General features: G+C 59.8%; 48 protein-coding genes and 2 tRNA genes (2 of these 50 running past the window's edge). 26 read left to right on the top strand and 24 right to left on the bottom strand.

Features of this window, described 5'->3' with window-relative positions:
* Positions 1-389: the end of a phytoene/squalene synthase family protein gene (locus B2M20_RS10030; protein ID WP_079446893.1), read on the top strand. It extends 472 nt beyond the left edge of the window; 389 of the gene's 861 nt are visible here — the last part of the coding sequence; the start codon falls outside the window, past its left edge; it ends in the stop codon at positions 387-389.
* Between the two features lie 6 nt (positions 390-395).
* On the opposite strand, the gene B2M20_RS10025 is transcribed toward B2M20_RS10030, so the two are convergent.
* The 3 genes from B2M20_RS10025 to B2M20_RS10015 form a co-directional block, all read right to left on the bottom strand.
* Entirely contained in the window at positions 396-1496 is a 1101-nt protein-coding gene (locus B2M20_RS10025) for a serine/threonine protein kinase (RefSeq protein WP_079447034.1), read from the bottom strand.
* Positions 1497-1524: 28 nt separating this feature from the next.
* The gene (gene trmFO, locus B2M20_RS10020) at positions 1525-2958 is read right to left on the bottom strand and encodes a methylenetetrahydrofolate--tRNA-(uracil(54)-C(5))-methyltransferase (FADH(2)-oxidizing) TrmFO (protein WP_079446892.1); all 1434 of its coding nucleotides are present in this window, start codon (positions 2956-2958) and stop codon (positions 1525-1527) included.
* 270 nt (positions 2959-3228) lie between these two features.
* A complete protein-coding gene (locus tag B2M20_RS10015; protein WP_079446891.1) occupies positions 3229-4155 on the bottom strand; it encodes a DUF2189 domain-containing protein in 927 nt (308 codons plus the stop codon).
* A gap of 415 nt (positions 4156-4570) precedes the next feature.
* Between B2M20_RS10015 and B2M20_RS10010 the strand changes: the two genes are divergently transcribed.
* On the top strand, positions 4571-4945 hold the full coding sequence (locus B2M20_RS10010) for a DUF3597 domain-containing protein (RefSeq protein ID WP_079446890.1): 375 nt from the start codon (positions 4571-4573) through the stop codon (positions 4943-4945).
* 106 nt (positions 4946-5051) lie between these two features.
* On the opposite strand, the gene B2M20_RS10005 is transcribed toward B2M20_RS10010, so the two are convergent.
* Positions 5052-5324, bottom strand: coding sequence for a GNAT family N-acetyltransferase (locus B2M20_RS10005; protein ID WP_079446889.1), 273 nt, complete (start codon positions 5322-5324; stop codon positions 5052-5054).
* 25 nt (positions 5325-5349) lie between these two features.
* Positions 5350-5631 (bottom strand): GNAT family N-acetyltransferase, encoded by a 282-nt coding sequence (locus B2M20_RS10000; RefSeq protein WP_079446888.1) that lies wholly within the window; start codon positions 5629-5631, stop codon positions 5350-5352.
* Positions 5632-5968: 337 nt separating this feature from the next.
* Here B2M20_RS10000 and B2M20_RS09995 point away from each other — a divergent pair, with 337 nt between their 5' ends.
* The gene (locus B2M20_RS09995; protein WP_079446887.1) at positions 5969-6379 is read left to right on the top strand and encodes an NADH:ubiquinone oxidoreductase subunit NDUFA12; all 411 of its coding nucleotides are present in this window, start codon (positions 5969-5971) and stop codon (positions 6377-6379) included.
* A gap of 60 nt (positions 6380-6439) precedes the next feature.
* Here B2M20_RS09995 and B2M20_RS09990 read toward each other — a convergent pair whose 3' ends face one another.
* The gene (locus B2M20_RS09990) at positions 6440-8203 is read right to left on the bottom strand and encodes a FecR family protein (RefSeq protein ID WP_244553483.1); all 1764 of its coding nucleotides are present in this window, start codon (positions 8201-8203) and stop codon (positions 6440-6442) included.
* 427 nt (positions 8204-8630) lie between these two features.
* Here B2M20_RS09990 and B2M20_RS09985 point away from each other — a divergent pair, with 427 nt between their 5' ends.
* Complete coding sequence (locus B2M20_RS09985) at positions 8631-9569, top strand: DUF2155 domain-containing protein (RefSeq protein ID WP_079447032.1); 939 nt, start codon at positions 8631-8633, stop codon at positions 9567-9569.
* 193 nt (positions 9570-9762) lie between these two features.
* Positions 9763-11520, top strand: coding sequence for a methyl-accepting chemotaxis protein (locus tag B2M20_RS09980; RefSeq protein ID WP_079446886.1), 1758 nt, complete (start codon positions 9763-9765; stop codon positions 11518-11520).
* 66 nt (positions 11521-11586) lie between these two features.
* Here B2M20_RS09980 and aat read toward each other — a convergent pair whose 3' ends face one another.
* The 10 genes from aat to B2M20_RS09930 all read right to left on the bottom strand — a co-directional run bounded on the left by aat (position 11587) and on the right by B2M20_RS09930 (position 21437).
* Positions 11587-12261 carry a leucyl/phenylalanyl-tRNA--protein transferase gene (gene aat, locus B2M20_RS09975; RefSeq protein WP_079446885.1) on the bottom strand — a complete coding sequence of 225 codons (675 nt, stop codon included), beginning with the start codon at positions 12259-12261 and terminating at the stop codon, positions 11587-11589.
* Between the two features lie 235 nt (positions 12262-12496).
* Positions 12497-13585 carry a sensor histidine kinase gene (locus tag B2M20_RS09970; RefSeq protein WP_079446884.1) on the bottom strand — a complete coding sequence of 363 codons (1089 nt, stop codon included), beginning with the start codon at positions 13583-13585 and terminating at the stop codon, positions 12497-12499.
* Positions 13582-14022: a response regulator gene (locus B2M20_RS09965; protein WP_079446883.1), complete on the bottom strand. Its 441-nt coding sequence runs from the start codon at positions 14020-14022 to the stop codon at positions 13582-13584. Before B2M20_RS09965 ends, B2M20_RS09970 begins: the two co-directional genes overlap by 4 nt.
* A complete protein-coding gene (locus B2M20_RS09960) occupies positions 14019-15551 on the bottom strand; it encodes a sensor histidine kinase (protein ID WP_087881151.1) in 1533 nt (510 codons plus the stop codon). The genes B2M20_RS09965 and B2M20_RS09960 overlap by 4 nt, the downstream gene beginning before the upstream one ends.
* Positions 15552-15684: 133 nt before the next feature.
* Positions 15685-17040 (bottom strand): acetyl-CoA carboxylase biotin carboxylase subunit, encoded by a 1356-nt coding sequence (accC, locus tag B2M20_RS09955; RefSeq protein ID WP_079446881.1) that lies wholly within the window; start codon positions 17038-17040, stop codon positions 15685-15687.
* Positions 17041-17065: 25 nt separating this feature from the next.
* Positions 17066-17551: an acetyl-CoA carboxylase biotin carboxyl carrier protein gene (accB, locus tag B2M20_RS09950; RefSeq protein WP_079446880.1), complete on the bottom strand. Its 486-nt coding sequence runs from the start codon at positions 17549-17551 to the stop codon at positions 17066-17068.
* A 45-nt stretch (positions 17552-17596) separates the two neighbouring features.
* The gene (gene aroQ / locus B2M20_RS09945; RefSeq protein WP_079446879.1) at positions 17597-18058 is read right to left on the bottom strand and encodes a type II 3-dehydroquinate dehydratase; all 462 of its coding nucleotides are present in this window, start codon (positions 18056-18058) and stop codon (positions 17597-17599) included.
* A gap of 259 nt (positions 18059-18317) precedes the next feature.
* A complete protein-coding gene (locus B2M20_RS09940) occupies positions 18318-19055 on the bottom strand; it encodes a DUF1236 domain-containing protein (protein ID WP_079446878.1) in 738 nt (245 codons plus the stop codon).
* Between the two features lie 175 nt (positions 19056-19230).
* The gene (locus tag B2M20_RS09935; protein WP_079446877.1) at positions 19231-19995 is read right to left on the bottom strand and encodes a DsbA family protein; all 765 of its coding nucleotides are present in this window, start codon (positions 19993-19995) and stop codon (positions 19231-19233) included.
* Positions 19996-20033: 38 nt separating this feature from the next.
* Positions 20034-21437 carry a M48 family metalloprotease gene (locus B2M20_RS09930; protein ID WP_087881157.1) on the bottom strand — a complete coding sequence of 468 codons (1404 nt, stop codon included), beginning with the start codon at positions 21435-21437 and terminating at the stop codon, positions 20034-20036.
* A 133-nt stretch (positions 21438-21570) separates the two neighbouring features.
* On the opposite strand from B2M20_RS09930, the gene B2M20_RS09925 reads away from it, so the two are divergent.
* Both B2M20_RS09925 and B2M20_RS09915 read left to right on the top strand, forming a co-directional pair.
* Positions 21571-22758 carry a pyridoxal phosphate-dependent aminotransferase gene (locus tag B2M20_RS09925; RefSeq protein WP_079446875.1) on the top strand — a complete coding sequence of 396 codons (1188 nt, stop codon included), beginning with the start codon at positions 21571-21573 and terminating at the stop codon, positions 22756-22758.
* A 339-nt stretch (positions 22759-23097) separates the two neighbouring features.
* Positions 23098-25218: a sodium-translocating pyrophosphatase gene (locus B2M20_RS09915; RefSeq protein WP_079446873.1), complete on the top strand. Its 2121-nt coding sequence runs from the start codon at positions 23098-23100 to the stop codon at positions 25216-25218.
* A 272-nt stretch (positions 25219-25490) separates the two neighbouring features.
* Here the strand turns inward: B2M20_RS09915 and B2M20_RS09910 are convergent, their stop codons facing one another.
* Positions 25491-25766, bottom strand: a complete 276-nt coding sequence (locus B2M20_RS09910; RefSeq protein WP_079446872.1) for a GCG_CRPN prefix-to-repeats domain-containing protein — start codon at positions 25764-25766, stop codon at positions 25491-25493.
* Positions 25767-25997: 231 nt separating this feature from the next.
* Between B2M20_RS09910 and B2M20_RS09905 the strand changes: the two genes are divergently transcribed.
* From B2M20_RS09905 to B2M20_RS09895, 3 genes are all read left to right on the top strand, one after another.
* On the top strand, positions 25998-26813 hold the full coding sequence (locus B2M20_RS09905; RefSeq protein ID WP_420799282.1) for an isocitrate lyase/PEP mutase family protein: 816 nt from the start codon (positions 25998-26000) through the stop codon (positions 26811-26813).
* Between the two features lie 320 nt (positions 26814-27133).
* Positions 27134-30628, top strand: coding sequence for an indolepyruvate ferredoxin oxidoreductase family protein (locus B2M20_RS09900; protein ID WP_079446870.1), 3495 nt, complete (start codon positions 27134-27136; stop codon positions 30626-30628).
* A gap of 132 nt (positions 30629-30760) precedes the next feature.
* Positions 30761-33442, top strand: a complete 2682-nt coding sequence (locus tag B2M20_RS09895) for a PAS domain S-box protein (RefSeq protein WP_079446869.1) — start codon at positions 30761-30763, stop codon at positions 33440-33442.
* Between the two features lie 73 nt (positions 33443-33515).
* On the opposite strand, the gene B2M20_RS09890 is transcribed toward B2M20_RS09895, so the two are convergent.
* Together B2M20_RS09890 and B2M20_RS09885 are read right to left on the bottom strand one after the other, a co-directional pair.
* On the bottom strand, positions 33516-33866 hold the full coding sequence (locus B2M20_RS09890; RefSeq protein ID WP_079446868.1) for a GrlR family regulatory protein: 351 nt from the start codon (positions 33864-33866) through the stop codon (positions 33516-33518).
* A 162-nt stretch (positions 33867-34028) separates the two neighbouring features.
* Positions 34029-34105: transfer RNA gene (locus tag B2M20_RS09885), tRNA-Arg, on the bottom strand.
* Between the two features lie 326 nt (positions 34106-34431).
* Here B2M20_RS09885 and B2M20_RS09880 point away from each other — a divergent pair.
* The gene (locus B2M20_RS09880; protein WP_173815973.1) at positions 34432-35772 is read left to right on the top strand and encodes a tetratricopeptide repeat protein; all 1341 of its coding nucleotides are present in this window, start codon (positions 34432-34434) and stop codon (positions 35770-35772) included.
* 382 nt (positions 35773-36154) lie between these two features.
* Entirely contained in the window at positions 36155-38416 is a 2262-nt protein-coding gene (locus B2M20_RS09875; protein WP_079446867.1) for a CHASE2 domain-containing protein, read from the top strand.
* Positions 38417-38479: 63 nt separating this feature from the next.
* Here the strand turns inward: B2M20_RS09875 and B2M20_RS09870 are convergent, their stop codons facing one another.
* Entirely contained in the window at positions 38480-39607 is a 1128-nt protein-coding gene (locus B2M20_RS09870; RefSeq protein WP_079446866.1) for an S-(hydroxymethyl)glutathione dehydrogenase/class III alcohol dehydrogenase, read from the bottom strand.
* Between the two features lie 194 nt (positions 39608-39801).
* On the bottom strand, positions 39802-40461 hold the full coding sequence (locus tag B2M20_RS09865) for a peroxiredoxin (protein ID WP_079446865.1): 660 nt from the start codon (positions 40459-40461) through the stop codon (positions 39802-39804).
* A 364-nt stretch (positions 40462-40825) separates the two neighbouring features.
* On the opposite strand from B2M20_RS09865, the gene B2M20_RS09860 reads away from it, so the two are divergent.
* The 3 genes from B2M20_RS09860 (at position 40826) to B2M20_RS09850 (ending at position 44064) form a co-directional block, all read left to right on the top strand.
* Entirely contained in the window at positions 40826-41398 is a 573-nt protein-coding gene (locus tag B2M20_RS09860; RefSeq protein ID WP_079446864.1) for a hypothetical protein, read from the top strand.
* Positions 41399-41673: 275 nt separating this feature from the next.
* Positions 41674-43689 (top strand): acetyl-CoA carboxylase biotin carboxylase subunit, encoded by a 2016-nt coding sequence (locus B2M20_RS09855; RefSeq protein WP_079446863.1) that lies wholly within the window; start codon positions 41674-41676, stop codon positions 43687-43689.
* Between the two features lie 75 nt (positions 43690-43764).
* Positions 43765-44064 carry an acylphosphatase gene (locus B2M20_RS09850; protein WP_079447030.1) on the top strand — a complete coding sequence of 100 codons (300 nt, stop codon included), beginning with the start codon at positions 43765-43767 and terminating at the stop codon, positions 44062-44064.
* Between the two features lie 74 nt (positions 44065-44138).
* Here B2M20_RS09850 and lipB read toward each other — a convergent pair whose 3' ends face one another.
* Positions 44139-44864: a lipoyl(octanoyl) transferase LipB gene (lipB, locus tag B2M20_RS09845; RefSeq protein ID WP_079446862.1), complete on the bottom strand. Its 726-nt coding sequence runs from the start codon at positions 44862-44864 to the stop codon at positions 44139-44141.
* A gap of 65 nt (positions 44865-44929) precedes the next feature.
* Here lipB and B2M20_RS09840 point away from each other — a divergent pair, with 65 nt between their 5' ends.
* Complete coding sequence (locus B2M20_RS09840; RefSeq protein ID WP_079446861.1) at positions 44930-45172, top strand: FliM/FliN family flagellar motor switch protein; 243 nt, start codon at positions 44930-44932, stop codon at positions 45170-45172.
* Positions 45173-45420: 248 nt separating this feature from the next.
* Positions 45421-45505: transfer RNA gene (locus B2M20_RS09835), tRNA-Leu, on the top strand.
* Between the two features lie 137 nt (positions 45506-45642).
* Here the strand turns inward: B2M20_RS09835 and B2M20_RS09830 are convergent.
* Positions 45643-46638 carry a DUF4062 domain-containing protein gene (locus B2M20_RS09830; RefSeq protein WP_079446860.1) on the bottom strand — a complete coding sequence of 332 codons (996 nt, stop codon included), beginning with the start codon at positions 46636-46638 and terminating at the stop codon, positions 45643-45645.
* Positions 46639-46896: 258 nt separating this feature from the next.
* On the opposite strand from B2M20_RS09830, the gene B2M20_RS09825 reads away from it, so the two are divergent.
* The 8 genes from B2M20_RS09825 (at position 46897) to thiL (ending at position 53213) form a co-directional block, all read left to right on the top strand.
* Positions 46897-47088, top strand: a complete 192-nt coding sequence (locus B2M20_RS09825; protein WP_079446859.1) for a DUF3606 domain-containing protein — start codon at positions 46897-46899, stop codon at positions 47086-47088.
* Between the two features lie 176 nt (positions 47089-47264).
* Positions 47265-48572 (top strand): serine hydroxymethyltransferase, encoded by a 1308-nt coding sequence (gene glyA, locus B2M20_RS09820; RefSeq protein WP_079446858.1) that lies wholly within the window; start codon positions 47265-47267, stop codon positions 48570-48572.
* A gap of 156 nt (positions 48573-48728) precedes the next feature.
* Positions 48729-49211 (top strand): transcriptional regulator NrdR, encoded by a 483-nt coding sequence (gene nrdR, locus B2M20_RS09815; protein WP_079446857.1) that lies wholly within the window; start codon positions 48729-48731, stop codon positions 49209-49211.
* Positions 49208-50359 (top strand): bifunctional diaminohydroxyphosphoribosylaminopyrimidine deaminase/5-amino-6-(5-phosphoribosylamino)uracil reductase RibD, encoded by a 1152-nt coding sequence (gene ribD, locus B2M20_RS09810; RefSeq protein ID WP_079446856.1) that lies wholly within the window; start codon positions 49208-49210, stop codon positions 50357-50359. Before nrdR ends, ribD begins: the two co-directional genes overlap by 4 nt.
* A 159-nt stretch (positions 50360-50518) precedes the next feature.
* Positions 50519-51148, top strand: a complete 630-nt coding sequence (locus tag B2M20_RS09805) for a riboflavin synthase (RefSeq protein ID WP_079446855.1) — start codon at positions 50519-50521, stop codon at positions 51146-51148.
* 69 nt (positions 51149-51217) lie between these two features.
* A complete protein-coding gene (gene ribH / locus B2M20_RS09800; RefSeq protein ID WP_079446854.1) occupies positions 51218-51709 on the top strand; it encodes a 6,7-dimethyl-8-ribityllumazine synthase in 492 nt (163 codons plus the stop codon).
* Positions 51710-51716: 7 nt separating this feature from the next.
* Positions 51717-52199, top strand: a complete 483-nt coding sequence (gene nusB, locus B2M20_RS09795) for a transcription antitermination factor NusB (protein ID WP_079446853.1) — start codon at positions 51717-51719, stop codon at positions 52197-52199.
* A gap of 45 nt (positions 52200-52244) precedes the next feature.
* Entirely contained in the window at positions 52245-53213 is a 969-nt protein-coding gene (thiL, locus tag B2M20_RS09790; protein WP_079446852.1) for a thiamine-phosphate kinase, read from the top strand.
* An 80-nt stretch (positions 53214-53293) separates the two neighbouring features.
* Here thiL and B2M20_RS09785 read toward each other — a convergent pair whose 3' ends face one another.
* The gene (locus B2M20_RS09785; protein WP_244553482.1) at positions 53294-56389 is read right to left on the bottom strand and encodes an Rne/Rng family ribonuclease; all 3096 of its coding nucleotides are present in this window, start codon (positions 56387-56389) and stop codon (positions 53294-53296) included.
* Positions 56390-57094: 705 nt separating this feature from the next.
* On the opposite strand from B2M20_RS09785, the gene B2M20_RS09780 reads away from it, so the two are divergent.
* Positions 57095-57671: the 5' portion of an N-acetylmuramoyl-L-alanine amidase gene (locus B2M20_RS09780; RefSeq protein ID WP_079447029.1), read on the top strand. Its footprint extends 692 nt past the window's final position; the window shows 577 of its 1269 coding nt (coding positions 1-577); the start codon lies at positions 57095-57097; its stop codon lies beyond the right edge, outside the window.

Raw genomic sequence — 57671 nt, 5'->3', positions numbered from 1 at the left:
ACGCTGGTCTCGCGGACGGTATAGCGCGGGTTATCGCCAAGTTCGGTTTTGACGTTTCGCGGCGGCAGTCGTATGTGCCGCTGCCGTTGCTGGAGCAGCACGGCGTCGATCTGGAACAGATGTTCGCGGGCCGGGACACGTCTTCACTTCGCGTGGCCATTGGCAAACTGGCCGATGAAGCACGATCGCATCTGGAGGTGGCGCTGGGTCTACTGCCCAATCTGCCGCCGCAGTCTCGGGGTGTCTATCTTCCACTCGCGCTTGCGCGTCGCGCGCTGAACGATGTCACCGGCCCTGACATCAATCCCTTTGTGCCGCGGCCCGTATCGCGGCTGCGTATCTTGTGGACCATGTGGCGGGCATCGCGCACTCGGCCGTTTCGCGGTTGAACGAGGTCAGGACGGCAACGCCCGGTCGGTCGATTCGAAGTTGAAGCGGTCTCGAAGGTTTTTCCGGCTACCCAGGATGTCGCGGAAGAATTCACGATCTTCCGGACTAGTGATCAACGGCTCAATCAGATCGATCTGATTCATTGCGATGAGTTGCAGGATTTCGGTACGCACTTTGCCGCCGGCACCGCGTGGAAGGCGCGAAACGACCTGGATGTGCTCGGGGGGTTTCGGCTCGTTTGCAGCGGCGAGCGTGGAACGCAACCGCGCTTCGAGCCCGGGCAGGTCTGCCTCGACAAAGGCGTAAAGTCCGACACCGCTGCGGCGGTCCGCGAAGGCAACAATGGCGGCATCACGGACCGCAGGATTTTCCCTGATGCGCGCGACCAGCACAGGAGCATCGTTGACAAGACGTCGGCCCCCGCCTTCGCGGTCGGTGAAACTGAACAGGCCGCGCGTGACGGCTTGGTAGACCTTTTTGCCGGTCATCAGCCAAATGCGCGCAATGACCGACTTTCGCTCAAGTAACTTACGCTCGCGTGGCGTCAGGGCGTCGGGCGCATAAGTGCGTTTGTGTTTGAGAAGGTGCCGCAGGTCTTCGTAAGCAGCGATGCGAAACAGGCGTGATCGTCGTTTGAAGCACGCGGCGAGCTGGAAGTCCGTCAGATAGGCGTTGCCTTCGTTGCCGCGCAGCCAGTTCTGTTCCTTGGCAAGATCATTGTGACATATGCCGGCGCGATGCAACTTGCGCAGCGCTGCCTTGGCCGATCGGAAGTAGGATAGGTCACCGTGGGGTCTGGCGAGATGCAGCGCCACGCCATCGATGAAGTCTCGTACCAATGCGCTGCGGCCGCTCCACAAAAGTTTTGGACCGACGCCGAGATCGCGAGCGAGTGTCAGCGCCTTACGTTCCCGCTCGAACAAATGCCTCGCCACAAGGTGCGACCACCAGGGCACCTGATCAAGGCGCCGCAGCACCGCGTTGATCTCGCCGGAGGCTGTCCGAAGCCGCCCGCGCTCCACGGTCGAAAACACGTCGCGCTTCAGCAGGACTCCTTCAGTCCAGCTCGTGGACAGGAATGCTGCGTCCTGCTTTGGAAGTGACATGAATGATCCTGGAGATGGCGTGTTGAACCTATGCCGCTGCTGCCGGACGAAGTGCATTCGCGATCCAGCGATCGAGGTCCGACAGCGCGCGCGCGCAGATCGCCTGTTTTTTTGCGATTGCCTTTTCGTTGCCGCGCAAACGAGTGCCGTCCGGCTTTTTGTTTGGTGGACTAGCGAGCGGGGGAAACAATCCGAAATTGATGTTCATTGGCTGGAACGAGCGTGGTCCCGCGTCAATGGTCTCGATATGGCCGCCCGTGATGTGGCCGAGCAGAGCACCCAACGCTGTGGTCTGCGGCGGGGCTTCAAACGTATGTGTCCGCGCATCCGCGGCGGCATAGAGTCCGGCTATGAGTCCGATAGCGGCGGATTCCACGTAACCTTCGCACCCGGTCATTTGTCCCGCAAAGCGCAGCCGCGGCTCGGCACGCAGCCGTAGCTGGGTGTCAAGGAGCTTCGGCGAGTTCAGAAATGTGTTGCGATGCAAGCCGCCGAGGCGGGCAAACTCCGCGCCTTCAAGACCAGAAATGGTACGGAAGATGCGAGTCTGCGCGCCATGTTTCAGTTTGGTCTGAAAGCCAACGATATTGTAAAGCGTGCCCAGTCTGTTGTCCTGGCGCAGCTGGACGACGGCGTAGGGCTTGGTGGTGGGATCGTGCGGATTGGTAAGGCCTACCGGCTTCATCGGACCGTAGCGCAGAGTTTCGCGGCCGCGTTCGGCCATGATCTCGATCGGCAGGCAGCCGTCGAAGTAGGGGGTATCGGTTTCCCAGTCTTTGAAGTCGACCTTCTCGCCCTCAAGCAGCGCGTCCACAAAGGCGTGATACTGCGCTTCGGTCAGCGGACAATTGATGTAATCGGCGCCGCTGCCGCCCGGACCAGCCTTGTCATAACGAGACTGGAACCAGGCTTTCGACATATCGATGGAGTCGCGATGAACGATTGGCGCGATTGCGTCGAAAAAGGCGAGCGCGGATTCGTCGGTCAATGCGCGGATCGCGGCGGCGAGAGGGGCCGAGGTGAGGGGACCCGTGGCGACGATGACGTTGCTCCAGTCCGCGGGCGGCAAGCTATCGATTTCGGCACGGTCGATCTCGATCAGCGGATGGGCGTCAAGGGCTTCGGTGACCGCAGCGGAAAAGCCATCGCGATCCACTGCGAGCGCGCCGCCTGCCGGAACCTGATTAGCATCGGCGCAGCGCATGATCAGCGACCCTAGCTGGCGCATCTCGGCATGTAAGAGTCCGACCGCGTTGTTGGAAGCATCATCGGACCGGAACGAATTTGAACAGACCAGCTCCGCCAGCCCGTCGGTCCGGTGCGCCGCGGTCATTCGGTGCGGTCGCATCTCGTGCAGCATCACTTGAACGCCCTGACTCGCGACCTGCCAAGCGGCTTCCGAACCGGCCAGGCCGGCGCCGACGATATGGACCGTAGCGCGGGAGGATTCAAACTGTGTCATGGGACGAGGGGTAGCGCGTTTTCAAGCCAAAAGGAACGCGTTAGCGCGAGTAGCGGCGACGACACTCTCGTTTCCTTGTATGATCCGCCTTGGATCTGGAACAGAAATGGATGCTGATCCGGCACTTGCAACGCGTGGACGGTATTCACGTCCGGACTTGGTCTGCCAGGAATGCTGACTGTGGAACGCAGCGGCTGCCTCGGTTGGCCAGCGAGCCAGTTCAAAAGCTCCCGACACCGAGACAGCCTTGCGAGAACGAGCGTCTTTCCGTCAATCCGAACTATCGAAGAACCGGTGCTTGCGCCCGTATGGGGGCAACAAGACGGACGGGAAATCGGCCGCGTAGCGTTTTTCTTTCTCCGTTTCCGGAGGCTCGTGTGCTGACGAGGTTAAAGGGCTCTCGATCGCTTTACGATAGAGATGCCACGTCGCATGACCCAGCAACGGCATGACGATCGTGAGGCCGAGGAAGAAGGGAATCGACCCGAGCGTCAGCAGGACAACAACGATCAGACCCCATTCCGCAGCTGCGATCGGATTCTTCGCAACCACGCGCATTGACGTCAGCATGGCGTCGCTCATGTCGGCGTGTTGATGAAGCATTAGCGGGAACGACACAATGCTGATGCACAGCGCGACGGCCGCGAACAGGAACCCGACGCCGACGCCGATCATGATCATGCGCCAGCCCTCGGACGTGGCGAAGACCTGCGTGAAGAAATCGGGCATTGCCGCTGCCGGAGTGTTACCGAAGGTGGACACGTAGATCGCGTGAGCCACTGCCACCCACACGAAGAAAATGACCAGGAGCAAGCCGCCCAGTCCAAGCATCGATCCAAACGACGGCGCCCGTAGCACTCCGAACGCGTGCCAGGCGGAGGCTTCTTGGCCGAGCTCGCGGCGATAGCTCAGTTCATAAAGTCCTAGCGCCGCAAATGGCCCAATCAGGGCAAAACCGGCGGCGACCGGAAACAGGAGCGGCAGGACCGAGTAGCCAAGCGCTATTCGCGCTAAAACAATGCCAATTATGGGATAGATAACGCAAAGGACGATGGCGTGGCTGGGAACCGCCTTGAAGTCTTCCCAGCCCAACCTCAACGCATCGAGGAGGTCGGGTAAGCCGATGTGACGGACCACAGGTCTGTCTGCGCCGGCCATTCCCGAGTGTGACGTAATGTCAACAGGATAAGTGGCCATGTTCGTTGTCTCCCTTTCGCGGGTCGATCTCTGGCCGCCGGAAGGCGCGAGTTCGCCCCTTCGGAAACGATCACGATCAAGACCAGACGCAAGGGCAAGCAACCTGGTCTTGCCGCGACCTGTAAGACCATTCTAATTCCGATCTGCGATTTTAGTTGCTCACGGTTGAGTGAATTTTGATGTCACTCTGCGCCGGGTGACCGGCATGCCGGCACACGTTGGTTCGACTGCCTGCCGTTTTTGTTGTTGCAGCGGAGCGTGCAGGTTTGAATACAACTGGTGCCGAATGCGCTGCCAGCATGTCCGCATTGGCAAGCCACAGTGAGCCGGTTACTCTTTTGGCGATCCGGCGGAAATAGACGCGAGGTTCCGCCGCGAATTTGGTTCAAAGACTGAAGCAATTGGGAGCGGCACAATGAGCATATTTGGAAAGATCATGAGCGCCGTCTTCGGCACGCACGCCGAAGCGGCAACACCGACAGGTGAGGCGGGTAGCGGTGCTGCGCCCTCGTCGGAGGGCTCGGCATCGAAGGGCGTCGATGTCGCGGCCATTCTCGACAAAGCCGTCACCGCCAAGAAGGAAAAGCTGGCATGGCGGACCTCGATCGTTGATCTGATGAAGGCGCTTGATGTCGACTCCAGCCTGAGTGCTCGCAAGGAACTGGCGAAGGACCTGAAATACCCGGGCGACACCAACGATTCCGCGGCGATGAACGTCTGGCTGCATAAGCAGATGATGGCTCAACTGGCAGCTAACGGTGGCAAGTTGCCGCCCGACATGAAGCACTGATGGGATAGAAGAGCGCATCTGGACGGTCCGCTGATGGACACGTCGTCTCGATAAGAGAAAGGCGTGCGTTTTGATGAGGCTGCGAACGCATGCGTTAGACGCGGCCTCATTCCACTCGGTCGGCTTCTTCCGGATGCTTGTCGAGATAAGCGGCCACGAACTCGCAGCGGGCTGCGACCTTGAGGCCCTCAGCCCGGATCAGCGTCAGCGCGCCCTTCACCAACGTCGAGGCGATGCCACGGCCACGCAGTTCGCGTGGCACTTCTGTGTGAGTGATCACGACCATACCGGGCGCAAGGCGGTACTTTGCGAAAGCAACGCCGCCTTCGGCTTCAAGTTCAAACCGGCTCAGGGCTTTGTTGTCGTAGACGGCGGTCATGCCTGAGACGGGGCCTCGCGCCTTCTCACAAATTAGGCCTCAGCAGATCGGCATAGTCCGGATGTTTCTCGAGCCACGCCTTCACGAAGGGGCATTGAGCGCTAGCCCTGAATTTATCCGCGCGCACCTGATCCAGCGCGCCCTTCACCAGCTCTGAGCCGATGCCCTTGCCTTCGAGTTCGGGCGGCACCTTGGTGTGCGTGAAGACAAGAACCCCGTCCAGAAATCGATAGTAGGTTGCAGCGATATGCCCGTCCACTTCGAGTTCGTAGCGATGCTTTTCCATGTTGTTGACGACTTCGGACATTTCACAGCCTTTGTTCTTTATGCCTGAGAGGCAACATTCAAAGTTTTAGTGGGCCAGTCAACAGCCGCAGAACACCTGCGGCCCGTCATTTCTGCGCTATTGCTCGCCTTGGATGATGCCAGACCACGCTTGGATGAGGAGGGTTGGGTAAAGGCGTGTCAGCCGAAGTGCAACCCGCAGATTTGGACCCTTTGGTGCTGCGGTGCTGCCGGCGGACCCCGGGTCGCGCTATTTGGCCGCGGTTGGCTGGACAAGACCTCGGCGGGATGGCATCAAACCAGTCGGAATGCGAACCCTTGCGGAGGGTCCGTGAAACTCCCGCGACGGATTTGCGGCAATGAAGCAGTTTTTCCTCAAACTCTTTACCTGGTGGAACAGCCAGACCTTCGGTACGCAGCTTTGGACCGCGCGATTTGGCGAACTGGTCGGCAAAGACAGCCAGGGTAACTGCTATTACCGGACGCGCGGCGGGAAGATCGACCCGACGCTTGGCTTCGAGCGGCGCTGGGTGATCTACAATGGCCTTGCGGAAGCCAGCCGCATTCCGCCCGAATGGCATGGCTGGATTCATCACATCGTGGATGTTCCACCTACCAAAGAGAACTATCAGCCGCGCGAATGGCAGAAGCCGCATGTGCCGAACATGACCGGGACGCCGGCAGCCTATCGGCCGTCCGGCTCGACGCTGGCGAGCGGCCGCCGTCCGAAGGCGACCGGCGATTACCAGCCCTGGACACCGGGGCACTAGAAAAACCGGCATCAACGCGGTGATGCCGGTCATGCGAGCCGGTTTTGCGAGCAAGCGCTGTCAGCGCTTGGTGCCCGCGAAAATGCCGCTGCCGAAATAATTGTTGTCTCCCGAAATCCCAACGCGCCCACCCATTTCGCCGACCGGGCTGCTCGGACCCTGGAAGAAGCTGCCTTGCAGGGTCATGCTACGATTGTTGTTGTTACCGGCGATCATACCGCCGAAATTGCGTGGGTCGTTGTCAAAATTAACGGTGCCGGAATAGTTGGTGTTGTCGAGATTGGTCACGCTCACCGCACCGGTGCGCGCTCCAAAATCAACGGTGTTCGAGAACCCTCCGGCGACGAAGCCTGCATTATTCACGTTGGCGATGACGTGTCCGGTATAGGTTGCTTGGCCTATCGTTGGGACGTCGCTGATGCTGCCCACTGGCCGGCCGGCGACCCAGGTGCCCACGAGGACTTCGCGCGGGGTTTGGGTGTTCGGATTGGTACTCGTCGATTCAACCGACCAGAAACCCCAGCGCGTATATTCGCACTGACAGGGCGTCAGGTTCGGAATTGCGCCGTTGACGATCTGGCTGGTGGCTGCGCCGTTGGCTGACACCATCACGCCGTTAACCGGTACGCCGTTGACAACACTGTTGTTGGGCGTATTCGCGTAGAAATTGTTGTAGTCTACGTAAGCGCTGTTGGCCGGGCCGCTCGATCCTTTCGACCCGAACTCGAACAGCGCGTGAATTGTGCCGGCAAGCTGCGTGAACGGATTTCTCGAGTCGAACGCGTAGATATCCAGGTTTCCCTGTACGCGATTATTGGCGGCGTCGAGGGTGATTTCGGACGTGCCACTTACCGGTCTCATCGTGGGCTGGTTGTCGTTGATGACGTCCACTCCGCCGACATATCCGCGCAGCGTCACCGACGGCCGGGCGTTGGGCGGGGGCGTGTTGTTGTCCGTCGGTAGAGAGTTGTGATTGTCCGGCGGTGATTTGTCCGTAAGCTGATCCTGTGCGATCTGTTGCACCGCCTCCGCCTGATTGGAGATCTGGATCGACTGGGTGAAAGCTGATGAAATCGCGCTGAGTTGCTCGACAATAGGGGGCGGAGCGGGCGTGGGAGGAGCACCCGATCCGGTCACCATTCCGTTGGAGGATCCTGTCGCTCTTTGCGCAGCCGTCGCAATATTCTTCGCCGATGCCGCGCCTGCGCGTACGCCGCCCGTTTGACCGGCCGCGCTCTGGAAGATAGCGATCTGCTGCTGCACGAACCCTGGCGGCGGTAGGTCGGGCGGCGTTGGGGGGGCACCGGCTTGTGTCTGTGTGAACTCGCCGGCGCCCAGCGCGACGGACCGGCCACCGGACGTGACGGTCATTGTGCCATAGCCGGAATAGATGCCGCCTTTTCCGTCAGTCATCATCACGCCGCCACGAATGCCGATCAAAGCCGACGCGGTCTTGATCTCGGCATCGCCGTTGTGGCTGATCTGACCACCTACGAAACGCAGCGCGCCCTTGCCGAGAGTTGCCGCCAGCTTGCCGGTGTTGGCTTTCGGGTCATAGACGTATTCATCGATTGTGAGGTCGCTGTTCGGACCGATGGTCATCGAGGTCTTGTCGAGGAACAGCAACTGCACCGAGCCGCTAGACTTGGTCTGGATGTGTTCCTTGTGGGCGATCGATTGGCCGATGACGATGGTCTTCAGGTTGGCGGTTGCGGCGGGGTTGACTGCCGATGCAGTGCCGACCTGCTGAGCCTGCGCCGTTGCGCCCCCGAGCGCCAGCGCAGCCGCCGTCATCGCGATATAAAGCCCCTCCGTCCGGCTCATGGCAATTCCCGACACTCAAAACTGACAAATCCGGGGCAAGTATACCCTTGAATAATCGGAATGCGCCAACCCCCGATCCTCTCAAAAACCCTATACGAGCGATTGATCGCGTCTGTTGCTGTAAATCCACGCTGAGCACCTGCATCCTCAGAACCTGCGGAGTGGGGCGTGCTACTCGCCTTGCGGGTGGTGCCGATCCGGCACTAAAGGGGACCGCGGTTCGACCCTCGGTGTCGTCTGCATCTGCGTTCCGCGCGACCAGTTACTCGATGGGGAAAGCGCACTGCAGCAGCCGTCAGTGGACGCGGAGCAGGCCGCCCTTTCCCCGCCGCAATCGACGTGTTAACCGGATGCGGCGAGCGGCTCGGAGCCTTTAATCCCTGTACAATGGTCCGGCCCTGATTCGAGCCTCACAAAGCCGCGCATGATGTTTCGAACTATTGTTATAGCCGGTTGTGCAGCTTTTGCGAGCGCTGCCCTCGTCGTTGCCGCGCCTTCTGCGCGCGCCCAAATTGGTAATATTTTTTCAGACTCCCCGCCGCGTCCGCCCGGCGCGATTCCACAGGGTCAGGTCGCGCCTGAGGACGACGAGGAAGAAGTGCCCGACTTGCCGCAACAAGGACGGGTGCTGCCGGCGCCCATGCATCCTGCGCCGGGGCAAGGTGCTCCACCGCCCGGCCCGGTTCAGTCCCAGCCGCTGCCGCCGCCGCCCGGCACCACCGTGGTTCCGCAGAATGCCCCAAGTGGCAATGCTCCAGGTGGCGTAGCCGTCGCGCCGCCTTCACCTCCTAAGGCTCCCGAACAGAGTTCCACGCGACCGGCGCCGCCAACGCCGGCCACGCTGCAACCCGGCGACGAGGTCGTCACCGAGGCCCCGGCCGAGAAGGTTGTGAACAAGAAGGCGGCATTTTCCGGCCTTGACAAGATCACCGGCCGCATCATCCATTTTGATGAGGATGTCGGAGAAACAGTGCAGTTCGGCGCGCTGCGGGTGAAGACCAACGCTTGCTACACGCGGCCCGCGACCGAGGCCGCTAATACTGACGCCTTTGTCGAGGTCGATGAGATCACGCTTCAGGGCGAGGTGAAGCGGATTTTCTCCGGCTGGATGTTCGCGTCAAGCCCAGGCCTGCATGGCGTTGAGCATCCGATCTATGACGTCTGGTTAACCGACTGCAAGGATCCGGAGACGACTGTTATCGCCGCGCAGCCGGATGAGCCGAAGCCCGCGCCGCCTTCGACCAAGCGCCCACGGCCATCCGCGCGCCAGTCGCGTCAGCCGGCACCGCCATCCCAACCGGCGCCATCGCCTCCGCCACAACGGCAACCGCAGGGCAATCCTTCGTTCCCGCCATTCGGGCGATAGTCCTGAAAGCCTCAACTACGGTTGGCCGGCCGGGAGGCAATTTTGGGTGGCTCTCTCGTGATCCGTCCGTTGCTAACAATTTATTCGCATCTGAGGGCCTATTGCTCCGATCGGCCCGTTATCGTCGGCGATTCGAAACATTGCTAATCAGCCCATACGAGTGCCGCAGCCTAATTTTCTGGAGCTACTTACGATGCGTTTCATCGAGAATCTGCGAATCGGCACAAAGCTCGCGATCACATCGTTACTCAGCGTCGTTATGGTTGTCGCACTGATCTATGCTCAGATGAGCGGTAGCGATGCGGTGCGCCAAGCTAACGAGAAAGCAGGAAATCAGAATCTGCTCGCAAAGAAAGGCATCGAAGCGAAATCATCGACTCGCGGCATGATAATCGGAGTCCGTGATATTCGTCTCGCAAGCACGCGGGCGCAGCTGCTGGCTGCACAAGAAGATGTCGTTAATCATTACAAGGCTGCACGGGGATTCATCAGTGAAGCCCTTAAGCTTTCGAAGTCGGCCGAAAACCGTGCGAGACTTGAGAAGATGAATCAGCTTGCCGACCAGTATCTGAACAATGCGGCCAAGCCGATTGGCGCAGCACGCGGCGAATTGCTGGAGATCGAAGCAAAACAGGGTGCCGACATGAAGGCGGATGTCGGCGCAGGGCTTGCCAAGCTTGAGAATGAGGCTGTCCGACTGACGAAGGAAGTCGCCCTACCGACAGCGAAGGAGTTGGCCGAAGTCTCGGAGAAGGTCGTCGAGTTCGCCACGGGGCGCGTTGAAGAGGAAAAAGCAGCGGCGGCACGCGAAGGAGCGTCGGCTGAACGGATCTCGATGATGCTCGGTGCCGCGGTTGCACTGCTGCTAATCGGCGCCTGCGTCTTGTCGATCGTCACTATTGCCAAACCGATCTCGGCGCTGACCAAATCCATGCTGGAACTGGCCGAAGGCAATTTCTCGGTCGTGCTGCCAGGACTTGGCCGCAAGGACGAAGTTGGCGCCGTCGCTGCCGCCGTCGAGAGGTTCAAGGTCGTGTCCGAGCAGAAGGCTCGCGAGGAAGCCGAAGCGAAGAGGAATCAAGACGAGATTGCCACCCAGCAGCGGAAGGCCGACATGATCAAGCTGGCCGATTCGTTCGAAGCTGCCATAGGCGAGATCGTGGAAACAGTCGCGTCCGCCTCGACCGAACTGGAAGCCTCGGCCAGTACGCTGACTTCCACAGCCGAACGGGCCCAGCACCTGACAACGACGGTTGCGGCTGCTTCCGAGGAAGCATCGACCAACGTTCATTCAGTTGCCGCCGCAACCGAAGAGTTGGCATCGTCCGTCACCGAGATCGGCCGTCAGGTGCAGGAATCAGCGCGCATTGCGAATGAAGCAGTCGACCAAGCCCGTAAAACCAATGATCGCGTCGGTGAGCTGTCTCGTGCCGCGGGCCACATAGGAGAGGTCGTTGAGCTGATCAACACAATTGCAGGTCAGACAAACCTGCTTGCCCTCAACGCCACTATCGAGGCGGCTCGGGCGGGCGAGGCTGGCCGGGGCTTTGCGGTGGTTGCTTCCGAGGTGAAGGCGCTCGCCGAGCAGACCGCGAAAGCCACCGGCGAGATCGGCCAGCAAATTTCAGGCATCCAGGCCGCGACGCAGCATTCGGTCGATGCCATCAGGGAGATCGGCGGCACGATCGAGAAGCTCTCGGAGATTGCCTCGATCATCGCGGCAGCGGTGGAAGAACAAGGGGCTGCGACGCAAGAAATCTCGCGGAACGTGCAGCAGGCCTCGCAAGGGACCCAGCAGGTATCTTCCAACATTACTGACGTACGGCGCGGTGCGACGGAAACAGGCACAGCCTCGTCACAGGTGTTATCGGCGGCGCAGTCACTGTCCAGTGACGGAAACCGGCTTAAGCTCGAAGTCGGGAAATTCCTGAATTCAGTTCGAGCTGCGTAAAGACACTGGCACGCGCTGGGCGCGCCAAAGGCGTTTCAGTGCGGTCGATGGCAAGTGCCGAAGATGTCACCCGCGGCTGGCGATGATCCGGAGCGCTTCGGCGCCTGGTACCGGCTGGTCAAGCGGCAGCGTCCCGAAATCGGCGTCGCCTTCCAGCGCAACATCCAATAAGGCCCGGTAACGCCGGCGCGGGATTTCAATTGCACCGAATCCGCGCAGATGGTCGGTCACAAATTGGGTGTCGAGCAAGACGAAGCCTCCCGCGATCAATCGGGCGACCAGATGCACGAGCGCAACCTTCGACGCGTCCCGCACGACATGGAACATGCTCTCCCCAAAAAACGCGCGGCCGAGCCTGACGCCATAGAGGCCGCCCGCGAGTTGGTCATTTTGCCAGACCTCGACACTGTGACAATGGCCGAGTTCGTGCAGACCTACATAGAGTTCGCGAATACGACGGTTGATCCAGGTATTGTCGCGTCCAGGTTGTGGCGCGGCGCAGCCATCGATCACCGCGTCGAAGGCTGTATCGACGGTCACGGTGAAACTGTCTGATCGGACGGTGCGCGCGAGCCGCGACGGGACTCGGAAGCTCTCAAGCGGAATGACGCCGCGCATCTTCGGCTCGACCCAGAAGAGCGTCGGATCGTCGACACTTTCCGCCATCGGAAAAATGCCGCAGGCATAAGCGCGCAGCAGCAATTCGGGCGTGATCTCGGACGAGGCGGTCTCGCGGGACATCCAGAGTCTTATAGCAGAGCTCTAAGTCTACCGCGTCGATAATCTGCTAAAGCGCGTCCAAAAGTTCAGACTGTTTGCCAACAGATCCCGCTCGAACAAGCGGATACTGCACAGTGTTTTTGATCGCGCTATTTGCCTTGCCTGCAGTTCGCTTCTAATTCTGTGGAAACGAATTGAGCGCCGTTTTGAATCAGACGCCAGGTGCAGGCGCGTTTGCGGTTTGGTGCTGCCGTGCTCAGGCCGCGGTCGCAGATAAGGGTTCTGTGACTGGTGGAATTCCCCGGCGGAACCGCAACACGATACGCGTGCCTGCATGGGCCGGATCGCGTTCGGCTTGAGCGTCGAGCTTCTGCGCCATTGCGGAGACGATCCGCTGGCCCATCCCGGTCGAGCGCGGATCGGTCTTGGCATTGAGGCCAACGCCATCGTCGGCGATTGACAGCACGACATCATCCCCATTGGTCGCGAGTTCGACGTGGATGGGGCCGGGGCCATCGGGATAAGCGTATTTGACTGAATTCATCACCAGTTCGTTGACGATGATTCCGATGGCCACGGCACGGTCGGGATCGATCTCGATCGGTTGGGCCTTCAGGTCGAGACGTGACAGCTGGTTGCCTTCGGTGGAACGTCGGAGGTCCTCGAGCAGAGCTTCAAGATACTGGTTGAGCAGGACGCTCTTCAGGTCGTGTGAGGTATAAAGCCGACGATGCACCTGCGCCACTGCTGCCACCCGTCCCATTGCATTCGTAAGGGCGGCCTTGATGTCTTCCTCGGGGCTTGAGCTGGCTTGCAGGTGAAGCAGCGACGCGATGATCTGGAGGCTGTTGCCGATGCGATGATTGACCTCGCGCAGCAGCATCTCGCGCTCGGCGGCTAGCGCCGCATAGCGGTCGCGCGAGGCGCGGACCTCGGCTTCAGCCTCGTCGCGCGCTTTTCGAACGAGCGCTTGCCGGATCGCCACTTCAGCCGCGAGGTGCAACAGCGGAACGAATTCGCCGAGCGTATCTTTGACAAGATAGTCGGCAGCACCCGCTTTGAGCGCGGTCACTGCGATTTTTGAGTCTTGCGAGGCGGTGACGAACACCACGGGGGGCGCGTCGGGAATTGCCAGAATTCGTCTTAGTGTTTCCAACCCGTCCAGGCCAGGCATGTATTGATCGAGCGCTATCACATCGATGCCGCCATGCGCGATGCGTGCGAGCCCGGATTCACCGTCGGGTGCATGCTCCACGCAAAATCCATGGCGCGTCAGGCCGCGCTCCACCAGGCGAGCCAGCGCCTTGTCGTCATCCACGTACAACAGGGTAGGCTTGACTTTCATGGAGCGGCCTGAGGTACCTGGATGATGGAGAAAAACAGACCGAGCTGCCGGATCGCGTTGGCGAAACTGTCGTAGTTCACCGGCTTCGTAATGTAGACGCTGCATCCGAGTTCGTAGCAACGCTTGATTTCCTGAGAATCGTCTGTTGTCGTCAGCACGATTACTGGTGCGCACTTTAGAACTTTGTTTTCCTTCACGCGCCGCAGGATATCGATTCCGGTCATGTCAGGCAGATTAAGGTCGAGCAGGATGAGCAGCGCCTCTCCCTTATGAGGCATACCGTTGCCATCCGCCCCAAACAAGTAGTTGACGGCTTCCGTACCGTTGCTGAACGGCTTGATCTCATTATTGACACCGGAACGCCGAATATTGCGCTCAATCAGCCGGGCGTGCCCTTCATCGTCTTCGATCATGATGATGGTGACTGGCGTGGTCATGATTGTTTGTCCCGGTTGGTGCCGATCCATGCGACAGGAAGCGTAACGGTAAATGTGCTGCCGGTATTCAGCTCTGACGAGACCGATATGGTTCCTCCGAGCCTTCGCACCAATGCACGGACGTGTGCGAGACCGATACCCTGGCCCGGCCGGTCCTGCGGTCCCGCCCGGCGGAACAGATCGAAAATACGCTGGTGATCCTTCGGATCGATGCCGCGGCCGTTGTCTGTGATCTCAAAAATCGCGAAACCGAGCTTACGCCGACCTCGGATAGCAATATCACCGGGAACATTAGATTTGAGGTATTTCAAGGCATTGTCGATCAAATTGGAGAAAATCTGTTCGATCGCGATGCGGTCGCTGACAATATCCGGCAATGGTTCGACCCGGATCTGAGCGTTGGCCTCGGCGGCCTGATGCGCCACGGTGGATGCAATGCTCTCGATCAGGTCGCGCATGGTGATCGCAGAGGGATGAAATTCGCGACGGCCCTCGCGGGTGAGGCTGAGGATCGCGCTGATCAGCCGGTCCATCTTGGCGATCGACGACTTGATGAACCCGAGCGCCTCGGTGAAATCCTGCGACAATTGCTTGTCCGGTTCGTCGAGAACCGGTTCGGTGGCGGCCGCTGAATCTTCCGTCGCCGGAGGCGGGAGGCCGCCGGGCCGGCTCAGGTCCGCGATCCGTTTGAAGAGGTCGCCGCGCAGTTCCTCGAGCTCGCTGGTGAAACCCATAATGTTGACCAGCGGCGAGCGCAGGTCGTGGCTGACGATATAGGCGAAACGCTGGATTTCCTCATTGGCCTCGCGGAGGTCGCTGGTGCGTTCCTTGACGATGGACTCGAGATTGAGATTGTTATCGCGCAACTGGGCTTCGGCGACGTCGCGCGCGCGGCTTGAGCGTCGCACCAGGAAGATCGACAGCCCTGCGAACACCACGACCAGTCCCGAACCGATGCTGGTGATCGATGCCGAGAGCGACTGGCTTGCATCGGCCGATGTCACCCGCGCCGAGAACAGGCGACTTTCCTCAGCCCTCATCTCGCTGGCGAGGTTACGGATATGCCCCATGGTGTCACGGCCGGCCTCCTGGCGCGCGATCTCGGCAGCTTCGTTCTGCCGGTTCGCCAGCGTCAGGTCGATGCCCCGCCGCAACTGTTCGATCCGTTGATAGGTCTGCGGGATCATCTGCTGGAGCCGCTGCTGCTGATAGGGATTATCGATCGTCAGCGTCTTGAGCCGCTCGATACTCGGCGAAATCTGGCTGCCCGCTTCCTCGAAGGCGCTGCGGAATTCCGGCCTCTGCGTCAGCAGGAAGCCGCGCTGCGCGCTTTCGGCGCGCCGCATCTGCAACAGGGCCAGCGAGATTTCATTCTCGATTTCCATGCTGTGCAGAACCCAGCGTGCGTCGTGGCGTGCCTTGTTGACAAAATAGACGGACATCGCACTGATCAGCGTCAGAACCACCAGACCTGCCGTCAGCAGGATCAGCTGGCCAAGCGCAGTGCGTGACGATCTGGTGGACGTCACCGTGATCGCATCATGTTCGGATCGAGACAGTCTGAATCGCCCCCGCGCGGTTACCAGCTATTTGCTAAACGTCTCAATCCGCAGTCGGTTCCGCACTTCTGCCCTACATAATTTCAGTCCGGGCGGAGTGGGTTCAGGCTCCTGTCAGACCGCCGCTGGAGAGGTACTGCTCCAGCCAATGGATGTGGTAGTCGCCGTCGATAATGCTCGCCTCGCGAACCAGCGCCCGGAACAGGGGCAAGGTGGTCTCCACACCATCCACAACCATCTCGTCGAGTGCTCTGCGCAACCGCATCAAGCATTCGGCGCGCGTCTTGCCGTGAACGATCAGCTTGCCTACCAGCGAGTCGTAATAGGGCGGGATCACATACCCCTGATAAACGGCGGAATCGATCCGGACGCCGAGTCCGCCCGGCGGATGAAATTGCGTGATTTTGCCGGGGGAGGGACGGAAGGTGACGGGATTCTCTGCGTTGATGCGGCACTCGATCGCGTGGCCGCTCACGACGATTTCCTTCTGGGTGGCGGGAAGGTCGCCGCCGGCGGCGATACGGATCTGCTCCAGCACCAGATCGATGTCGGTGATCATCTCGGTGACAGGGTGCTCGACCTGAATGCGAGTGTTCATCTCGATGAAGTAAAACCTGCCGTCCTCGTACAGGAATTCGACAGTGCCGGCGCCGCGGTACCTTATCTCGCTCATGGCACGGGCAACGGTTTCGCCGATCTTGTTTCGGGCTGCCGCCGTCAGCGCAGGCGAGGGGCCTTCTTCCCAGACCTTCTGGTGGCGCCGTTGCAGCGAGCAGTCGCGTTCTCCCAGATGAATGGCACCGCCGCGGCCATCGCCAAGCACCTGAATTTCGATGTGACGCGGCTTCTGCAGATATTTCTCCAGATAGACGGAAGCATCGCCGAACGCCGCTCGCGCCTCGTTCCCCGCGGCCGAGATCGCTATCATCAGGTCGTCGGCTGTCTTGACGATCTTCATGCCGCGCCCGCCGCCGCCGGCGGCCGCCTTCACCAGTACGGGAAAGCCGATCGCCTTGGCAATCGCCATGGCGTCGTCGTCGGGACCGATGCCGCCATCGGAGCCCGGGACCACCGGAATGCCGAGCCGCTTCGCGGTCTTCTTGGCTTCGATCTTGTCGCCCATGAGGCGAATGTGCTCGGCCTTGGGACCAATGAAATGCAGGCGATGGTCGGCGAGAATTTCGGCGAAACGGGCGTTCTCAGACAAAAAACCGTACCCGGGATGTACCGCATCGGCGCCAGTGATCTCGCAGGCTGCCAGCAGCGCCGGGATGTTGAGGTAGCTGTCCTTCGTTGGCGGCGGTCCGATACAAACGCTTTCGTCCGCGAGCCGGACATGCATGGCGTCGGCGTCGGCGGTGGAATGTACCGCCACGGTCGCGATACCGAGCTCCTTGCAGGCGCGCAGGATGCGCAGGGCGATCTCGCCGCGATTGGCTATCAGGATTTTGTCGAACATTACTGCGTCCGCGGTTCGAACGGCGTCATTCAATGATGACCAGCGGCTCGCCGAACTCGACGGGCTGGCCATCCTCGACCAGAATCTGCGTGACGGTGCCCGACCGCGGCGACGGAATCTGGTTCATGGTCTTCATGGCTTCGATAATCAGCAGCGTCTGACCTGCGGCGACCTTGGAGCCGACCTCGATGAAGGGCTTGGCGCCGGGTTCCGATGCCCAATAGACCGTTCCGACCATTGGCGAAGGAACCATGCCCGGATGCTTGCTGATGTCGGCGACGCTCGCAGCCGGCGCGGCGGCAGGGGCGGGCGCAGCCTGATAGGCGGCCGGTACTGCCGCCCCGACGGTGACATTGCGTGCGACACGTACGCGAAGTCCGTCGCGCTCGATTTCAATTTCCGTGAGCCTGGTCTCGTCGAGCAGCGCAGCGAGCTCGCGGATCACATCGCTCTCCTCGCGCGGTTCGTTGCCGGTTTTGATTTTTGTAGGTTCTCCGGGCTGGCGGGACATGATCTCGATCCGAAACTTTCTGGGAAAATGACTGATATGTCAGGGTTACTTTTTCGACGAGCTCACCGCGCCGATTTTGGCGGCAAGGCCATTGATCGCTAGTCGGTAGCCATCAATCCCGAAGCCGGACAGGCTTGCGAACGCGGCTTTTGCCGTGAAGGAATGATGTCGGAAGTCCTCGCGCGCATGGATGTTGCTGATATGAACTTCGACGGTCGGAATTTTGACGGCAACGAGCGCGTCATGAAGTGCAATAGAGGTGTGCGAGTAGCCGCCGGCGTTGATGACGATACCGGCCGCCTGTTTTGCATGAGCCTCATGGATGAAATCGATCAGTTCGCCCTCACGATTTGACTGGCGGCAATCCGCAGCCAGTCCAAAATCGGTGGCCGTTTCGGTGCAAAGCTTTTCGACGTCAGCAAGGGTGGCGCGGCCATAGGTGTCCGGCTCTCTCGTCCCTAGCATATTAAGGTTCGGGCCGTTGAGCACGTAAATCGTTTTGGCCATCTGAATTCCCGAAACGGTCTCCGCCGCTGCGCGCCGGGGTTCGGGTCGTTATATGTAACAAGGGAGCCAAGGGGAAGCCTGAACACTCTCGGATTCGGCTTCAATATACCTCACGCTATTCGCGAGGAATCTTTTAGAACATACGGAAATTATTCGTTAACCAACGTGAACCTGGTACGGAGTGGGCGTCGCCCAGTTGAGCGGTCCCCCGCGGCACGGGTCCAGGATGGAGGACCCGCGCCGCCAATAGGAACTTAGATCAGGCATCCAGAACCGCTACGATCTCCAGGGTGCGCGGGTCCACGACAACAATCTCGTTGCGGACCAAGAAGAACTGATAGCCGCTCCAGGCCGGATAAATGTCAACGATTGCCGTTGGCAGAGGGTAGAAATTCACCGTTCGCGGCACCCGGGTTCCAACCGCAATCGAGAAATTGACATTGGTGACTGGCTGAACCCTTTCGTTCCTGATGACCGTTGTAATCTTGCTGCGTTGTTCGGTCGAAAGCTTGGCGCCGGAACTCGCCTGACCTGTGGTCGTGGTTGACTTCCTGTTGCTGTCGCCAGCGCTCTTGGAAGAGTCCGAATCCCTTCCGGTTCGCTCTGCGGAATTCCGATCGCGATCCTTGGACTTTCCGTCTCGGTCCTCAGCCCGCTGGTTTCGGTTCTCGTCCTTTCTATTGCGGTCCTCGCTCCGCATGTTCTTCTCAGATTTGCCGGGATCACTGCTCTGCGACCGCATGGAGTTCGACCTGTCGTGATCCATGTCGCTCCGAGCGCCTCGGTTTTCATGAGAGGACTTTTCGTAAGAGTCCGTCGGCTTCGCCTGCATGTCGGAACTCGGAGATGGCCGATCGGTCGCGCCGGACGTCGACGGTGCACTTTGCGAAGCGGCTGATCCGCCGCCGGCGCCTTGGCTCATACCTTGCGCGTAAGCAAATCCGGTTCCAGCAATCAACGCCGCAGCGGCGGTTGATACGAGAAAGTGTTTGGTCATCGCTGTCTCCTCAGTGCGTGGGATGCCTTCAACAACGGCGCGATGAGGAGCGATGTTCCGACGCAAACGTGGGTTTCCGGGGATTGTTTTATGAATGCCCGATGAACGGGCGATGGCGCGCGAACGACAAAGCCCCGTTCTACGGAGAGCACTGCTTTGAAGCAGGAGCAAGCAATCAGCAGGAGGCCTTGCCACAACGCGCCGTGTTTATTTTCTCCTTGAGGTTTTCGAGACCCACGGCGCCCACGACGACTTGCTTGCCGATGACGTAGCTTGGTGTGCCATTCATGCCCATGGACTCGGCAAGCTTGAAGTTCTCCTCGAGCGTGGCGCGCACCTCGGGGCTTGTCATATCCTTCTCGATCTTGGCGATGTCGAATCCGGCTTCCTTGGCGGCGGCTAGTGCTCGCGACTTGTCGGCCTGACCGCGGCCACCCAAAAGCTTCTGATGGAAATCGAGATATTTTTTTCCGGTGGGATCCTGCATTCGCGCCGCCACGGCAACCTGCGCAGCCTCAACCGAACTCTGACCAAGCACGGGAAACTCCTTGAGCACGACCTTGAGCTTCTGATCCGACTTCAGAAGTTCAAGCATGTCGATCATCGCGCGCTTGCAGTAGCCACAGTTGTAATCGAAGAACTCGACGAAGGTGACGTCGCCGTTTTTGTTGCCGAGCGTCACGCCGCGCTGCGAGTTGAAAATGGCGTCCGCGTTCTCCGTGACCGCGGACTCATGCTTTAACGCTTCGGTAGCCGCTTGGCGCTTGCCGAGTTCGGTCGAAACCTCTTCCAGAACTTCGGGATGGGCGAGCAGATAGCGTTTGACGATCTGTTCAATCTCGCCGCGCTGGCTGTCGGAGAAGCTCTGAGCTGACGCGGCGGGCGCTGCACCGAACGTGAGCGCAAGAAGGGCGGGAGCGAGAAAACGGAGAGAGGACATTGTCAAATCCTTTGAAAGGGGCAGCGTGGCGGAGCCGTCTAATCTTTCTTGTCCGGGAGCTTGGCTGAGACGATGTCATCCGCCTTGACCCATCCGGGAGTGCCGATTGCGAAACGGGTTTTTGCGCGTGATGCGAGTTCTCGCGCTGTCTTGTTGTCGCCGCGCAGAAACGCGGCCTGAGCCGATGCCAAATCGGCTTGTGCATAGTCGCCCTTGCGGCCGTAAGCTATTGCAAGCTGCATATAACCGAGCGGGGCCTCCGGCTCTCGTGCCAGCGCTGCCCGCAAAATTGCAATGGCTTCGTCGGCATTCGCCTTGTTATTGGAGGCCACGAGCGCCTGACCCAGCAACATTTCGATGAGCGGAGCGTTTTGCGAGAGCTTTACGGCTAGCCGCAGCGGCGCAATGGCCTCCGCGGGACGGCCTCCCTCGAGCAGGGCCTGCCCACGCACCTCGTGGAAATAGGGATTTTGGGGTTGCTGCTTGATAAGCGCATCGATTTGCTCGATGGCCGAGCGAAGATCGCCATGCAGATACGTGCTGATAGCATGTGCATAGCGGGCGGGCAGGCTGGTGTCGGACCGCGGATAGCGCCGGTATACCGTATCATCACGTTCCATGAACGCCGATATCTTGGCTCGTACCATGTCGTGGCGCATCTGCAGCGCCGGATCGTCCTTCTTGTCCCAATTGGGACTTGTCTTAACGAGTTCCGCTAGCGCGGCGACGCGGTCGGCCGGCATCGGATGCGACTGCACGTACGGATCAGCGCCGTGCGCAGCAAACAGGCTTTCGTCGGTGAATCGCTTGAAGGTTTCGTACATCCCCCGGGCGGATTGCCCGGTGGCGTTGAGGAATTTCACGCCAGCGCGGTCGGCGTTTTCCTCCTGCTGGCGCTGGTAGCCCAACAGGCTTCGGCGCGCGATCTCCTGAGGTGCGCTGATTGCGGCCGCGCCGATATTGCTGCCGGCGCTGTTGCTTCCGCGGCCGGCCCCGGCGGCGAGAGCGCCGGCGCCGAGAAGCATTGCGATGATGAGTTGAGTCTGGGTCCGAGCAAGCTGCTCGCGAAACTTGGACAGATGGCCACCGGCGAGATGTCCGGTCTCGTGCGCGAGCACGCCGATCAGCTGGTTCGGCGTGATCGATTGCATGATCGCGCCATAGTTCACGAAGATGCGGCGGCCGTCGGCGACGAAGGCATTGAATGACTTGTCGTTGATGATGACCATCTGAATGTTGTGCTTCTGTAACCCCGCCGCGTTCAGGATCGGCCGCGTATAGTCGCGCAGCAGTTGCTCCGTCTCGCTGTCCCGCAACATCGGCAGTCCGCTGGATTGCTGCGCATGGACCGGAATAGAGGTGCTCGCGAGCGCGCAGGCGGTGACCAGCGTAATCAGCTTCGAGACACGACGTCGTGCGGAGGTGAGGGGCCGCCGGGTCATCTCTTCTTTAGTCATTGCCTTCGGAATCATTGGCGCTGGTTCGAATACGTTGTATGTCCTAACAACCCGCCGAATACGGCGGTAACGCGGCCTTCGGTGATCGCCGCAGGCGAAAGCGCATTAACAGATTTCCATGGTCGATGCGACATCGAGAGAGCGGGCCGCCGGCGTGCTGACGGCATCTAGCCGCAGCCAGGTTCCACCCTTCATGGTCATGGACGTCATGGCGGCGGCGGCGCGGATCGAGGCCGGAGGCGGACACGTCATTCACATGGAGGTCGGGCAGCCGTCGGCGCCGGCGCCTCGAACCGCGCTGAACGCGGCTCGTGCCGCGCTGGAGCACGGCCGGATAGATTACACGTCTGCACTCGGTATCCCCTCGCTGCGGCAACGGATCGCGCGACACTACCACGAGTCTTACGGTTGCACGGTCAGTCCTGAGCGGATCGTCGTGACGACGGGATCATCGGGCGGCTTCATTCTTGCATTTCTTTCGATGTTCGAGCCGGGCGACCGCATTGCGGTGACGGTGCCGGGCTATCCGCCGTACCGGCACATCCTGACTGCGCTTGGCTGCGAGCCGGTGCTGATCGAGACATCAAGTGAAAACCGTCACGCACTGAGCGGAGAGGCGCTGTTGTCGGTACACCGCAAGACACCGCTGAAGGGAGTGCTGGTCGGAAGTCCGGCAAATCCGACGGGAACGATGATGTCGCGCGAGGCGCTGACGCATCTGATGACGGCTGCCGAAAGCGAAGGCATCCGCTTTATTTCCGATGAGATCTATCACGGTCTTGATTATGCGTTTCCCGCCGTAACCGCGGCTGAACTGTCACCGCGTGCGCTGGTCATCAACTCATTTTCGAAATATTTCTGCATGACCGGCTGGCGCGTCGGCTGGATGGTCGTACCGGAACAACTGGTGCGGCCGATCGAACGGCTGCAACAGAATCTATCCATTTCGGTGCCGATGCTGTCGCAGATCGCGGCTGAGGCGGCCTTCGCAGGCCGCGAGGAAATGGAGATCGTGAAGCGCGGCTATGAGGAGAATCGCCAAATCCTGATTGCGGGTCTGCCGCAGGCCGGCTTATGCGAATTCCTGCCTGCGGATGGCGCGTTCTACCTCTATGCTGACGTCTCGAAATTCACGACAGACAGCCATGATTTCGCACGCAAGATGCTGGAGGAGGCACACGTTGCCGTGACACCCGGCGTCGATTTCGATCCAGTCCGCGGCCGCTCGTTCTTACGATTTTCCTACGCCCGTTCGGCCGCCGAGATGCACGACGCTGTCGCGCGCATCAGGCGATGGCTCACTTAGGCTGCCCGAAGCCCCACATCCTGTGGCAATCCGTGATGCTGGCTGACTCCGGTATCATTTGCGTTCGCCTGCATCATGGCTCGGTCGTTGATCCAATCCGCTTATCCGGCGACCACGCCAGGCAACGTTTGAAATCCTTCCGTAAGTCCCGGCATTTTATTGCAATTCCTTACGGAATTCGATCGTTTAGCAGCAAGCCGACGTTGCGCAGGGGGTTCGATTTTGGCATGGTCGCGCCCGATTTGATGTCGCCTTGCGACAAAGCGGACCTCCTTAATACGTCCGTTCGCGGGCTCGCGGCATTGTCGGGGCAACTTCCGGAATTCTGAGGCAAATTCAATGACAGCATTAGTAGTGATTGTGCTCTGCGGAGCGCTTTCGATCATTTATGCCATCTGGGCGACCTCGTCCGTATTGAAGGCGGATGCGGGAAATCCGCGGATGCAGGAAATCGCCGCGGCCGTGCGCGAGGGCGCCCAAGCCTATCTGCGCCGGCAGTACACGACGATCGGAATGGTTGGCGTCGTGATCTTCGCGCTGCTCGCCTACTTCCTCGGGGTGCTGGTGGCTGTCGGTTTCGCGATCGGTGCGATCCTGTCGGGCGCGGCCGGCTTCATCGGCATGAACGTTTCGGTCCGCGCCAACGTGCGCACCGCGCAGGCGGCGACCAAGTCGCTGGCCGGCGGACTGGAGCTTGCCTTCAAGGCCGGCGCGATCACGGGGATGCTGGTCGCCGGTCTGGCGCTGCTCGGCGTGACCATCTATTTCGCCTATCTTACGCACGGCGCGGGTTACGCCGCGAACAGCCGCACGGTTGTCGACGCGATGGTCGCACTCGGATTTGGCGCCTCGCTGATCTCGATCTTCGCCCGTCTCGGCGGCGGCATCTTCACCAAGGGTGCTGACGTCGGCGGCGATCTCGTGGGCAAGGTCGAAGCCGGCATTCCGGAAGATGATCCGCGCAATCCGGCGACGATCGCCGATAATGTGGGCGACAACGTCGGTGACTGCGCAGGCATGGCCGCCGACTTGTTCGAAACCTACGCGGTGACCGCCGTCGCCACCATGGTGCTTGCCGCGATCTTTTTCGCAACCTCGCCGTTGCTGGTGAACATGATGACGCTACCGCTCGCTATCGGCGGCATCTGCATCATCACCTCGATCATCGGGACATTCTTCGTCAAGCTCGGCGCCAGTGAGTCGATCATGGGCGCGCTCTACAAGGGCTTGATCGCCACCGGCATTCTGTCCCTGCTAGGCGTTGGCGGCGTCATCTATTGGCTGATCGGATTCGGTCCTCTGGCGGGCGTCAGCTATACCGGCCTCGAACTGTTCGCGTGCGGCGTGGCCGGCCTTGTCGTCACCGGACTGATCATCTGGATCACCGAATACTACACCGGCACTGATTATCGCCCGGTGAAGTCAATTGCGCAGGCGTCAGTAACCGGGCACGGCACCAACGTTATCCAGGGGCTCGCAATCTCGATGGAATCGACCGCGATGCCTGCGATCGTCATTATTGCGGGCATACTGGTGACCTATAGCCTCGCCGGTCTGTTCGGTATCGCGATTGCCACCACCACCATGCTGGCGCTGGCCGGCATGGTCGTCGCGTTGGACGCGTTCGGTCCGGTAACCGACAATGCCGGCGGCATCGCCGAAATGGCGGGCCTACCGAAAGAAGTGCGCAAGTCGACCGACGCACTTGATGCTGTCGGTAACACCACGAAGGCAGTCACCAAAGGGTACGCGATCGGCTCCGCTGGGCTCGGCGCTCTCGTGCTGTTCGCGGCCTACAATCAGGATCTCAAGTTCTTCATTGGTGATGCCGCGAATCACGCCTATTTCCAGGGTGTTAACCCGGACTTCTCCCTGAACAATCCCTATGTCGTGGTCGGCTTGCTGTTCGGCGGCCTGCTGCCGTACCTGTTCGGCGCGATGGGGATGACCGCGGTGGGACGTGCAGCGGGCGCGATCGTCGAGGAAGTCCGTCGCCAGTTCCGCGAGAAGCCCGGCATTATGCGGGGCACCGACAAACCCGACTACGGCAAGGCGGTGGACCTGCTGACAAAAGCGGCGATCAAGGAAATGATCATTCCGTCGCTGTTGCCAGTGTTGTCGCCGATCGTTGTCTACTTCCTGATCTACGCGCTCGCAGGCGGTGGTGCAGCCGGCAAGTCGGCAGCCTTCTCGGCGGTCGGTGCGATGCTGCTTGGCGTGATCGTGACAGGCTTGTTCGTCGCAATCTCGATGACCTCGGGCGGCGGCGCTTGGGATAACGCCAAGAAGTACATTGAGGATGGCCATCATGGCGGCAAGGGCTCCGACGCGCACAAGGCGGCGGTGACCGGCGATACCGTCGGCGATCCCTACAAGGATACGGCCGGACCTGCGGTCAATCCGATGATCAAGATCACCAACATCGTGGCATTACTGCTTCTGGCGGTTCTGGCGCACTGAGACATCACGATGCGAACAATAAAAAACCCGCGGCGCATGCTGCGGGTTTTTTTATTGTGTACGAGGTGAGGATCGATGAGGACGGACGTCGCTCTTAAGCTGGTCACAGCACGCGAGAAAACGGCAGAACGTCGGATCGCAAATGCCAGCGACCTCCGACTGAAATCCGGTCCGGGGCGGAGTCGCTAAAAAGATAAAGGGCGGGATCGGTCCCGCCCTTTTTGCGTCAAATACAAAACTCGATCCCGCCGAATGCGGGATTGGTGTGTGTCTCACCACCAGGTGCGGCAGACGCGGTGACCCGCACCCCAATAACGGCATCGGCGGTGCATGGGGCGAACTGCCGGGCGGACCACAACCACGGAACCACCACGGTTCATGCGGCAGCCACCGTTGGGGCCGCGATGGAAGCCACGACCGCAGCCGCCGGCGACCTGAATGACGTCAGCGTTCACGCCTGTCGCTGGCGGAGCCAACGGCATGGCATCGGCGATACCGAAGGTTGCGACAGTGGCAACTAGGAAGGCTGCTGCAAAAATTGATTTCATTAATCGTCCTCTGGTTCGGCCGCGACAGCGCGGCAGCTCTAGTGACTCGCACTGGGAACGTCGGCCATGACTCTGTCCAGAATCTGGCGAAACCTGATTCGCCCGAGTATGCCGGTTGGGCAGTTTATTTATTCATACGTTAATCACAACCCAAGCATCAAGAAGTGAGTATCTACAGGTTCATAGTCGCTTACACCGGTCGGTCATGAACGACATGGGTAGGAGAGTTTGATGCTGTCGACAGAAGAAAAACGAGTCGCATTCCACAAACTGCATGATAGCGGCTGCTTCGTGTTACCCAATCCCTGGGATATCGGCAGCGCCAAGGCGTTGCAGGGATTGGGCTTCAAGGCACTCGCGTCGACCAGCGCCGGGTTTGCATGGTCGATCGGCAAAGCCGACAACCACGTTATGCTGGACAATCTTTGTGGCCATCTGAGCGCCTTGTGCGCGGCGGTCGATCTGCCAATCAACGCCGATTTCGAAAATGGCTTTGCCGATGAACCGGAAGGAGTTGCAGCCCACGTGTCGCGCGCGGTGAAGACGGGCATCGCCGGCTTATCGATCGAGGATGCCACGGGCGACAAGGCAAAACCGCTTTACGACGTCAATCTGGCGATCGAGCGCATCCGCGCCGCACGCAAGGCCATCGATACCGATCGCAGCAACGTCCTGCTGGTCGGCCGTTGTGAGGCTTTCCTGTGGGGAATGCCCGATCTCAAACTGACGATCGGGCGGTTGCAGGCCTATGCGGAGGCGGGGGCCGATTGCCTTTATGCACCAGGTTTGAAGTTGAAAGCCGACATTGCGGCCACGGTAAAGGCCGTTCACCCCAAACCGCTCAATCTGCTGATAGGCTGGCCGGGTCTCAACGTTACCGAAGCGGCCGATCTCGGCGTGCGGCGTATCAGCGTCGGCGGGGCATTGGCGCGTGTGGCGTGGGCAGGGTTTCTGCGCGCGGCAACGGATATTGCTGACAGCGGCACATTTGACGGACTCGGCTCGGGCTATCCGGCCGGCGAGCTGAACCGGATGTTCTCTGCATAGTCCCTTTTGCTCGGAGCATATTTTGTCGCACGTGCCTCGTCATCCCAAACCGTGGACTTAGAGGCTTGACGATCGGGGGACGGTTTCAGTCGGCTCGTGGCTACAATAACGTCCTTGCGCCAGACAGCTCTGCAACGACACAAGCCGAAATTGTCCGGGAATTTCTCGTAACGAAATTACGACCCCTTTTTATGCTCGTTTTTATGCTCGTTCCAGCGACCTGATTTTTCTCAAGTGCTTGATTCATGAGATAACAACACTGGTTCTAAAGGATTTGCATCACTAGCTTTAGGAAGGCGGCCAAGGACGAAGAGGGCGCAATGGGTATCAATCAGGGTTCGATCAGCCTCGATCAGAAATACACCCAGGATTCAGGCCACGTCTTCATGACCGGCCTTCAGGCGCTGGTCAGATTACCGATGGCGCAAATCCGCCGCGACCGCGCCGCTGGCCTCAACACCGCAGGCTTCATTTCCGGTTATCGCGGTTCGCCCCTCGGCGGTTACGATCAGCAACTCCTTGCCGCTCGCAGTCATCTCGAACGACACGAGATCAAATTCCAGCCTGGTGTGAACGAGGACCTCGCGGCGACAGCGATCTGGGGTTCGCAACAGGTCAATCTGTCCCCGGGTGCGCGCTATGACGGCGTCGTCGGGATTTGGTACGGCAAGGGGCCTGGCGTCGACCGCTGCGGCGACGTATTCCGTCATGGCAATGCTGCGGGTTCGGCGAGACACGGCGGCGTGCTGTGCCTGGCGGGCGATGATCATGGCGCTAAGTCCTCGACCTTGCCGCATCAGTCTGATCATGCGTTCATCGCTGCGCTGATGCCGTATCTCTATCCGTCCAGTCTCCACGAAATGATCGAGATGGGGCTGCTCGGCATCGCGATGTCGCGCTATTCGGGCTGCTGGGTCGGGATGAAGGTCATCACCGAGACGGTGGAGACGACGGCCGAAATCGATCTGACCGACGAGATGAAGCCGTTCGTCATTCCGCCCGCTTTCGAGATGCCGCCAGGTGGACTGAACCTGCGTTGGCCTGACGACCGTTATGATCAGGACCGGCGTCTACAGGATCACAAAGGTTTTGCCGCGGTCGCGTTTGCGCGCGCGAATAAGATCAATCGCATTACCATGGATTCACCGAACGCGCGGTTCGGGATCATGGCGTCTGGAAAAAGCTACGAGGATATCCGCCAGGCGTTGCGCGAGCTGGGCATTACCGAACAGGTCGCCGCGAAAATTGGTCTGCGGCTTTACAAGATCGGAATGCCATGGCCGCTGGAACCGCAGGGCGTGCGCGAATTCGCCGTCGGCCTCGAGGAGATATTCATCGTCGAGGAGCGCCGTGAGATCGTCGAGAACCAGGTCAAGCAGGAGCTGTTCAACTGGCGCGACGACGTGCGGCCACGCATCATCGGCAAGATGGACGATCACGACAAGCGTTTCCTGCCGTTCGCGCAGGAATTGGGCGTCGCTTCCCTGGCGACATTCCTGACTGAGCGTTTACTGCACTTGAACCTTAATCCCGAAATCGCCGAGATGCTTCGAACCAAGGCTGACTGGTTCAACGGTCGTCAGGCGTCGCAAATGCAGCCGGCGACCCCGGTCACGCGTGTACCGTATTTCTGCTCGGGGTGTCCTCACAACACCTCGACCAAGGTGCCCGAAGGCAGCCGGGCCACAGCCGGCATCGGCTGTCACTTCATGGCGATATGGATGGATCGCAACACTGAAACGTATACCCATATGGGCGGCGAGGGTGCGCCCTGGGTCGGTACAGCGCCTTTCACCAACGAGAAGCACATCTTCGCCAATCTTGGCGACGGCACCTATTTCCATTCCGGGAGTCTGGCGATCCGGCAGGCGGTCGCTTCCGGGGCGAACATCACCTACAAGATCCTCTACAATGACGCCGTAGCCATGACCGGCGGCCAGCATATCGACGGCGATTTGTCGCCGCAGCGGATAACCTTTCAGCTTCACGCCGAAGGCATCCGCGACATCTATCTGGTGTCGGAGAACCCGAACAGCTATCGGGCTGCCGACATCGCACCGGGTACCCGGACCGCGCATCGCGATGACCTCGATGCGGTCATGAGAACCTGTCGCGAGATCAAGGGAGCTTCGGCTATCGTGTTCGTGCAGACTTGCGCCGCCGAGAAGCGGCGGCGTCGCAAGCGCGGCACCATGGAAGATCCGCAACGCCGTGTGCTGATCAATCCCGCAGTTTGCGAAGGTTGCGGCGATTGTTCGGTGCAATCGAACTGCATTTCGGTGGAGCCGCTGGAGACCGAGATGGGGCGCAAGCGCACCATCAATCAGTCGTCCTGCAACAAGGATTATTCCTGCCTCAAGGGGTTCTGCCCTTCGTTCGTCACGATCGACGGTGGGCGATTGCGAAAGCGTGCGCCGGCGGACCTCGGCGAGATCGGCGACTTGCCCGAACCGGTTACGCGCCCTTCGCTCGATCGGCCCTACAACATCGGGGTCGGAGGGGTAGGCGGCACCGGCGTGCTGACGATCGGTGCGCTGCTTGGTATGGCGGCCCATATCGAAGGCAAGGCCAGCATGATCCTCGACATGTCCGGTCTCGCCCAGAAGGGCGGCGCGGTTTTGAGCCACGTCCGGCTGTCACAAAACCCCGCGGAGGTGACTTGCTCGCGCATCGTCACCGGCACGGCAGATCTCGTCATCGCCGCTGATGAAGTGGTCGCGGCAGCCAAGGAAACGATCACACTCTGCGAATCGAGCCGCACTTACGGTCTTATCAACACTCACCTTATTCCGACCGCCGCTTTCATTCTTGATCGCGATTTCAATTTCCAGAGCGCCAAGGTTGGCTGCGTCCTTGAAACCGCCTTACGCAAGGATTCGACCTTCTTCGACTTTACCAGGCCGGCTGAAATCCTGCTTGGAGACTCCATCGCCACCAATATGATGATGATGGGTTACGCCTATCAGAAGGGTTGGCTGCCGCTGACCGCGACGGCAATCGAGCAGGCGATCGAGGTGAACGGTGTTGCCGTGAAAATGAATGTGGAGGCCTTCCGGCTTGGACGGCTTGCAGTGGTGGACCCTGCGCGCCTTGTCGCGATGATGAAGGGGATCGATGAGACGGCTCCGCCGAAGGTGCTGGAAGACATGTCGCTGGACGAGATCGTTGTACATCGCTCGGCGTACCTTGCCGGATATCAGAATGCGAGGCTTGCGGACAAATATCGGGCGATGGTGAGCCGGGTCCGGCAGGCAGCGAGAGACGGCGGTTACGGCGATGCCTTGCCGCGTGCGGTTGCGATCAATTACGCCAAATTGCTCGCCTACAAGGACGAGTACGAGGTGGCGCGACTCTACACTGATGGTCGGTTCGAGAAGCAGCTCGGCGATCAGTTCGAAGGAGACTACAAGATCAGCTTCCATCTCGCGCCGCCGGTGTTCGACAGTAAGAAGGATGCGCTCGGGCGGCCTGCCAAGAGATCCTATAACGGGTCACGGATGATGCCGGTTTTGCGTTTGCTGGCGAAAATGAAGGGCTTGCGTGGCACCGCCCTCGACATCTTCGGATACAGCGCCGAGCGCAGGTTGGAGCGAAACCTGATTGCGGAATACGAAAACGATGTGGCCGCTGTCCTCGACAGACTTTCGCCGGCCAACGTCGAAACCGCGATCGAACTGCTGTCGCTGCCTGATCGTATCCGGGGTTACGGCCCGGTCAAAGAGAAGGCGGTGGCCGACACCAAGGCCCGGCATGCGAAGTTGCTGCGCGACCTCGCGAATCCTCCTCCGGTGCCACGGCAGATGGCGGCGGAATAGGCGGCTAAAACAGCGCTCCTGGCCAATGGGGTAACCCTGTCACAGAGCGACGTTGCCGCCAGATCGATCCTCATGTTCCCTGAAGCGGCGATCCGGCCTATATAGGACCATCGGGAGCCGGTCTAAAACACCATGCCATCTGGGTTCAGAGCACTTTTTCGGCGGATACAATCGTCGTCCCTGTCGATCGGCCAGATTACCTTCGGCGGATTCTTTTTGGTGTTGGCGATCATAGTGACAACCAGCGTGGCCAATGTCGTCGCGACGCGGCATCTCGACAATACCTTCGCCGAACTGCAGCGGTTGGACAGCGTAGGCGACCTGGCCGAGGAACTCGACCGCCGCCTGAACGAATTGCGGCTGGCGGCGCGTGATTACGTCACCGATCCAAAGACTCAGTCCAGCCGGGTGTGGGACGCCACATCGTCATTGAACGAGCTGCTCAAGAAGACACGCATCAAGCTAGCTCCGAAGCAGCAGGAGATGATCGATGGCGTCAAACCACGGCTGGAGACCTACCGCAAGGGTATAGAGCGGGCGGCCAACCTGATTGCAGACCGCGCAAAGCTGATCGAAACGCTGTCGCCGCTTCGCGAAAAACTCGAACTCATAATCGAGCAATCCGCCGATCAGTCTGCATCAAGAACACTGTTTCGAGCGCAAAGCGATGTCGCCGCCGCATTGCTTGGGCATGACCCCATGACCGCGGAACGGGCGGCTGAAAAGATGCGCGCTATTCGTGTCGGGGAGCCCAAGGTGCGTGCCGCTGTTGAGGCCTACGCCGATGCCGTGATTGCGATATCCTTGCGGGAGCAAAAGATCGCAGATCTCGATAGGGACGTGCTGGGTGCGGAAGGACGGCTGATCGGGCGAGTAACGGAACTACTGCGCGAACTCAGCGCAGAGCGCGAGCGGGTATTATCGCGCGATTTTGCGCGGACGCTTGCTGAAACCAAATGGCAGAGCATCGTTCTCGGCGGCGTGGGAATAGTGATTGGCTTGCTTGCGGCGGCGTTCGTGGTCCGCCGGACGGTCCGTCCACTGAAGGCGATCGCAAGGGCGATCCGGAAGCTGGCTGGCGGCCAGAAACAAACGTCGATCCCATCAACCGGTGTAGAAAACGAGATCGGGGATATCGCACGGGCCGCCGAGGTGTTTCGCCGAACGCTCGCTGAAGCGGACTCTGCGCGAGAAGCCGCTGTTCGAGCGCTTGCCGAGCAACGCCTCGCCGAGGAAAGCTATCGTAAGCTATTCGAAGGTTCGGTCGACGGAATCTATGTCATGACGCCGGCCGGTCAACTGCTTGATGCCAACCCGGCGTTGGCGCGAATGATGGGGTATGACACCCCCGACAATCTCATCCGTGGCATTGGTAACAGCGCGCAGACGGTTCACGTCGATCCCGAGGTGCCCGTCAAATACCAACTCCGAATGGAGCGCGATGGGACCGTTCGCGGGTTCGAATATCAGGTGCGTCAGTTCGATGGCGGTATCCTCTGGCTCTCCGATAGCGCGACTGCCATACGCGATGAAAGCGGTCGCATGATCCGTTATGAAGGCGTGGTTCGCGATATCACTGATCAGCGGAGAGCCGAGGAGGCGATCGCAGAAGGGCGGCGGCTGCTGCAACTGGTGATCGATACCGTGCCCGCGGTGATTAACGTCAAGAATGCGGAGTTGCGTTACGTTCTGATGAATCGCTACATGGCAGGCATCTTCGGAATAGAACCCGCCGATGCGATCGGACGAACGACGCACGAGGTTATGTCGCGTTACGATGCGGCAAAGACGGATGAGACTGACAGGAGGGTTCTTGAGAGCGGTAAGGAACTCGGCTTTTACGAAGAAGAGTATAAGGATGCATCGGGTGAGATGCGGCAATGGCTTGTCAATAAGCTGCCTATCCGCGACGCCGACGGTCACGTCGAAAATATCGTCACGGTCGCGCTCGATATCGGCGACCGCAAGCGGAGCGAACAGGAAATGCGGCGCGCCAAGGACGCGGCCGAGGCGGCGCTACGCAATCTCCGCGAAACACAGAACTCGCTGATCGAGGCGGAAAAACTCGCGGCGCTCGGTCGCCTGGTGGCGGGCGTCGCTCACGAGGTCAACAATCCTGTCGGCATCAGCTTGACGGTGGCCTCTTCGCTGGAACGGAAAATTACCTTGTTCACCGAGGAGGTGGAGCGTGGGCAGTTGCGGCGCTCAAGCCTCAACGATTTCATCGCGGCGAATCGCGATGCCGCGTCTCAGCTTGTCGCCAATCTCAATCGCGCTGCCGAGCTGGTGCAGTCATTCAAGCAGGTTGCCGCCGACCGCAATTATTCAGACAAGCGAGCTTTCGATCTCGGCGAACTCACCGAGCAGGTTGTGATGAGTCTGCGTCCCGGCCTGCGCAAGCACAATGTGACGCTGACGGTCGATTGCGAGCCCAATCTCACCATGAACAGTTACCCTGGGCCTTACGGCCAGGTGCTGACTAACCTTTTCCTTAATTCGGTGGCACACGCTTTTCCGGACGGTAAGGGCGGCGCGGTCGATATTGTCGTGCGGCGAGTAGGCGGGGACAATGTCCAGATCCTATTTTCCGACAATGGTTGCGGCATGAGCCCCGATGTGCAGCGCAAGGCATTCGATCCGTTCTTCACGACGCGGCGCGATCAAGGAGGAACGGGTCTGGGTCTGCACATTGTCTACAATATCGTAACGAGCCGTTTGGGAGGGCGTCTCGAACTTGATTCCGGTTCCGGACAAGGCACGCGCATCCACATCGTTTTACCGCAGGTCGCGCCGATGGAACTCGCCGCGGAATAACTCGACTGCACAGCAAATGGCTATAATCAGGAGTTCCCCGGGGTTTCCGTGAAACGGTGAAAGACTCTATCGGTCAATCTGCTTCCGCCAACTTTCGCAGCGTGGCCTCGAAAATCTGACTCGCCTTTCCGACCAGCGCTGTGCCGTTCATCGTGCCGGTCGTATCAGTGAATGTTCCGGTAACGCCGATTCCAACCGATTCCGAATTGCCGAACAGCAGGTTCGCGTCGCGACTTGGCGTATGGCGTTGAATCAGAACTTCGCCCCTGAAAGTGCCATCCTCTTTTGTGAAATAGCTGCCCGTATAGAACAGATAAGCATCACCGCCCAGAATTTTTCCATCGCGAAACATCAACACGCCGCTGCCCTTGCCCACACGCCCATCAAGCAAGGCGATGTGAATCGAATACAGCCCATTTTTCATGGTGATCCGCTCGCAGCCGCAATTTTGTCTTGTCCCGATCTCATTATGTCAAAAAGGGCGCAAGCGCGTCAATGCGACACCCCAAGCCAAGGCGCGCGCCTTTTAAAGGGAACCTGCCAGAGCAAAATCCGAGAACTGGAGCCCGCCGGTTTCCGCGAGACTTGGCGCGCTCGGAGAGATTCGAACTCCCGACCCTCGGAATCGAAATCCGATGCTCTATCCAGCTGAGCTACGAGCGCAGGCCTCCTTATAGGAACTGCGGGGTCCGGATGTCACGCGATTTGGCGAGCCGTCCTTCTTCCGGGAGTATTCCAACGGCCGATCGTTGGATGAGTTCGGATTGCTCTGACCGCGGTTCGCCCTATGCCACTAAGCTATTGATTTTATTGAATCAATGTGTGGTAAAAAGGTGACGTCGCTCTAAAATCGTGTCAGCCAGCGGCTATCGTTGTTCCAATCGGGGAGGCTGTCGCTAATCTGGCCGCCATAACGTTGCGAATTTGCTCCATATTTCCACGGAGATGGAAGGGAGCTTCGCATCAAGTTAGTAGTTTTGGTGGGTGGCGTGAAACTTATTCAGACCGCGAAAGTCGCGTTCGTCTTGTTTACGATGACTGCGTGCTGTTCGGGTGCCGCGGCCCAATCGACGACGTCTCCCATTTCCGCAGCATCCGTGGTTCAGCAGGATTACGATGCGCTGTTCCAGCAGATGTATAAAAACCCTTCCGATTTGGAAGCCAGTTTCAAGTTCGCCGAGCAAGCCGTCAAACGCGGCGACTATGAAGCAGCTATCGGCGCCCTTGAACGGATGCTGTTCTTCAATCCGAATTTGCCGCGCGTTAAACTCGAATTGGGCGTACTGTACTTCAAGCTCGGCTCATATGAACTGGCGCGCAGCTATTTTCAGGAGGCGATCAAGGCCGCCGACGCCCCTGATGACATTCGCGTCCAGGTCCGCGCCTATTTGACCGAGATCGACCGCCGGCTTGCGCGCTACGAATTCAGCGTATTTACCACCGCCGGCTTGCGGTACCAAACCAACGCTAACCTCGGCCCCTCAAGCCTGATGGTGCGCGCGCTGGGTCAGGATGCAATCCTCAACAGCGCGTACGGCAAGCGTCCGGACTGGAATATGTTCCAGACACTTACAGCCAACTACGCCTATAAGATCGGCACGCGGGGAGACGCCATCGAAGCGAGCTTCCTAGGCATCAATTCGCGCCAATACAAACTCAACCAATTCAACCTTGGTCTGGTCGAGCTCGTGGTCGGTCCGCGCATCGCGATCGGACAGAACGCATCGTTCAAACTTTACGGCATCGGAGACCAGGCCTGGCTGGGCGACGCCAATTATTTCTCGGCTGGCGGCGGCGGCGTTTCCGCGCGCACGACGCTCGGCGATCGCGGCATTCTGGAGGCGTTCGTCGAGCAACGGCATCGTGATTTTTCGAATTCGTCCAACTTTCCGACAGCCGCCCAACAGACCGGAGACCTGCTATCGGCGGTGGTGACCTCGGACGTGGGCTTCGGGTCAGTGCACTGGACGACGCGTGTAGGTTTCGAACAAAATCGTGCTGTCTTCGATTATTACTCATACAAGCGCTATTCGATCGACATGGCTTCTCCTTATGGGTTTGTCTTGTCGGTGTTCGGCACGCCGCATCAGTTTGTATTCGCGCCGACGATCGGCTTCAGCTGGGCCAATTTTGATGCGCCTAACCCGATCGTCGATCCGTTTCAAATACGGAACGACAAAGAGCAACGGTACGGTGCGATCTTCGATGCGCAAGTATACAAGAACGTGGGTTTGCGGACTCAAATTCTGTACACCAAGATCGACTCGTCGTTGCCGAATTACACAACCGACAACTTCTCGGTCTCGATCGGACCGGCCGCGCGGTTCTGAGCCGGAGGTTTAACCCCGATACGTCTCGCGCCCAAGCCGCGCGGCACGAAGTCGACGGTGAACCGCCGAATTCGCCCGCGTTCTTCGCCGATGCATCAGGCGATTACCTATTAGCTGCATCCAATCAACTGCTATTTTTGTACGCCAAACGGAATGGATTCCGCTAATGTGCCGGTAACATTTCGCGATGTCGTTGTGTCTCCACGGATTATCGAGCCGATCACAGAATCATTGAACCGGATTCAGACCCTTTGTCGTCGTCCCTTGATTGCGCCAATCTCAGCTTGCGCAGAAGGCCCGCAGAAACGGGCCGCAAGCCGACGGGCTTTTCAGACTGTATCGGCCATATTCGTCTGTTCGTATTTGAAGCCGAGACGGACCGATGAAGGCTGCAACGCGTTTGCGCAGTACCTTGCGCGTGCGGACGATGTTAGCGTGGGCGCGTCTGCGCCGGCTGACGCGTAACAAGAATCTTCGCGCGGTCGGTGCAGCGATAGCGACCCTTGTGCTGCTTACTTCGCTGCGCGCTTATGATCCGCGTATCGTCACCGAATTGAAGGAGCGTACGTTCGATACCTATCAGCGGCTCAAACCGCGCGCCTATACCGATCTGCCGGTGCGGATCGTCGATATCGATGAAGCCTCGATCTCGGAATACGGCCAGTGGCCTTGGCCGCGGACACGTCTTGCGGCGCTGACCCGTCGGCTTGCCGATCTCGGTGCGGGCGTGATCGCCTACGATGTCATTTTCTCCGAGCCGGATCGAACTACGCCGAGCCGGCTTGTCGACGATTTGCGGGATTCCGGCGCGCCAGATCTCGACCAAACCATGAAGCTGCTCGCGAACCTGCCTGACCACGATCAGGCGTTCGCCGATGCTATCGGCAAGACGGGGGTCGTACTCGGCTTTGCCGCCACCAGAGCCGCCAACGACAACCGCCCGCCCGGCCGGGCCGGGGTGGCCTTTGTCGGCGTCAATCCGACGAAGGTGCTTGCGCCCTTTCACGGCACGGTGTCGAGCCTGCCGATATTCAACGAAAAGGCGGCAGGTATCGGCGGCATCAATTTAAGTTCGCTCGATCGCGGCGGCATCGTCCGCCGGGTGCCTATGGTGTTTTCTGACGGCGTGAGCATCTACCCCAGCCTTGCGATTGAGGCGCTGCGGGTCGCTCAGAACCAGAAAAGCATTATCGTGCGAGGCACGGGAGCGAGCGGGGACAGTGACACGGGCCACGACGCGCTGATCGATATGCGGGTAGGCGCGTTCAAGTTGCCGTTAACGAGCAACGGCGAATCCCGGATCTATTTCAGTCGCGACCGGCCGCAGCGTTACGTGTCGGTGAAAGACATTCTTGATCCCGCTAAAGAGGCTACGGTGAAGCCGCTGATCGATGGCGCGATTGTCCTCGTCGGCGCATCGGCTGCGGGTTTGATGGATTCACGCGCGACGCCTCTGGGCGGACCGGTTCCGGGCGTCGCCATCCAGGCGCAGTTGATCGAGCAGATCCTCGCGCAGGACTTCATCGAACGTCCGGACTGGACGAACGGACTGGAAATCGTCTTGACCGTATTGTTCGGCGCCTTGGTCGCCGGCCTGGTCCTGATGTTCGGCGCCCGGTTTTCGTTCTATGCCGGCGTGGTGGGATTTGTCGCGGGGCTTGCCGGATCGTGGATCGCTTTCTCGCAATTTCGCCTCTTGATTGATCCGATCTTCCCGTCGCTGGCGGCGCTGGCGGTCTATATCGCCGTGGAGCGCGTGCTTCACGTTGCCTCCGATCGAGAGAAGAAGTTCGTACGGCAGGCCTTTGGTCAGTATCTCGCGCCGGAATTGCTGACCCAGCTTGAAAATTCACCGCAGGGGATGCGTCTCGGTGGCGAATCCCGCGATATTTCGGTGATGTTCATGGATGTTCGCGGATTTACCCCGATCTCCGAAGCTCTGACCGCGACGGAACTGGTCGATTTCATCAACACGCTGCTGGCGCCACTGTCGGACGCAATACAGGATGAACTGGGGACAATCGACAAGTACATCGGCGACTCGATCATGGCGTTCTGGAACGCGCCGGTCGACGTGTCCGATCATGCAACCCGGGCCTGCCAGGCGTCGCTCAAGATGCGTGCGGCGCTCGGCGCGCTCAACGACGCCGACGTCTTTGGATTCTCTGCGCGCGGCTTCGACGACTCGCGCGTCAAGATCGGGGTCGGCATCAATGCCGGACTGGCTTGCGTCGGCAACATGGGATCGCAAAGACGATTTAATTATTCGGCTATGGGCGATGTTGTGAACGTGGCGGCACGAATCGAGTCGGCAAGCAAAGCGCTTAATGTGGATCTTCTGGTTTCGGAAGACGTGGCCCGACGAGTCAAAGGAATTGCGCTGCTCGAGGCGGGCGAGATCTTGTTGAAAGGCAAGTCACGGCCCACAAAAATTTATGCAATCGCTGGCGACGATACGATGGCGGGATCGCCAGAGTTCGCCGAATTGAAGCGTCATCACGGCGCGCTGCTGACCGCGATCAAAACAGGCGAGGGGCCTGAGGCGACAGTCGCCCTGGCCCGTTGTCAAGAGCTCGCCGGCGAGGACATGCAGGATTTCTATCACCGCTTGGCTGAACAGATCACATCGCTTCACGCAACGTGAAGAAAACACGTCAGATCAAAATTATGGAGCCGCGCTTCTGATCTTGCCAGAAGCGGAAAGGCTCTAGAAGATCACAACGCTGCGGATCGACTCGCCTTTGCGCATCAGGTCGAACGCTCTGTTGATGTCGTCGAGCGGCATGACGTGCGTGATCATCGGGTCGATCTGGATTTTGCCCTGCATGTACCAGTCGACGATCTTCGGCACATCGGTTCGGCCGCGTGCGCCGCCAAACGCCGTGCCTTTCCATACGCGACCCGTGACGAGCTGGAACGGCCGCGTCGCAATTTCCGCGCCGGCGGGTGCGACGCCGATGACGATCGACTGTCCCCAACCACGATGGCAGGCTTCCAGTGCCTGGCGCATCACCTTCACGTTGCCGGTGCAGTCGAAGGTATAATCCGCGCCGCCGATCTGATCAGCACCGGACTTCGTCATATCGATCAGGTGAGGGACAAGATCCTTTCCGACGTCAGTCGGGTTGACGAAATGCGTCATGCCAAAGCGTTCGCCCCACGCTTTACGGTCGTCGTTGATGTCCACGCCGATAATCATGTCGGCTCCGGCGAGCCGTAACCCTTGTAGAACGTTCAGGCCGATACCGCCGAGGCCGAACACGATCGCCTTGGCTCCGGGTTCGACCTTCGCGGTGTTAATGACCGCGCCTACTCCGGTCGTGACGCCGCAGCCTATGTAACAGACCTTGTCGAAAGGGGCGTCTTCGCGGATCTTGGCAACCGCAATCTCCGGCAGCACCGTGTAATTGGCGAAGGTCGAAGTGCCCATGTAGTGATGGATCGGCTTGCCGTCCAAAGAGAAGCGCGACGTGCCGTCCGGCATCAGTCCCTGGCCCTGGGTAGCGCGAATTGCCGTGCAGAGATTGGTCTTGCGCGACAGGCATGACGGACATTGCCGGCATTCTGGCGTGTAGAGCGGAATAACGTGATCGCCTTTCTTCACCGAGGTCACACCCTTGCCGACATCGACGACAATGCCAGCGCCCTCATGACCGAGGATCGCCGGAAACAATCCTTCCGGATCCGCGCCGGACAAGGTGAACTCGTCGGTGTGGCAGACGCCGGTCGCCTTGATCTCGACCATGACCTCTCCGTCACGCGGGCCATCGAGTTCCACCGTCGTGACTTCAAGTGGCTTGCTGGCGGCAATAGCAACTGCGGCGCGAACGTGCATGGTGACTTCTCTTCGGCAGGCGTTCTGCAATTACAAAGCATCCCACAGGAATGCGTATTACAGCCCAGGATAAGGTCGTGTCTTCAAGGCCGCAATGACGGGCGGCTGACGGGCACGAAATGTCTCAGCAACAAAAAGAAGGGACGCCACTACGGCGTCCCTTCCTGCGTGTTCTCGATTGAATACAGCTCGCGTTACTTCGGCTGCTCGACAATCCGGAAATATGGCTTCGGCGACTTCCATCCCTTTGGGAACTTCTTGCGGGCCTCTTCCTCCGGAACCGCGGCCGAAAAGAACACATCGTCGCCTTGCTTCCAGTCCGACGGCGTCGAGACGCCGTGTTTGGCGGTGAGCTGCAAGGAGTCGATGACGCGCAGCACCTCCTGCCAGTTGCGGCCGGTGCTCATCGGATAAATGAGGACAATCTTGACCTGCTTGTCGGGACCGATCACGAAAATGTTGCGCACGGTCTGATTATCGACAGGCGTCCGCTTGTTGACGTCGCCGGACGTGCTGGCCGGCAACATGCCGTAGAGCTTGGCGACCTTGAAATCGACATCCGCAATCAGCGGATAGTTCGGCGCGACACCCTGCGTCTCCTCGATGTCCTTGGACCAAAGGTGATGCTTGTCGGTTGGGTCGACGCTGATGCCGATTAGCTTGACGCCCCGCTTGTCGAACTCCGGCTTGAGCCGGGCGACGGCGCCGAGTTCGGTGGTGCAGACCGGCGTGAAGTCCTTGGGGTGTGAGAAAAACAACCCCCAGCTATCGCCGAGCCACTTGTGAAAGCTGATGTTGCCTTCAGTACTCTCGGCTTCAAAATCAGGGGCGGTCGAACCAATCGATAAAGTCATAAGTTCACGTCCTCGTGTCACAGTTAAACGGGGGTGGCGGGACTATAAGCTCGGGCCAGACGAAACGGAACCGGTAATGAAAAAGGGCAATATCTTTTCTCCTGGCGAGCGTTGCGGAGCATCTTCCTGTCGACGACTGGCAGGTACAGCGAATTAAAGCCTACGAGATTGTGATCGCAGATGTCCCGATGTTGCCCCATCCGCCCCGGAAGGTGTTGCCATCGTCTTGAACCGGGGTCGCCATGGGGGCGACAACCTCATTGACCATCAAACGCGAGACATGGCGACAGATTGTTCGAATTTTAACGAACGATTCATGCCCTCATGAAATTGCTGATCTGATCCAGAAAAGAGAACCATTCCCATGCTTTCCGACCTGTCCGCCGTCGTCGCCCCTATCGATATTTTTGCCATTGCGAGTCGGAAGGACGTGGTGGCAGCGCTTGCTAAGGTCCGTAACGGGGTCATCACCGGGGAGGGGCCGACCGCCGGAGGCCGCGTTCATTTCTCCAGAATGCTTGATTCCACTGATACGTCTTGGTGTGTGCACCTTTTGACGGCTGCTGCCGTAGACAACCAGCCGGTAAGCCGGGAAGAGGCTGAAGCGCTATTTGAAATCAATGATGCTGCCACCGAGCGAAGCGATGACGGACGGTTCGACGATCTGTTCGCCAAAGCCATCGTCCACCACGCGGCGTCCGCATCAGGGCTTCCGGTGCCGGCGCGCCGCATCGCTTTGGCTCCGGATACCGATATCGAAAGCTGGGCGCCGACCCGGGCAGTGGGCGTCAACATTGAAGTGCTGGAATGGATTGCGAACCAGATGCGTGGCAAACGCCGCAGCAATCGTCAGTTGATGGCACTGGTCGCCAGCCTGATCGGCGCGGCAACCTTGCCGCTGGCGCACCTTCCAAACGTTCTCGACCTCGGCATGTAAGGGACGCGGAATTTACTAAATCGACGAACGGCGGGCTTCTTGCCCGCCTTTTTGTTGAGCGCTCCGGATCGAGCAGTCACAACTGAAGCGGATAGCGAGGTCATAGGCAGTCAGCGGAAAGGTGACATATCGAGGCTCCTCGATGTTCGCTCCCGCTGAAAAGTCTTTGCTGCTGTTTGATTTTTCTGTACGAGGAAACATGACAGCGTCGTAGGCGGGATCGCGTACGCCGTGCTGAAGATTGGACCGCGCCCGAAGGTTGCAGGTCGCCAGGCATGTTCAAACGAATTCTGATCGCCAATCGCGGCGAGATCGCCTGCCGGATCATCAGATCGGCCCGCCGGATGGGCATCGAAACCGTTGCCGTGTACTCGGAGGCGGATCGAGACGCGCTTCACGTCGTGATGGCCGACGAGGCCGTGCCGATCGGCGCCCCGCCGGCCGCCGAGACTTATCTCGTGATTGAGAAAATCGTGGAAGCCTGCCGCAAGAGCGGTGCGGAGGCCGTCCATCCCGGCTACGGGTTTCTGTCAGAGCGCGCGGAGTTTCCGCGAGCGCTTGCAGATGCCGGCGTCGTTTTCATTGGGCCCAATCCCGGCGCGATCGCCGCAATGGGTGACAAGATCGAATCCAAGAAGGCGGCGGCCAAGGCCGGGGTCTCGACGGTGCCGGGCTTCCTCGGCGTGATCGAGGACGACAGGCACGCGGTGAAGATCGCCGGCGAGATCGGCTATCCGGTGATAATCAAGGCGTCGGCGGGCGGCGGAGGCAAGGGCATGCGCATTGCGCATTCGAGCGCCCAGGTCGTCGAGGGTTTTAACCTGGCGAAGGCGGAGGCGAAGGCCTCGTTCGGCGACGACCGCGTCTTCATCGAGAAGTTTATCGTCGATCCCCGACATATCGAAATCCAGGTGCTCGGCGACAAGCATGGCAACGTGATCCATCTTGGCGAGCGCGAGTGCTCGATCCAGCGACGAAATCAGAAAGTCATCGAGGAGGCGCCGTCGCCGCTGCTCGACGAGATCACGCGGCGCAAGATGGGCGAGCAGGCCGTGGCGCTGGCCAAAGCTGTAAACTACGACTCGGCAGGCACGATCGAGTTTGTCGCCGGGCAGGACAAGAGCTTTTACTTCCTCGAGATGAACACACGGCTACAGGTCGAGCATCCGGTCACCGAACTGATTACCGGTATCGATCTGGTCGAGCAGATGATCCGTATTGCCGCAGGAGAAAAACTGCCAATAGCGCAGAAGGACGTGACGCTGACGGGATGGGCAATTGAGTCGCGCGTCTATGCCGAAGATCCCTTCCGCAATTTTCTTCCTTCAATCGGACGTCTCGTCAAATATCGGCCGCCGGCGGAAATCAGCCGAAACGATGTCACCGTGCGCAACGACACCGGCGTGTGCGAGGGCGGCGAGATTACAGTTCATTACGATCCGATGATCGCCAAGCTCGTGACTCATGGGCCGTCCCGCGTCGCCGCCATCGAGGCGCATGCCCATGCGCTGGATGCGTTCTACATCGACGGTATCCGACACAACATTCCGTTTTTGTCGACCTTGATGGGTCACGCGCGCTGGCGCGCCGGTAATCTCTCGACCGGGTTCATCGCGGAGGAGTTTCCGAAAGGCTTCACCGCGCGCGCGCCGGAAGGCGAGATCGCGCGCAGGCTTGCGGCGGTAGCGGCTGCGATCGATCACGTGCTCGGCGAGCGCAAGCGACAGATTTCCGGCCAGTTGAACGGCCGCCCGGTGGCGAGGGAAGGCGGCCGCGCCGTTTGGCTCGATCGCGATGAAATCCTGCTCGATGTCTCTCGTGACGGCGACGCCATAACGGTTTGCTTCGTGGACGCGGGTGAGGGTGCCGGCAAAGCGCATCGATTGCTCTCACGATGGGTGCCTGGCCAGCCGGTCTGGCAGGGCACGCTGGACGGGCATCCGATCGCAATACAGGTGAGGCCGATCACGAACGGATTTCGGCTTGCGCATCAGGGCTGCGAAGTCGCGATCAGTGTGTTTACCAAAACCGAGGCGGCAGCTGCGCGGCTTATGCCGGTGGTGTCGGCCGCTGATAACGGCAAAAAGCTGCTGTGTCCGATGCCGGGCCTCGTCGTCTCGATCGCCGTCACCGAAGGGCAGGAGGTCAAGGCCGGCGAGACACTGGCGATTATCGAGGCGATGAAGATGCAGAACGTGCTGCGCGCCGAGCAAGACGGAACGGTCAAGACGATTGCGGCCGTACCCGGAGCGACGCTGGCGGTGGATGCGCTCATCCTCGAATTCGCCTGAGGTTTCCCATGGCGTCTCCATGCACCGAAACTGCGTGCCGTGCTTCCGCCCGGCGGCGCCCGACCGGAGTTCTGGATGGATGAGGTAGTTCGCCAGGTCGTGATCCGCGGTCGCGTTCAGGGCGTTGGTTTCCGCTACTGGATGATGCGCGAAGCAATCCGCCTCGGTGTTGGTGGCTGGGTACGTAACCGGCGTGACGGCAGCGTCGAGGCTTTGTTCGCAGGGTCGGCCGAGGCTGTCGCAGAGATGACGGCGCGGTGCCAGAACGGGCCGGAATTTGCTCGGGTGGATGGGGTCGAAGACCAGGCTGTGACGGCGAACGCCGTGAAGATGATCCGGCCGGGCGAGCGCTTCTCACAACTTCCGACGGTGTAGGCAAAGATCCGCAACGAAAGGCCTAGCCTGTCCACAGGGCGGACCATGATCGCGCGGCCTTCGTCGCGTGACGGTCAGGCCGTTGTCTCCGTGAGACGCAGTTCCGAGGATCCGAATACTTCGCCGAAGGTGCGCTTCAGAGCGTCATCGACATCTGCCAGCCTGATACGCAGACCAAGGTCGGCGAGGCTCGTCACGCCGTAACGGGGGTCGGTGACACCGCAGGGCACGATGTCGGCAAAATGACTGAGATCGGGATCGACATTGAGCGAGATGCCGTGGAACGATACCCAGCGGCGGATCCGCACGCCGATCGCTGCAATCTTATCCTCGTGGCCCGGGCCTTTGTCCGGGCGCACCACCCAGACGCCGACCCGTTCCTCGCGCCTTTCTCCCTTGACGCCGAAGGCGTGGAGCGTGCGGATGATCCATTCCTCAAGGCGGGCTATGAAGTCCCGAACGTCCGGCCGGCGGCGCTTCAGATCCAGCATGACATAAGCGATGCGCTGGCCGGGGCCATGATAGGTGATCTGGCCGCCACGGCCGGTCGCGAATAGCGGAAAGCGGGTCTTCAGCAAATCGGCTTTGCGCCCACTGGTGCCAGACGTGTAAAGCGGCGGGTGCGCCAGCAGCCAGACCTGCTCCGTAGCCTCGCCCGAGGCAATCGCCGCGGCCCGCCTTTCCATGGCCTCTACAGCTTCCAGATAGGGCACGGGATGATCGGACTGTCGCCACTCCACAGGCTCGCTGGGCGAGGCGGCAAACAGCTTCAAATCGAGGGTTTGACGGTCATTAACCATTGGCTAACCCTAACGTGGTGGTCTGGAGATGGTAGCAATCCGCACGGTTGGTGAGTCTGCATTTCGTGGCGACGCTCGATAAAGTATCTGTCGATCTCATGGTGGTCCTGGGGACCACGTCCATGCCCGTTCATCAGGTCATGCGGCTCAGCCGTGGCGCCATTATCGAGCTTGATGCCACCGAGCAGGACGAGGTCAAGATCCTGGCCAATAACTTGCCGATCGCCAGCGGTGTTGTGATGGTCAACCGGAACCGCATCGCGGTTGAAGTCAAACAGATGCTGCCTCGCACGCCAGACCGCCGATAAAGCTACTCCGATCAAAATCATGGAGCCCCGCTTTTCATTCTGTCAGAAGCGGAGGGGCTCGAAATCTGACATCTGGATCAAAAGAACGCAGAAACGTCCTGATTTCCGGTGTTAATATCGCACGGGGATTGCCGCGCTTTCGGGCCTCGATCGGAGAAGGAACGTCTCGCTGGGCCTTGTCCCTCCACCATTGTTTTGTTAAATCGGCGCCATTGATGGGTCGGGCGCCAGCCTGAACCGACTTTTAAGCGCTCGTGGCGGAATTGGTAGACGCGCTGCCTTGAGGTGGCAGTGAAGAAATTCGTGAAGGTTCGAGTCCTTTCGAGCGCACCATCTGATAAGACGGATCGAATAACCGCCGCGGTGCCCCGATGCGCCTGCGGCGAGTCTTCCCTTTTTGATCCGCGAAGGCTTGCTCCTGCCGCCGAAAGGCATCCCGGGTCTCGGGGTCAACGGCATGTGAGGTTCTTTTAAGTTTCGGAGCCTGAGTGGCCGATTGGTATGTTCCCCGACTCGGGAAAACGTCTTCCTTTTTCAGTCAGAGACCAAGCGATGTGATTGGAAAAACCCGCGATGATCGACCGGGACTTGATCAAACCCAAAGCTTCCAGTTTATCCCGGATGACGATCGTGCTCCTGTCGCTAAGTTCGCAATAATCAGAAATGTGAAGTTTCTGCCGGTACCAGAATCCAATAAGCTCCCGCACGTAGGCTTCTGATGGGCTTTTGAGGAGATGGCCATAGAGCCCGGCAAAAAGGTCGCCCAATAAAATCGGGTGCGAGACCTTGTCCGGTGTCCCTTCTTCCGTTCGATAGATAAGCAATTCCACCGCAACTGGGTCGGCTAGCCCATCTGGAGTCGAACGAGGCGATGACTTGTCACTATCGAGATCGGCAAGCTTTTGACGCAGATCCGTATTCTCGATTCGCAGCTTTTCTAGCTCCTGGAGAAGCTTTGGATTGATGGCCTGATCACCACGTATCCAGCCAATACCAGGTTTCAAATTCACAGCCGTTGCGACGGCCATCACAACTTTCATGCAAAGGTCGTTTTCGTTGCTCCAGGATTCGACGATACGACCGGTCTTCAAACGAGCTTTGAAAGCATCCAGTCTTTCTTTTAGCGGTGCTTCTGATTCAGTGCCGCACGCAATGCCGCCCGGGTTTTCCGGAAGGAACGCAAGTATGGGAATGCCTTTTGATTGCGTATACTCAAATGCGTTTTCCGTGAAAGTCAGTTCATCGCCGGACAGCGAGCCGTAACGGCGGCCGACGATCATGATATAATAATCGCTGCGATCAATGATCCGCTTGATGTAGTCCAGTTGCTGTTGATCAGTTACTGGAAACGATTCCATGCCGGCGGGCATGTATCCTGCTTTTGCCAGCGTGTTGCTGACGGCCTGACGCTCGTCCTTCAAATCGGCGTCCGTCGAAGTAATGAAAATCTGAAAAACCCGATCCACTTGAACTTTTCCTCATCACCGGATTTGACCCTCGCTGCCGGCACCTGGATTCGTCAATCATCTGTCATGTGGCTGGGACAAGTGGAAGGCGTTTCGGGCACGTCGCGGCCAACCCGATGTGAGTCTTAATCTTTGTTTACCAGACCAGAGCATTCGCGCTCACGGTTGGCTGCTGCTTTTAATCGAATAAAACACCGGATTTTAACCGTTGCTGCTCGGCAGAGTGGCGGGATGATGCTCGAGTGCTAGAATTGCAGGATGATCCGGCTTGTCTCAGTCGCCACCGTGATATCCACCTACCAGAAACCGGCGGGCACGGTGGACCCGAATGACAACGCTCAAACCGATCTTTGGGCGAGCCGGCTGAATGTCCCCCGCGAGAGGCTGCTGGAAGCCATTTCGGAGGTGGGAACCTCGCTGGCCGCTGTGCGGCACCGCCTCGAAAAATAGAGGCTCTCCGCCGAAATTTCGCCTGCGCATCCACCATATATTGCCTGAACCTCGGAGCCGAGGCGCAACACCTTGGCCGCCCTGATTCGATGTGCTATCTGGCGGAAGCCGCTTCGATCACGTGCTATTGCTGTTCGCACCCGTGCACTACGGCTGCGCTCCCGAGGGTATTCTGCATGGACTCTTCCGCCAAAACCACCTCCGCCCCCGATCCTTTCTTTGCGGCCACCCTTGCCGAGGCCGATCCGGAGATCGCCGCCGCGATCAACGGCGAATTGGGCCGTCAGCGTCACGAGATCGAGCTGATCGCGTCGGAAAACATCGTCAGCCGCGCGGTTCTGGAGGCGCAGGGCTCGGTGATGACCAACAAGTACGCGGAAGGCTATCCGGGTGCGCGTTATTATGGCGGATGTGAATGGGTCGATGTCGCCGAAACGCTGGCGATCGAGCGCGCCAAAAAGCTGTTCGGCGCCCGGTTTGCCAACGTCCAGCCGAACTCGGGCAGCCAGATGAACCAGGCGGTCTTTCTGGCGCTCCTGCAGCCTGGCGATACTTTCATGGGGCTCGACCTCGCTGCCGGAGGCCACCTGACGCACGGCGCGCCGGTCAACATGTCCGGCAAGTGGTTCAAGGCCGCACACTACACCGTGAGGCGCGACGATCACCTGATCGATATGGACGAGGTGGCTCATCGCGCCGAGGAGGTCAAGCCGAAGCTGATCATCGCCGGCGGTTCGGCCTATTCGCGGCCGTGGGATTTCAAGCGCTTTCGCGAGATCGCCGACAGCGTCGGAGCGTATTTGATGGTGGATATGGCGCACTTCGCCGGCCTCGTCGCCGGTGGCGTGCACGCCTCACCGGTGCCGCACGCGCATGTGACAACCACCACCACCCACAAGTCGCTGCGCGGTCCGCGCGGCGGCCTAATCCTGTGCAATGATGAAGCGCTGGCCAAGAAGTTCAATTCGGCAATCTTCCCAGGCCTGCAGGGCGGCCCGCTGATGCATGTCATCGCCGCCAAGGCCGTGGCGTTCGGCGAGGCGTTGCGTCCGGACTTCAAGATCTACGCGAAAAACGTCGTCGAAAACGCTAAGGCGCTTGCCGAAAGCCTGCGTGGCCACGGCTTCGACATCGTTTCCGGAGGCACAGACAACCACCTGATGCTGGTGGACCTTCGGCCCAAGGGATTGAAGGGAAACATTTCGGAAAAGGCGCTCGTTCGCGCTGGGCTAACCTGCAATAAAAACGGCATTCCTTTCGATCCTGAAAAGCCATTCGTGACGTCGGGCCTGCGCCTCGGCACGCCGGCCACCACCACGCGCGGCTTCGGGGTGACCGAGTTCAAACAGGTCGGCGGCCTGATAGCGGAAGTACTCAAGGCCATCGCACAGTCGGAGGACGGCAAGGCGCCGCTGGTCGAGGCTGCCGTGAAGGAGAAGGTCAAGGCGCTGACGGATCGCTTTCCGATCTATCAGGACAGATGAACTTGCGTATGAATTTGGTGACGTTTCGAAGAGTCATCTTCTGAATTAATTTATGCGCTCATCTCCTTGAAAGTAATAAATTAATATGACAGTAAGAGCGCTCAGAAACCCGGCTTCGAAGAGCCGTTTTTCGGCGATGGTAAGGTGAGTTGAGAGATGCGCTGCCCGAGCTGCAACAGTTTGGATACGCAGGTCAAGGATTCCCGGCCGACCGAAGATTCGGCCGTTATCCGGCGCAGGCGGGTCTGTATGGCATGCAATTTCCGCTTCACAACCTTTGAGCGGGTGCAACTGCGCGAACTCACGGTTATCAAGCGCAACGGCCGGCGGGTGCCGTTCGACCGCGACAAGCTGGTGCGTTCGCTGCAAATCAGCTTGCGAAAGCGGCCGGTCGAACCCGAGCGGATCGAAACCATGGTCTCGGCCATCGTCCGCGAGCTCGAGAGTGGTGGTGAGGCAGAAATTTCGTCCGAAACCATCGGCGAGATCGTAATGGAACACCTGCGAAGCCTCGACGATGTGGCCTATGTGCGCTTTGCCTCGGTCTACCGCAATTTCCGCGAGGCCAAGGATTTCGAGACAGTACTGGGCGAACTTTCCAGCGAGGACGATGCGCGGCGGGTACCGCTGCGCAAATGATCTTCCGCATTCTGGAAGAGCAGAACGGCGCTAACCTCCGGACGGAGAAGGTCGCCGACTTGCATTTCATGCAACTAGCGCTTGCGCTGGGCCATCGCAGCTTGGGCGCGAGCGCACCTAACCCGGCCGTGGGCGCCGTTATCGTGAAAGACGGGGTGATTGTCGGTCGCGGCTGGACCCAGCCTGGAGGGCGCCCGCACGCGGAGGCCGAGGCGCTGCGGCGGGCGGGGGGCGCGGCACAAGGTGCGACCTTGTATGTCACGCTGGAGCCCTGTTCTCACGTTGGAAAAACGCCGCCATGCGCCGACGCCGTGATCGCAGCCGGCATTACGCGCGTTGTGTCCGCGATCGAGGATCCCACGCCCGAAGTCGCAGGGCAGGGCCATGCGCGGTTGCGGGCTGCTGGTATATCGGTGGATGTCGGACTTTGCGCGGTCGAGGCGGCTCACCATCATGCCGGGCATTTCCGGCGGGTCCGGGACAAACGCCCCCACATCATCCTTAAACTCGCGGTGTCCAGCGACGGAAAGATCGCTGCCGCCGGAGGCGTACCGGTCGCGATCACGGGCGAGGCAGCGAGGGCGCGGGCGCATCTGCTGCGGGCCCAATGCAGCGCGATTCTGGTTGGCATCGGCACCGTTCTGGCTGACGATCCTCTCCTGACCTGCCGGCTTCCCGGCATGGAAACGCGCTCGCCGCCGCGTGTGGTCCTGGATCACGCGCTGCGCATCCCGGAAAGCAGCCGCCTTGTTCAGTCCGCGCGCGAAACTCCGCTTTGGATCATGACCTCGGATTTTGCCGAAACGTCAAGGGCGATGAAACTCGGCGCGGCTGGCGCGCACGTGATGCGTGTTCCGGTCGCGGTTGGAACGCCCGGGCTCGATCTCGTGGCGATTCTCCGCGCCCTCTCTGAAAGAGGGGTCAACCGGCTGATGATCGAAGGCGGAGCGCGTGTTGCGGCATCGTTTGTCGCGGCAGCGTTGGTTGACGAAGCCTGGTTGCTACGCGGTCCCGATCCGATCGGCGACGACGGTGTGGCCGCCCTCGGGGCCTTGTCGCTGACCACCATTACCGGGTCACCGCAATTCAAAATGCGTGCGAGCGAAACGCTGGATCAGGACGCTCTCGCGATTTACGAGCGTATCTAAATGGAGTTACGCTAAAGCCGTCGCGCTGTCCTGGCGTCTGGCATCTACATCTTTCAGTCGCCGCGTGTGATGGTGGGGCATGACGAGCGAAGTGACGCCATTCTTTGAACCGAGCGGTTCTGCCATAACGCTCGGAAGTCCTGGATTCGGAAGGTTCTGATGTTTACCGGCATAGTGACCGACGTCGGCGAGATCGAAAGTGTGACGCACACGGCGCAGAACCGGCTGCACCGAGTTCGCATCCTCTGCCACTATGATCAAACCACCATCGCAGATGGCGCCTCGATCGCTTGCAACGGCACGTGTCTGACAGTCGTTCTCTCCGGCGTCGCGGGGGGGCGGACCTGGTTCGACGTCGATGTCGGGACGGAGACGCTCGACGTGACGACCGCAAAGCACTGGGCGGCGGGAACGCGGCTCAATCTCGAACGCGCGTTGAAGATCGGCGATGAGCTTGGTGGCCACATTGTCGCGGGTCATGTCGACGGAACCGCGACCATACTGACGCGCGATGACCAACACGGCATGGCGCGTTTTGAATTCTGCGCCAGCCCGAATTTAGCGCGTTTCATCGCGGCCAAGGGCTCGGTGACATTGGACGGCGTATCGCTAACGGTGAACAGCGTTCGGAAGGAGGCATTCTCGGTGCTCACTATTCCGCGCACGCTCGACCTTACCACGCTGGGCAACTGGCGCCCGGACAGCGAGGTCAATATCGAGGTCGACCTGATGGCGCGTTACGCCGCGCGCCTGAGCGAGATGAAGTGCGCTTCATCGACGGAAATATGATACGCGGGCTGCGGGCCTCTTTGACAGAAAGAATACCGGGCGAGCCCGGCACGGCTAACCGGAGCATGAATGGCAGAGGCAAGGCACGCACCGCTTAAGGATCAAACAAGCGTCTCGGGCGCGTATGTCTTGATCGTGGAAGCGCGGTTCTACGACGATATCCAGGATGCGTTGCTCGAAGGAGCGGTCGCCGAACTGCGATCTGCCGGCGTCCGTTATGATGTCGTCACCGTTCCGGGCGCTCTCGAGATTCCTGCAGCCATTGTCTTCGCGCTTGATGCGGCCGAGCGGAGCAGCGAGCCTTACGATGCTGTGGTCGCACTCGGGTGCGTCGTGCGGGGCGACACCATCCATTTCGAGATTGTCTCGATGGAATCTTCCCGCGCGCTGATGGATCTGTCGATGCAACGGCGGGTACCTCTCGGCAATGGCATCATCACGGTCAACACCGATGCGCAAGCGTGGGCGAGGGCGCGTGCAGGCGAATTGAACAAGGGCGGCCATGCGGCGCGGGCGGCGTTGACAATGCTGCGGATTAAACGCCGATTGGCGAAGGCGTAACGGAGCGATGGCGAACATCAAGGCAGGTATCGACAGGAAGGCAAACAGGCGCGGCGCGGCACGGCTCGCCGCGGTGCAGGCGCTGTATCAGATGGAGATCAGCGGAGCGGGCATTAACGATGTCTTTGCGGAGTTTGATAGCCACTGGCTCGGCAACGAAGTCGAAGGCGACAGATATCTTCCTGCGGAGGCTGCCTTCTTTCGAGACGTGGTGGCAGGCGTGGTTCGCGATCAGGTCAGGATCGACCCATTGATCGACGATGCGCTGTCGAAGAGTTGGCCGCTGAAGCGGATCGCCGCGATCCTGCGCGCGGTGCTCCGCGCCGGCTCATATGAACTGGAGCATCGCATGGATATCCCGGCGCGTGTCGTTGTGTCCGAATATGTCGATGTCGCACACGCTTTCGTCGAAAATGATGAAGCTGGTATGGTCAATGCGGTGCTTGACCAGATCGCACGCCATTTCCGCACCGCCGAGTTTACTCGCTGACGCCTATTCCGCTACGGCTGCGCATGAACCCTGACGGGTCGAAATATGTCGGTTGAGGACGATCTAATCGCTCGCTACTTCAAGCCGATCGCGACCAATCCGGGTGCGTTGGGGCTCACTGACGATGCGGCTGTCTTGCGAGGCGGCAACGACGATCTCGTGGTCACAACCGATGCTATTGTCGAGGGTGTACATTTTCGGAGCAGCGATCCGCCTGAAACGGTCGCCAAGAAAGCCTTGCGTGTCAACCTGTCCGATCTCGCCGCCAAAGGTGCGACGCCCGCCGGATTCGTTCTGACCCTGGCGTTGCGTGAGCCGGATGAGAGATGGCTCTCGGCCTTCGCGAGCGGGCTTGCCGAAGACGCCATCACCTTTGACTGTCCGTTGCTCGGCGGCGATACCGTCGGCACTCCAGGGCCGCTGACGATGTCCATCACTGCGTTCGGTCGCGCGCCGGTTGGTGGAATGATCTTGCGTAGTCGCGCGCAGCCCGGTGACCGTATCGTCGTCTCCGGCACGATCGGCGACGCCGCACTCGGGCTCGCCATTCTCTCAGGCAAAGTGACGGTCGACGCCGCCGCGATTCGTGAGTCGTTGATCGACCGGTATCGGGTCCCGCAACCCCGCATCCCTCTCGCAGAGGCTGTCCGCCACTATGCGCGGGCGGCGATGGACGTTTCCGATGGTCTGGCGGGCGACCTCGCAAAACTTTGTATCGCGTCCGGAGTTTCGGCGATCATTGATGCCGCAGCCGTTCCACTCTCTGAAGCTGCGCGCGGACTGATAGAGCAGGGGCAGACGAGTTTCGTCTCCGCTGTGAGCGGCGGCGACGATTACGAGGTTTTGTGTACGGTCGCGAAGGATCGCTGGGACGACTTCGCGCGGGCGGCACGAAACGTTGGCGTCGTCGTAACTCCGATCGGAGAAATCATCGCGGGCAACGCAGCTCCGAAATGGCTCGATACAAAAGGCGAGGATGTCGCACTTCCGCGGCTTTCCTACAGCCATTTCTGAATAGTGGCGACCGCCAGCTCCACTACATACCAAAACGCCCGGTCTGGCCGGGCGTCTTGCCGTTGAAAAGAAAGGCTCGTTCAGGTTCCGCTGCCGAACCGACGAGACCACCATCCCGCACGTCGCGGTCGGGTTTCGTCCGATACTTCCGGGGGAGACTGTTGCGATTCCGGTGTCGCTGCTTCCGGATGGCTTTGAATGACAGGAACGGCGGGCGATGCTTCTTGCGAGGCGAAGCTCACCTTTTCCCGTACGGTCGAGCGACGGCAAACGGCCTTCTCGGATTCCGAAACGGTCTCGCTCCTGGCCTCAGCCGTGCGGATTGTCGGTTCTGCGGTGTGCTGTTGCGGCTGAGTTTCAGCTTCGGACGGGCTGGTCTGCGTTTCTGGCGCTATCGACACAGAATCGAAGTCCGCAACCGCCTCGACGGCTTCTGATGCTGACGGAGGGTTCAACTCGTCGGAAATCGAGTCGACAGCACTCGCACCGTTGCTACCCCGGCGCCGACGACCACCGCGACGCCCACGACGACGCGGTCGCCGTTCATCTCCGTCCGGAGACTGATCGGCTCGCACCTCGCTGCCCTGCGCCGAAGAGTCCTCTCCATCAGTTTCGACGTCGTCCTCGGTCATAAAGCGTGCCGCGGCGAAATCGGCGGCAATCTGGACGCTGTCCGGACCGTCGACCGTTTGCGGAGGCTGATTATCGCTCGTTTCGCCAGAGCGTTCACGCCGAGGCCGGCGTCGCCTGCGCTTGCGGCCGTCACCCTCGGTTTCACCGCCCGCCTGTTCATCGGCGCGAGTCTCGGCGTCGTCGGCCACGATCTCCGTTTCCACATCGACCGGCTGCTCGTCTTCATGGACCTCTTCGGCCTGCGGCGGGTCTATGGCGAGTTGCGTGGCCAGCAGCGCTTTTGCCGCCTCCAGAGTATGCACCTGCTCGCCGCGATCAATGACGAAGGATTGTTGACCCGCGAGCGAGGGGTCGGCGACCAGGGAGAGACCAACTTTGAAGCTGTGTTCGAGGGCGCGCAGATGTCCTCGCTTCTGATTGAGCACATACAATGCAACGTTAATGCGCGTCCGCACGACAAGGTTGTGCGTCGCTCCTTTTATCAAAACTTCCTCAAGGCTGCGCAACAACTGCAACGCCACCGACGGAACCGAGCGGACATGGCCGGTGCCGCCGCAGTGCGAGCAAGGCTCTGTCGAACTTTCCAGCATACTGGCGCGGATTCGCTGGCGCGACATTTCCAGAAGACCGAAGTGCGAAATGCGACCGACCTGGATGCGCGCGCGATCGTGGCGCAGACATTCGCTCAGCTTACGCTCCACCGCGCGGTTGCTTCGTTTCTCGTCCATGTCGATGAAATCGATGACGATCAGGCCGGCAAGATCACGCAGTCGCAACTGTCGGGCGACTTCCTCGGCAGCTTCCAGATTGGTCTTAAGCGCGGTATCCTTGATGTGATGTTCGCGGGTCGAGCGACCTGAGTTGACATCGATCGATACCAGCGCCTCGGTTTGGTTGATGACGATGTATCCACCGGAGCGAAGCTGCACCGTCGGCAGGAACATCGCGTCCAGTTGGCTCTCGACGCCCATCCGCGAAAACAAGGGCTGGCAGTCGCGATACTGCTTCACTGCTCGGACGTTGGATGGCATCAGCATCTTCATGAAATCGCGCGCTTCATGATAGCCGGCTTCACCGGCCACCTGGATTTCGTCGATTTCCTTGCTGTAGAGATCGCGGAGGGAGCGCTTGATAAGCGAGCCTTCCTCGTAAACAAGTGTCGGAGCCTGGGACCGCAAGGTCATATCTCTTACGGTTTCCCACATGCGGATCAGATACTCGAAATCGCGCTTGATCTCCGGCTTGGTGCGCGAAGCGCCAGCGGTGCGCAGGATGACTCCCATTCCCTCGGGGACATCGAGATCCTGTACCACCTCCTTCAGCCGCGAACGGTCTTGCGCCGAGGTGATCTTGCGACTGATGCCGCCGCCGCGGGCCGTATTGGGCATCAGCACCGCATACCGGCCGGCCAGCGATAGATAGGTCGTCAGCGCGGCGCCCTTGTTACCACGCTCCTCCTTGACCACCTGGACCAGCATGACCTGGCGACGCTTGATGACTTCCTGGATTTTGTACTGACGGCGCGGCCGGTAACCCCGCTCCGGCACCTCCTCGAGAGCATCATCGCCGCCGACGGATTCAACCTGCTCCTCTTCTTCGTCATCGTCACTATCATCATCTTCCGCGCGATCGTCGACGCGAGCTTCGTCCCCATGGAATCCGACCTCATGAGGATGGCCGCCGGCATAGTCACCATTCTCACGATCGTGAACTTCATTGTGCGCTTCATCAGTGGAAACGGCCGGTCCGGTGTGATCGTTTTGAGCGCTATCGTCAGCAAGCGGCTCGACGCCGGTCGCGTGACCCGGTGCTATCGGGGCCGGGTCTTCATCCGATGAAGCCGCGACCAGATCCTCACTAGAGCCCTCCTGAATTTCGTCGCGATGCTCGCGGACCACATCGTCGGAGTCGAGCGCGCCAGCGAAGTCATGCGACTCCTGTAAGTTGTCGGCGCTGTTTAGAGAGCTTGATCCAATGTCGTGCGCAGGCGCGCGTGCGTGATCGCGCTGTATGGCGTCGTCGGCTCCGTCATCCGCGTCGGGATGATCATGATGTTGCCCGAGTTGATCGCCCACTGCTGTTTCATCAGACGGCAAATCAGACTGTGTCGCGTCTATCCCCGCGGCCTCCCCATCCTCGACGATGGTGCTTTGCACGCGTTCGCCGTGATCGCGCCGACGGGCGTTGCGATGCCGCGAACGGCGGCGGTTGGGACGATCTTCGGGTTCTTCCTCTGCCTCGCGATGAGCACGCTCGTCGGCTTCGATCAGCGCCTGCCGGTCGGCGACCGGAATTTGATAATAGTCAGGATGGATTTCGCTGAACGCCAGGAAACCGTGCCGATTTCCTCCGTATTCGATAAACGCGGCTTGCAGCGAAGGCTCAACCCGGGTGACCTTGGCCAAATAGATGTTGCCACGCAGTTGTTTGCGTTGTGCTGATTCGAAATCAAATTCCTCGACGCGGTTGCCGCGGACCACCACCACCCGGGTTTCTTCCGGGTGGGTGGCGTCGATCAACATTTTGTTGGGTTTGTTGGACATTTTGAAGCTCTTGGGGGCGGAGGGCGCATGGCACGGCGCGCGCATCTCGCGCGGCCGGGTAACGCAACGGTCCACCTGATTCGGGGGTGAGGGGAAGGCTGCGACGCGATCTGGAACGCCGTGCCGACCCTGATCCCGACGAGACGCCATGCGCGAAGTTTTCACTTCGCCTCGGTGCGGTCTTTGCGGAAAAAATGGTCAGCTTTTCAGTATGGCGCATCAGGCGTCAGCCCGTCTGAACAGGTTGGCGGCAAAAACACCGCCGCGTATCTATCTCGCTGCCGGACCGACGCGGCGCCAAAGCGCCTTGTCGGTTGTCGTACCGCGTGGCCACAGGCCGGGACAATCGGTTACGACCTCTCCAAGCTGCCCCCAGGTGCAAATGGTAACCTGGGACCGGATCCCTCCCAAACCTGAAAAACACCTCTTCAATTCGGCCGCGCGCTGCGCTGGCTGTGTGGAGGGATCAGAAAACGCCGGAACTTCGAACAATCTGAAGCCCTAACGCTGCACCGGGAAGCTGAACGCGACACAACCGTGAGTTTAACCGTCAGCATTAACTTACATACGTGGATTGCCTGTCGCTTGCAAGGGACCGTGTCGTCATCCGGGAAGTCTTCCGAGCAATAACAGGGTATCGGATTAAGTCCGGATTAACCGTACTGTATCTATTGTGATTAAAAGCAGCTCGGAGGCATGGGTTCGTTGGCTGGCCGCGCAAATCTGCGAATCGTCTGGCTATGCGCCATAGCGTTACTTGCTCCCGGCGCGGCTTCGTTTGCCGCCGGGAACGAACCCGTCCGCCCGGAGATCGCCGGTGATTTTCCGGTCGCCTCCGAAGTGAGACTCGCGGGCGATCTGAATCAGACCCGCTTCATTCTCGATCTCGACAAGAAGATCGATATTCACGCCTTTCTGCTGACTGATCCTTATCGGGCCGTCATCGATATTCCCCAAGTCAGTTTTCGCCTTGCGCCCAAAGCCGGGGAAACCGGACGCGGCCTGATAAAGGCGTTCCGCTACGGTCTGGTTATGCCGGGCGGATCGCGGATTGTCTTCGATCTCGCAGGACCTGCGAAAATCCAGAAAGCTTACGTGCTCGACGCCGCGAACGGTCAGCCCTCCCGCCTGGTCGTCGAACTGGAGGCTGTCGACCGTGCTGCATTCAACGGCCTATTGGCGAGATCGAGCAGCCCGGAACCGGCGAAGGATGCTGATTCTTCAGGGTCCATCCCAGGTACGCCTGGCCTGACCGGACTCGCGGACGGGCGCCTCGTGGTTG

Source organism: Nitrobacter vulgaris (genome assembly GCF_002028545.1).
GTDB classification, from domain to species: Bacteria; Pseudomonadota; Alphaproteobacteria; order Rhizobiales; family Xanthobacteraceae; genus Nitrobacter; species Nitrobacter vulgaris.
This window is presented reverse-complemented; position numbering and strand designations above follow the sequence as displayed.

Coding starts and splice junctions, on each gene's coding strand:
- aat (WP_079446885.1), bottom strand. CDS start 12,261: ATGTCCCGCGAGACCGCCTCGTCCGAGATCACGCCCGAATTGCTGCTG.
- B2M20_RS09925 (WP_079446875.1), top strand. CDS start 21,571: ATGGTCGATGCGACATCGAGAGAGCGGGCCGCCGGCGTGCTGACGGCA.
- trmFO (WP_079446892.1), bottom strand. CDS start 2,958: ATGACACAGTTTGAATCCTCCCGCGCTACGGTCCATATCGTCGGCGCC.
- B2M20_RS09935 (WP_079446877.1), bottom strand. CDS start 19,995: ATGTCCTCTCTCCGTTTTCTCGCTCCCGCCCTTCTTGCGCTCACGTTC.
- B2M20_RS10025 (WP_079447034.1), bottom strand. CDS start 1,496: ATGTCACTTCCAAAGCAGGACGCAGCATTCCTGTCCACGAGCTGGACT.
- B2M20_RS09865 (WP_079446865.1), bottom strand. CDS start 40,461: ATGACTTTATCGATTGGTTCGACCGCCCCTGATTTTGAAGCCGAGAGT.
- B2M20_RS10010 (WP_079446890.1), top strand. CDS start 4,571: ATGAGCATATTTGGAAAGATCATGAGCGCCGTCTTCGGCACGCACGCC.
- nusB (WP_079446853.1), top strand. CDS start 51,717: ATGGCGAACATCAAGGCAGGTATCGACAGGAAGGCAAACAGGCGCGGC.
- B2M20_RS09890 (WP_079446868.1), bottom strand. CDS start 33,866: ATGAAAAATGGGCTGTATTCGATTCACATCGCCTTGCTTGATGGGCGT.
- B2M20_RS09860 (WP_079446864.1), top strand. CDS start 40,826: ATGCTTTCCGACCTGTCCGCCGTCGTCGCCCCTATCGATATTTTTGCC.
- B2M20_RS09965 (WP_079446883.1), bottom strand. CDS start 14,022: ATGACCACGCCAGTCACCATCATCATGATCGAAGACGATGAAGGGCAC.
- B2M20_RS09825 (WP_079446859.1), top strand. CDS start 46,897: ATGATCCGGCTTGTCTCAGTCGCCACCGTGATATCCACCTACCAGAAA.
- aroQ (WP_079446879.1), bottom strand. CDS start 18,058: ATGGCCAAAACGATTTACGTGCTCAACGGCCCGAACCTTAATATGCTA.
- B2M20_RS09900 (WP_079446870.1), top strand. CDS start 27,134: ATGGGTATCAATCAGGGTTCGATCAGCCTCGATCAGAAATACACCCAG.
- B2M20_RS10000 (WP_079446888.1), bottom strand. CDS start 5,631: ATGTCCGAAGTCGTCAACAACATGGAAAAGCATCGCTACGAACTCGAA.
- B2M20_RS10015 (WP_079446891.1), bottom strand. CDS start 4,155: ATGGCCACTTATCCTGTTGACATTACGTCACACTCGGGAATGGCCGGC.
- glyA (WP_079446858.1), top strand. CDS start 47,265: ATGGACTCTTCCGCCAAAACCACCTCCGCCCCCGATCCTTTCTTTGCG.
- B2M20_RS09980 (WP_079446886.1), top strand. CDS start 9,763: ATGCGTTTCATCGAGAATCTGCGAATCGGCACAAAGCTCGCGATCACA.
- lipB (WP_079446862.1), bottom strand. CDS start 44,864: ATGGTTAATGACCGTCAAACCCTCGATTTGAAGCTGTTTGCCGCCTCG.
- ribH (WP_079446854.1), top strand. CDS start 51,218: ATGGCAGAGGCAAGGCACGCACCGCTTAAGGATCAAACAAGCGTCTCG.
- B2M20_RS09995 (WP_079446887.1), top strand. CDS start 5,969: ATGAAGCAGTTTTTCCTCAAACTCTTTACCTGGTGGAACAGCCAGACC.
- B2M20_RS09930 (WP_087881157.1), bottom strand. CDS start 21,437: ATGACCCGGCGGCCCCTCACCTCCGCACGACGTCGTGTCTCGAAGCTG.
- B2M20_RS09905 (WP_420799282.1), top strand. CDS start 25,998: ATGCTGTCGACAGAAGAAAAACGAGTCGCATTCCACAAACTGCATGAT.
- B2M20_RS09850 (WP_079447030.1), top strand. CDS start 43,765: ATGGATGAGGTAGTTCGCCAGGTCGTGATCCGCGGTCGCGTTCAGGGC.
- B2M20_RS09805 (WP_079446855.1), top strand. CDS start 50,519: ATGTTTACCGGCATAGTGACCGACGTCGGCGAGATCGAAAGTGTGACG.
- B2M20_RS09785 (WP_244553482.1), bottom strand. CDS start 56,389: ATGTCCAACAAACCCAACAAAATGTTGATCGACGCCACCCACCCGGAA.
- B2M20_RS09870 (WP_079446866.1), bottom strand. CDS start 39,607: ATGCACGTTCGCGCCGCAGTTGCTATTGCCGCCAGCAAGCCACTTGAA.
- B2M20_RS10005 (WP_079446889.1), bottom strand. CDS start 5,324: ATGACCGCCGTCTACGACAACAAAGCCCTGAGCCGGTTTGAACTTGAA.
- B2M20_RS09985 (WP_079447032.1), top strand. CDS start 8,631: ATGTTTCGAACTATTGTTATAGCCGGTTGTGCAGCTTTTGCGAGCGCT.
- nrdR (WP_079446857.1), top strand. CDS start 48,729: ATGCGCTGCCCGAGCTGCAACAGTTTGGATACGCAGGTCAAGGATTCC.
- B2M20_RS09915 (WP_079446873.1), top strand. CDS start 23,098: ATGACAGCATTAGTAGTGATTGTGCTCTGCGGAGCGCTTTCGATCATT.
- B2M20_RS09895 (WP_079446869.1), top strand. CDS start 30,761: ATGCCATCTGGGTTCAGAGCACTTTTTCGGCGGATACAATCGTCGTCC.
- accC (WP_079446881.1), bottom strand. CDS start 17,040: ATGTTCGACAAAATCCTGATAGCCAATCGCGGCGAGATCGCCCTGCGC.
- B2M20_RS09940 (WP_079446878.1), bottom strand. CDS start 19,055: ATGACCAAACACTTTCTCGTATCAACCGCCGCTGCGGCGTTGATTGCT.
- B2M20_RS09875 (WP_079446867.1), top strand. CDS start 36,155: ATGAAGGCTGCAACGCGTTTGCGCAGTACCTTGCGCGTGCGGACGATG.
- ribD (WP_079446856.1), top strand. CDS start 49,208: ATGATCTTCCGCATTCTGGAAGAGCAGAACGGCGCTAACCTCCGGACG.
- accB (WP_079446880.1), bottom strand. CDS start 17,551: ATGTCCCGCCAGCCCGGAGAACCTACAAAAATCAAAACCGGCAACGAA.
- B2M20_RS09990 (WP_244553483.1), bottom strand. CDS start 8,203: ATGAGCCGGACGGAGGGGCTTTATATCGCGATGACGGCGGCTGCGCTG.
- B2M20_RS09855 (WP_079446863.1), top strand. CDS start 41,674: ATGTTCAAACGAATTCTGATCGCCAATCGCGGCGAGATCGCCTGCCGG.
- B2M20_RS09910 (WP_079446872.1), bottom strand. CDS start 25,766: ATGAAATCAATTTTTGCAGCAGCCTTCCTAGTTGCCACTGTCGCAACC.
- thiL (WP_079446852.1), top strand. CDS start 52,245: ATGTCGGTTGAGGACGATCTAATCGCTCGCTACTTCAAGCCGATCGCG.
- B2M20_RS09970 (WP_079446884.1), bottom strand. CDS start 13,585: ATGAAAGTCAAGCCTACCCTGTTGTACGTGGATGACGACAAGGCGCTG.